The sequence below is a fragment of the Campylobacter sp. RM12637 genome (assembly GCF_020137645.1).
In the GTDB taxonomy this organism is placed as follows: Bacteria; Campylobacterota; Campylobacteria; order Campylobacterales; family Campylobacteraceae; genus Campylobacter_E.
This window is the reverse complement of sequence record NZ_JACGAV010000001.1, coordinates 115,343-173,013: the sequence shown is the minus strand read 5'-3', so window position 1 is coordinate 173,013 and position 57,671 is coordinate 115,343. Positions and strand designations below refer to the sequence as shown.

At 27.3% G+C, this 57,671-nt stretch carries 62 protein-coding genes and 4 tRNA genes (2 of these 66 running past the window's edge); 54 read left to right on the top strand and 12 right to left on the bottom strand.

Translation table 11 applies throughout. The annotated features are described in order from the left end of the window. The 9 genes from AVBRAN12637_RS00880 to pepT form a co-directional block, all read left to right on the top strand. A tRNA-Sec gene (locus AVBRAN12637_RS00880) sits at positions 1 to 91 on the top strand; it begins 8 nt to the left of the window's first position. 76 nt (positions 92 to 167) lie between these two features. After that, positions 168 to 1,232, top strand: coding sequence for a GGDEF domain-containing protein (locus AVBRAN12637_RS00875; protein ID WP_336615167.1), 1,065 nt, complete (start codon positions 168 to 170; stop codon positions 1,230 to 1,232). A gap of 2 nt (positions 1,233 to 1,234) precedes the next feature. Next, complete coding sequence (locus tag AVBRAN12637_RS00870) at positions 1,235 to 2,305, top strand: GGDEF domain-containing protein (protein ID WP_336606851.1); 1,071 nt, start codon at positions 1,235 to 1,237, stop codon at positions 2,303 to 2,305. Between the two features lie 3 nt (positions 2,306 to 2,308). Further along, positions 2,309 to 3,379, top strand: a complete 1,071-nt coding sequence (locus AVBRAN12637_RS00865) for a GGDEF domain-containing protein (protein ID WP_336615166.1) — start codon at positions 2,309 to 2,311, stop codon at positions 3,377 to 3,379. Next, a complete protein-coding gene (locus AVBRAN12637_RS00860) occupies positions 3,376 to 4,446 on the top strand; it encodes a GGDEF domain-containing protein (RefSeq protein WP_336615165.1) in 1,071 nt (356 codons plus the stop codon). Before AVBRAN12637_RS00865 ends, AVBRAN12637_RS00860 begins: the two co-directional genes overlap by 4 nt. Positions 4,447 to 4,499: 53 nt before the next feature. Further along, a tRNA-Arg gene (locus AVBRAN12637_RS00855) sits at positions 4,500 to 4,576 on the top strand. Positions 4,577 to 4,580: 4 nt separating this feature from the next. Beyond that, positions 4,581 to 4,665 (top strand) — tRNA-Leu (locus AVBRAN12637_RS00850). Between the two features lie 146 nt (positions 4,666 to 4,811). After that, a complete protein-coding gene (locus tag AVBRAN12637_RS00845; protein ID WP_239803380.1) occupies positions 4,812 to 6,368 on the top strand; it encodes an AbgT family transporter in 1,557 nt (518 codons plus the stop codon). A 2-nt stretch (positions 6,369 to 6,370) separates the two neighbouring features. Beyond that, on the top strand, positions 6,371 to 7,573 hold the full coding sequence (pepT, locus tag AVBRAN12637_RS00840) for a peptidase T (protein WP_239803381.1): 1,203 nt from the start codon (positions 6,371 to 6,373) through the stop codon (positions 7,571 to 7,573). A gap of 26 nt (positions 7,574 to 7,599) precedes the next feature. Here the strand turns inward: pepT and AVBRAN12637_RS00835 are convergent, their stop codons facing one another. The 6 genes from AVBRAN12637_RS00835 to AVBRAN12637_RS00810 are packed head-to-tail and all read right to left on the bottom strand — an operon-like array spanning position 7,600 to position 12,444. Continuing rightward, positions 7,600 to 8,274, bottom strand: coding sequence for a hypothetical protein (locus tag AVBRAN12637_RS00835; RefSeq protein WP_239803382.1), 675 nt, complete (start codon positions 8,272 to 8,274; stop codon positions 7,600 to 7,602). A gap of 57 nt (positions 8,275 to 8,331) precedes the next feature. Further along, positions 8,332 to 9,090: a pilus assembly FimT family protein gene (locus AVBRAN12637_RS00830; RefSeq protein ID WP_336615164.1), complete on the bottom strand. Its 759-nt coding sequence runs from the start codon at positions 9,088 to 9,090 to the stop codon at positions 8,332 to 8,334. Next, positions 9,068 to 9,670, bottom strand: coding sequence for a prepilin-type N-terminal cleavage/methylation domain-containing protein (locus AVBRAN12637_RS00825; RefSeq protein WP_336615163.1), 603 nt, complete (start codon positions 9,668 to 9,670; stop codon positions 9,068 to 9,070). Before AVBRAN12637_RS00825 ends, AVBRAN12637_RS00830 begins: the two co-directional genes overlap by 23 nt. A gap of 2 nt (positions 9,671 to 9,672) precedes the next feature. Continuing rightward, on the bottom strand, positions 9,673 to 11,001 hold the full coding sequence (gene radA, locus AVBRAN12637_RS00820) for a DNA repair protein RadA (RefSeq protein WP_214115925.1): 1,329 nt from the start codon (positions 10,999 to 11,001) through the stop codon (positions 9,673 to 9,675). Next, on the bottom strand, positions 10,994 to 11,869 hold the full coding sequence (gene ftsY / locus AVBRAN12637_RS00815; RefSeq protein ID WP_214119726.1) for a signal recognition particle-docking protein FtsY: 876 nt from the start codon (positions 11,867 to 11,869) through the stop codon (positions 10,994 to 10,996). The genes radA and ftsY overlap by 8 nt, the downstream gene beginning before the upstream one ends. Next, on the bottom strand, positions 11,869 to 12,444 hold the full coding sequence (locus tag AVBRAN12637_RS00810; protein WP_214115921.1) for a TlpA family protein disulfide reductase: 576 nt from the start codon (positions 12,442 to 12,444) through the stop codon (positions 11,869 to 11,871). Before AVBRAN12637_RS00810 ends, ftsY begins: the two co-directional genes overlap by 1 nt. A 45-nt stretch (positions 12,445 to 12,489) precedes the next feature. Between AVBRAN12637_RS00810 and AVBRAN12637_RS00805 the strand changes: the two genes are divergently transcribed. From AVBRAN12637_RS00805 to AVBRAN12637_RS00765, 9 genes are read left to right on the top strand one after another with little or no spacing between them, the layout of a single operon-like run. Further along, a complete protein-coding gene (locus AVBRAN12637_RS00805) occupies positions 12,490 to 13,044 on the top strand; it encodes a 5-formyltetrahydrofolate cyclo-ligase (protein ID WP_336615162.1) in 555 nt (184 codons plus the stop codon). After that, on the top strand, positions 13,031 to 14,611 hold the full coding sequence (gene rny, locus AVBRAN12637_RS00800; RefSeq protein WP_214115917.1) for a ribonuclease Y: 1,581 nt from the start codon (positions 13,031 to 13,033) through the stop codon (positions 14,609 to 14,611). The genes AVBRAN12637_RS00805 and rny overlap by 14 nt, the downstream gene beginning before the upstream one ends. Continuing rightward, entirely contained in the window at positions 14,611 to 15,159 is a 549-nt protein-coding gene (locus tag AVBRAN12637_RS00795) for a DedA family protein (protein ID WP_336609432.1), read from the top strand. The genes rny and AVBRAN12637_RS00795 overlap by 1 nt, the downstream gene beginning before the upstream one ends. Then, on the top strand, positions 15,156 to 15,935 hold the full coding sequence (locus tag AVBRAN12637_RS00790; protein ID WP_336615161.1) for a DUF535 family protein: 780 nt from the start codon (positions 15,156 to 15,158) through the stop codon (positions 15,933 to 15,935). The genes AVBRAN12637_RS00795 and AVBRAN12637_RS00790 overlap by 4 nt, the downstream gene beginning before the upstream one ends. Positions 15,936 to 15,970: 35 nt before the next feature. Continuing rightward, positions 15,971 to 16,231: an RNA-binding S4 domain-containing protein gene (locus AVBRAN12637_RS00785; protein ID WP_214120022.1), complete on the top strand. Its 261-nt coding sequence runs from the start codon at positions 15,971 to 15,973 to the stop codon at positions 16,229 to 16,231. Next, positions 16,215 to 16,613, top strand: coding sequence for a tRNA (adenosine(37)-N6)-threonylcarbamoyltransferase complex ATPase subunit type 1 TsaE (gene tsaE, locus AVBRAN12637_RS00780; RefSeq protein ID WP_336606842.1), 399 nt, complete (start codon positions 16,215 to 16,217; stop codon positions 16,611 to 16,613). Before AVBRAN12637_RS00785 ends, tsaE begins: the two co-directional genes overlap by 17 nt. Beyond that, positions 16,600 to 17,322 carry an LPS export ABC transporter ATP-binding protein gene (gene lptB / locus AVBRAN12637_RS00775; protein WP_214115900.1) on the top strand — a complete coding sequence of 241 codons (723 nt, stop codon included), beginning with the start codon at positions 16,600 to 16,602 and terminating at the stop codon, positions 17,320 to 17,322. Before tsaE ends, lptB begins: the two co-directional genes overlap by 14 nt. Then, positions 17,322 to 18,548 (top strand): RNA polymerase factor sigma-54, encoded by a 1,227-nt coding sequence (locus AVBRAN12637_RS00770; protein ID WP_214115898.1) that lies wholly within the window; start codon positions 17,322 to 17,324, stop codon positions 18,546 to 18,548. Before lptB ends, AVBRAN12637_RS00770 begins: the two co-directional genes overlap by 1 nt. 4 nt (positions 18,549 to 18,552) lie before the next feature. Then, positions 18,553 to 19,167: a YggS family pyridoxal phosphate-dependent enzyme gene (locus AVBRAN12637_RS00765; RefSeq protein ID WP_336612216.1), complete on the top strand. Its 615-nt coding sequence runs from the start codon at positions 18,553 to 18,555 to the stop codon at positions 19,165 to 19,167. A 323-nt stretch (positions 19,168 to 19,490) separates the two neighbouring features. Here the strand turns inward: AVBRAN12637_RS00765 and galE are convergent, their stop codons facing one another. Both galE and truD read right to left on the bottom strand, forming a co-directional pair. Further along, the gene (gene galE / locus AVBRAN12637_RS00760) at positions 19,491 to 20,477 is read right to left on the bottom strand and encodes a UDP-glucose 4-epimerase GalE (RefSeq protein WP_214115893.1); all 987 of its coding nucleotides are present in this window, start codon (positions 20,475 to 20,477) and stop codon (positions 19,491 to 19,493) included. Beyond that, positions 20,474 to 21,559 (bottom strand): tRNA pseudouridine(13) synthase TruD, encoded by a 1,086-nt coding sequence (truD, locus tag AVBRAN12637_RS00755; protein WP_214115891.1) that lies wholly within the window; start codon positions 21,557 to 21,559, stop codon positions 20,474 to 20,476. The genes galE and truD overlap by 4 nt, the downstream gene beginning before the upstream one ends. A 64-nt stretch (positions 21,560 to 21,623) precedes the next feature. Between truD and AVBRAN12637_RS00750 the strand changes: the two genes are divergently transcribed. The 14 genes from AVBRAN12637_RS00750 to AVBRAN12637_RS00685 all read left to right on the top strand — a co-directional run bounded on the left by AVBRAN12637_RS00750 (position 21,624) and on the right by AVBRAN12637_RS00685 (position 31,652). After that, positions 21,624 to 22,250, top strand: a complete 627-nt coding sequence (locus AVBRAN12637_RS00750; RefSeq protein WP_214115889.1) for a DUF5644 domain-containing protein — start codon at positions 21,624 to 21,626, stop codon at positions 22,248 to 22,250. Then, the gene (locus AVBRAN12637_RS00745) at positions 22,247 to 22,882 is read left to right on the top strand and encodes an HdrB C-terminal domain-containing protein (RefSeq protein WP_336615160.1); all 636 of its coding nucleotides are present in this window, start codon (positions 22,247 to 22,249) and stop codon (positions 22,880 to 22,882) included. Before AVBRAN12637_RS00750 ends, AVBRAN12637_RS00745 begins: the two co-directional genes overlap by 4 nt. Then, positions 22,879 to 23,205: a hypothetical protein gene (locus tag AVBRAN12637_RS00740; protein WP_336615159.1), complete on the top strand. Its 327-nt coding sequence runs from the start codon at positions 22,879 to 22,881 to the stop codon at positions 23,203 to 23,205. The genes AVBRAN12637_RS00745 and AVBRAN12637_RS00740 overlap by 4 nt, the downstream gene beginning before the upstream one ends. Next, complete coding sequence (locus tag AVBRAN12637_RS00735) at positions 23,195 to 23,749, top strand: RsmD family RNA methyltransferase (protein ID WP_214120018.1); 555 nt, start codon at positions 23,195 to 23,197, stop codon at positions 23,747 to 23,749. The genes AVBRAN12637_RS00740 and AVBRAN12637_RS00735 overlap by 11 nt, the downstream gene beginning before the upstream one ends. Before the next feature lie 98 nt (positions 23,750 to 23,847). After that, positions 23,848 to 24,162, top strand: coding sequence for a F0F1 ATP synthase subunit C (locus tag AVBRAN12637_RS00730; RefSeq protein WP_214115881.1), 315 nt, complete (start codon positions 23,848 to 23,850; stop codon positions 24,160 to 24,162). Positions 24,163 to 24,189: 27 nt separating this feature from the next. Next, positions 24,190 to 24,274 (top strand) — tRNA-Leu (locus AVBRAN12637_RS00725). A 30-nt stretch (positions 24,275 to 24,304) separates the two neighbouring features. Then, the gene (locus AVBRAN12637_RS00720) at positions 24,305 to 24,670 is read left to right on the top strand and encodes a chemotaxis response regulator CheY (protein ID WP_214115879.1); all 366 of its coding nucleotides are present in this window, start codon (positions 24,305 to 24,307) and stop codon (positions 24,668 to 24,670) included. A gap of 2 nt (positions 24,671 to 24,672) precedes the next feature. Then, entirely contained in the window at positions 24,673 to 25,500 is an 828-nt protein-coding gene (locus tag AVBRAN12637_RS00715; protein ID WP_336608453.1) for a 50S ribosomal protein L11 methyltransferase, read from the top strand. After that, positions 25,493 to 27,346: an ATP-dependent zinc metalloprotease FtsH gene (ftsH, locus tag AVBRAN12637_RS00710; protein ID WP_214115875.1), complete on the top strand. Its 1,854-nt coding sequence runs from the start codon at positions 25,493 to 25,495 to the stop codon at positions 27,344 to 27,346. Before AVBRAN12637_RS00715 ends, ftsH begins: the two co-directional genes overlap by 8 nt. Next, positions 27,343 to 27,930, top strand: a complete 588-nt coding sequence (locus tag AVBRAN12637_RS00705; protein WP_214115873.1) for a hypothetical protein — start codon at positions 27,343 to 27,345, stop codon at positions 27,928 to 27,930. The genes ftsH and AVBRAN12637_RS00705 overlap by 4 nt, the downstream gene beginning before the upstream one ends. Before the next feature lies 1 nt (position 27,931). Further along, the gene (pssA, locus tag AVBRAN12637_RS00700; RefSeq protein WP_214115871.1) at positions 27,932 to 28,660 is read left to right on the top strand and encodes a CDP-diacylglycerol--serine O-phosphatidyltransferase; all 729 of its coding nucleotides are present in this window, start codon (positions 27,932 to 27,934) and stop codon (positions 28,658 to 28,660) included. Between the two features lie 5 nt (positions 28,661 to 28,665). Then, on the top strand, positions 28,666 to 29,403 hold the full coding sequence (locus AVBRAN12637_RS00695) for an NYN domain-containing protein (protein ID WP_214116012.1): 738 nt from the start codon (positions 28,666 to 28,668) through the stop codon (positions 29,401 to 29,403). A gap of 54 nt (positions 29,404 to 29,457) precedes the next feature. Continuing rightward, entirely contained in the window at positions 29,458 to 30,969 is a 1,512-nt protein-coding gene (locus AVBRAN12637_RS00690; protein ID WP_214120014.1) for a 2-isopropylmalate synthase, read from the top strand. Next, the gene (locus AVBRAN12637_RS00685; RefSeq protein WP_336612212.1) at positions 30,969 to 31,652 is read left to right on the top strand and encodes a hypothetical protein; all 684 of its coding nucleotides are present in this window, start codon (positions 30,969 to 30,971) and stop codon (positions 31,650 to 31,652) included. Before AVBRAN12637_RS00690 ends, AVBRAN12637_RS00685 begins: the two co-directional genes overlap by 1 nt. Before the next feature lies 1 nt (position 31,653). Here AVBRAN12637_RS00685 and AVBRAN12637_RS00680 read toward each other — a convergent pair whose 3' ends face one another. Continuing rightward, positions 31,654 to 32,283 (bottom strand): thiamine diphosphokinase, encoded by a 630-nt coding sequence (locus AVBRAN12637_RS00680; RefSeq protein ID WP_214150232.1) that lies wholly within the window; start codon positions 32,281 to 32,283, stop codon positions 31,654 to 31,656. Further along, on the bottom strand, positions 32,280 to 32,888 hold the full coding sequence (pnuC, locus tag AVBRAN12637_RS00675) for a nicotinamide riboside transporter PnuC (protein WP_336606832.1): 609 nt from the start codon (positions 32,886 to 32,888) through the stop codon (positions 32,280 to 32,282). The genes AVBRAN12637_RS00680 and pnuC overlap by 4 nt, the downstream gene beginning before the upstream one ends. Before the next feature lie 160 nt (positions 32,889 to 33,048). On the opposite strand from pnuC, the gene rpsO reads away from it, so the two are divergent. From rpsO to AVBRAN12637_RS00620, 11 genes are read left to right on the top strand one after another with little or no spacing between them, the layout of a single operon-like run. Continuing rightward, a complete protein-coding gene (gene rpsO, locus AVBRAN12637_RS00670; RefSeq protein ID WP_214115856.1) occupies positions 33,049 to 33,321 on the top strand; it encodes a 30S ribosomal protein S15 in 273 nt (90 codons plus the stop codon). A gap of 29 nt (positions 33,322 to 33,350) precedes the next feature. Next, entirely contained in the window at positions 33,351 to 33,764 is a 414-nt protein-coding gene (ybeY, locus tag AVBRAN12637_RS00665; RefSeq protein ID WP_239803392.1) for an rRNA maturation RNase YbeY, read from the top strand. A 49-nt stretch (positions 33,765 to 33,813) separates the two neighbouring features. Beyond that, positions 33,814 to 34,104, top strand: coding sequence for a preprotein translocase subunit YajC (yajC, locus tag AVBRAN12637_RS00660; RefSeq protein ID WP_214115855.1), 291 nt, complete (start codon positions 33,814 to 33,816; stop codon positions 34,102 to 34,104). Continuing rightward, positions 34,104 to 35,690 carry a protein translocase subunit SecD gene (gene secD, locus AVBRAN12637_RS00655; protein WP_214115854.1) on the top strand — a complete coding sequence of 529 codons (1,587 nt, stop codon included), beginning with the start codon at positions 34,104 to 34,106 and terminating at the stop codon, positions 35,688 to 35,690. The genes yajC and secD overlap by 1 nt, the downstream gene beginning before the upstream one ends. Then, on the top strand, positions 35,690 to 36,664 hold the full coding sequence (gene secF, locus AVBRAN12637_RS00650; protein ID WP_214115853.1) for a protein translocase subunit SecF: 975 nt from the start codon (positions 35,690 to 35,692) through the stop codon (positions 36,662 to 36,664). Before secD ends, secF begins: the two co-directional genes overlap by 1 nt. Next, entirely contained in the window at positions 36,664 to 37,008 is a 345-nt protein-coding gene (locus AVBRAN12637_RS00645; RefSeq protein ID WP_214115852.1) for a DUF6394 family protein, read from the top strand. The genes secF and AVBRAN12637_RS00645 overlap by 1 nt, the downstream gene beginning before the upstream one ends. A gap of 10 nt (positions 37,009 to 37,018) precedes the next feature. After that, complete coding sequence (leuS, locus tag AVBRAN12637_RS00640; protein WP_214115851.1) at positions 37,019 to 39,439, top strand: leucine--tRNA ligase; 2,421 nt, start codon at positions 37,019 to 37,021, stop codon at positions 39,437 to 39,439. After that, positions 39,436 to 39,912, top strand: a complete 477-nt coding sequence (locus AVBRAN12637_RS00635; protein WP_214115850.1) for a hypothetical protein — start codon at positions 39,436 to 39,438, stop codon at positions 39,910 to 39,912. Before leuS ends, AVBRAN12637_RS00635 begins: the two co-directional genes overlap by 4 nt. A gap of 53 nt (positions 39,913 to 39,965) precedes the next feature. Next, positions 39,966 to 41,513: a GGDEF domain-containing protein gene (locus AVBRAN12637_RS00630; protein ID WP_336613733.1), complete on the top strand. Its 1,548-nt coding sequence runs from the start codon at positions 39,966 to 39,968 to the stop codon at positions 41,511 to 41,513. Next, positions 41,497 to 42,630, top strand: coding sequence for a Mur ligase family protein (locus tag AVBRAN12637_RS00625; protein ID WP_336615158.1), 1,134 nt, complete (start codon positions 41,497 to 41,499; stop codon positions 42,628 to 42,630). Before AVBRAN12637_RS00630 ends, AVBRAN12637_RS00625 begins: the two co-directional genes overlap by 17 nt. Then, on the top strand, positions 42,611 to 45,475 hold the full coding sequence (locus AVBRAN12637_RS00620) for a DEAD/DEAH box helicase (protein WP_214115847.1): 2,865 nt from the start codon (positions 42,611 to 42,613) through the stop codon (positions 45,473 to 45,475). The genes AVBRAN12637_RS00625 and AVBRAN12637_RS00620 overlap by 20 nt, the downstream gene beginning before the upstream one ends. 21 nt (positions 45,476 to 45,496) lie before the next feature. Here the strand turns inward: AVBRAN12637_RS00620 and fliI are convergent, their stop codons facing one another. Together fliI and folE are read right to left on the bottom strand one after the other, a co-directional pair. Then, positions 45,497 to 46,792, bottom strand: coding sequence for a flagellar protein export ATPase FliI (gene fliI, locus AVBRAN12637_RS00615; RefSeq protein WP_214115846.1), 1,296 nt, complete (start codon positions 46,790 to 46,792; stop codon positions 45,497 to 45,499). Then, entirely contained in the window at positions 46,789 to 47,328 is a 540-nt protein-coding gene (gene folE, locus AVBRAN12637_RS00610) for a GTP cyclohydrolase I FolE (RefSeq protein ID WP_214120540.1), read from the bottom strand. The genes fliI and folE overlap by 4 nt, the downstream gene beginning before the upstream one ends. Before the next feature lie 76 nt (positions 47,329 to 47,404). Here folE and tig point away from each other — a divergent pair, with 76 nt between their 5' ends. From tig to AVBRAN12637_RS00555, 11 genes are all read left to right on the top strand, one after another. Next, positions 47,405 to 48,694, top strand: a complete 1,290-nt coding sequence (gene tig / locus AVBRAN12637_RS00605) for a trigger factor (protein WP_214120539.1) — start codon at positions 47,405 to 47,407, stop codon at positions 48,692 to 48,694. Further along, the gene (gene clpP / locus AVBRAN12637_RS00600) at positions 48,691 to 49,278 is read left to right on the top strand and encodes an ATP-dependent Clp endopeptidase proteolytic subunit ClpP (protein ID WP_214115843.1); all 588 of its coding nucleotides are present in this window, start codon (positions 48,691 to 48,693) and stop codon (positions 49,276 to 49,278) included. Before tig ends, clpP begins: the two co-directional genes overlap by 4 nt. Before the next feature lie 9 nt (positions 49,279 to 49,287). After that, positions 49,288 to 50,301, top strand: a complete 1,014-nt coding sequence (locus AVBRAN12637_RS00595; protein ID WP_214115842.1) for a GGDEF domain-containing protein — start codon at positions 49,288 to 49,290, stop codon at positions 50,299 to 50,301. Next, positions 50,291 to 50,809: a peptide deformylase gene (def, locus tag AVBRAN12637_RS00590; protein WP_214115841.1), complete on the top strand. Its 519-nt coding sequence runs from the start codon at positions 50,291 to 50,293 to the stop codon at positions 50,807 to 50,809. The genes AVBRAN12637_RS00595 and def overlap by 11 nt, the downstream gene beginning before the upstream one ends. Positions 50,810 to 51,465: 656 nt before the next feature. Next, positions 51,466 to 52,953 carry a flavocytochrome c gene (locus AVBRAN12637_RS00585; RefSeq protein WP_214150590.1) on the top strand — a complete coding sequence of 496 codons (1,488 nt, stop codon included), beginning with the start codon at positions 51,466 to 51,468 and terminating at the stop codon, positions 52,951 to 52,953. Continuing rightward, a complete protein-coding gene (locus AVBRAN12637_RS00580) occupies positions 52,954 to 53,298 on the top strand; it encodes a cytochrome c3 family protein (protein WP_214120635.1) in 345 nt (114 codons plus the stop codon). It abuts the gene before it with no gap. Continuing rightward, a complete protein-coding gene (locus tag AVBRAN12637_RS00575; protein ID WP_336615157.1) occupies positions 53,295 to 53,810 on the top strand; it encodes a cytochrome c3 family protein in 516 nt (171 codons plus the stop codon). The genes AVBRAN12637_RS00580 and AVBRAN12637_RS00575 overlap by 4 nt, the downstream gene beginning before the upstream one ends. Continuing rightward, on the top strand, positions 53,807 to 54,466 hold the full coding sequence (locus tag AVBRAN12637_RS00570; RefSeq protein WP_214115837.1) for a response regulator transcription factor: 660 nt from the start codon (positions 53,807 to 53,809) through the stop codon (positions 54,464 to 54,466). Before AVBRAN12637_RS00575 ends, AVBRAN12637_RS00570 begins: the two co-directional genes overlap by 4 nt. Further along, a complete protein-coding gene (locus tag AVBRAN12637_RS00565) occupies positions 54,429 to 56,060 on the top strand; it encodes a sensor histidine kinase (RefSeq protein WP_336606826.1) in 1,632 nt (543 codons plus the stop codon). Before AVBRAN12637_RS00570 ends, AVBRAN12637_RS00565 begins: the two co-directional genes overlap by 38 nt. Beyond that, positions 56,053 to 57,285, top strand: coding sequence for an FAD-binding protein (locus tag AVBRAN12637_RS00560; protein ID WP_336615156.1), 1,233 nt, complete (start codon positions 56,053 to 56,055; stop codon positions 57,283 to 57,285). Before AVBRAN12637_RS00565 ends, AVBRAN12637_RS00560 begins: the two co-directional genes overlap by 8 nt. 44 nt (positions 57,286 to 57,329) lie before the next feature. Then, positions 57,330 to 57,671 carry the 5' portion of a diacylglycerol kinase gene (locus AVBRAN12637_RS00555; protein ID WP_336613727.1) on the top strand. 12 nt of this gene lie beyond the right edge of the window, so only the first 342 of its 354 coding nucleotides appear in the window; its start codon is at positions 57,330 to 57,332; its stop codon lies beyond the right edge, outside the window.

Genomic DNA, 57,671 nt, shown 5'->3' with positions numbered 1-57,671 from the left:
TTGGCCTACTGGTGTAGCCCTAAGACTTCAAATCTTGTGGTGGGGTAGTTGACTATTCTGCGGGGGGTTCGATTCCTTCACTCTCTAGCCAATTTTTAGAATTTTAAATAATATTTTAGGTTTAAATTATAAAATATTTTTTGATTTATGGTTTTAGGAAAAATAAGTTGAAAGAGATTAGAAGAGTTGATAATTTTGAATATATTATAAAAGTTACCGTTGTTATTATTGGCTTAGTTCATCTTATATATACTATTAGTTTTGCTTTAACCGGTTTATATTTCCTATTACCTTCTAGCATAATTCAAATTCTTATATCTTTAATTGTAGCCTACATTGTGTTAGTCAAAAATAAAGGACACGCAATCGCTACCATATACGCACATTTAGATATATTATTTTCTTGTTGTTATTGCACTTATTATCTTGGATGGGGATATGGTTTTACTATGATAATAGTTCTTTTATTATCATTAGCGTATTTACAAAATTTCAATACTTTTTTAGTTCCAATAGGTATTGGACTTGTAGAAGCGACTGCTTTTTTTGTGATGTTATACATTACAAAAGATACTCCAAATTATCCAAATCCTTTTATGCCTTATATAAATATCGCTAATTTTTTATTTATGGTAGTTACATTGCTAGTTTATATTTGGCTAAATGACAGAGAGAATGCAAAGATTATTAAGCAACTTGATGATAGAAAAGAATTTTTGCAATATAAGGCAGAAAATGATTATTTAACTACGCTTTTAAATCGTCGTGCTATGAACGAAATATTAGATAATGTATTAGAAAAATTAAAAAATAAAGAAATAAATTCTTTAGCTGTAGCAATAGGCGATATTGATAATTTTAAACATTTAAACGACACTTATGGTCATAATTTTGGGGATTTAGCTTTAAAAGAAGTTGCTAGGGTGTTTAAAAATGAATATGAAAATAATGAAAATACTTATGTAGCTAGATGGGGTGGAGAAGAATTTTTAATACTATTTAGCAATTATTCTTATAATGATTCTTTGCATTCTTTGGAAAAAAGCAGAAAACTTATTGAAAAATTACAAATTAAAGATGAATTAAATAAAACAAGTGTTACTATTTCAATAGGTATGAGTTATTCTATAAATTTGATTAATAAAGATGTTTTGATAACAAAAGCAGATGCAGCACTTTATAATGCAAAAGACTCTGGTAAAAATAGAGTAAAATCAGTGAATTTGGGTTAGATATGGGAAGTTTTTTAGATAAAGATGATTTGATTATTGCAAAAAGAATTGCGGGATATATATTACTTATATTTTCTATTCTTTATCTATGTTTAGCAATTTTTATGGGTAGTTTAGGTCATAATTATCCTATGTTTGTTAATTTATTTTTATCTTGTGTTTATGCTTATTCTTTAAAAAAACTAGATTCATTAGATATAAATAGTTTGGTTTATACCGTTCATTTTGTTTGTATAGTTTATGCTATTTTTATGGTTCTTTATTTTGGCTGGGGTTTTGGGGCTCAATATTTTTTAATACCTTGCATAGCGTTTTGTTATGTAGGTCAATTTGAAAATAGAAAAATAATTTATGCTTTAGCAATTCTTGAAAGTATTATTTTTGAAGCTTTATATATTTTTATGGAAGTTAATAAATATACTTTACAAAATCAATTATATGTATTTGGATATGATGTTAATGGTATTTTTTACATAATACATAGTCTTTTTGCTTGTCTTACAATTATAATTGTTATGTATTTTTTAAAAATTAAAGTTTATAAAACAATTGAAATAAAAGAAAATGCGAATGAAGTTTTGAGTATTAATGCTTCTACTGACCCACTTACATATTTATTAAATCGTTGGGCTTTTATGGAAAAAATTCATTTAATTCAATATAAAAAGAATTTTCATTTTGCTTTAATAGATATAGATTTTTTCAAAAAAGTTAATGATACTTATGGTCATAGTGTTGGAGATGAAGTTTTAAGAGTAACTGCAAGTTGTATAAAACTTAATTTTTCAAAATATACTGATATGATTGCTAGATGGGGTGGAGAAGAATTTTTAGTATTTGCATTAGGTTGCAGTGAAGAAGAATTTTATGAAGCTTGTAATAATTTTAGAAAAGAATTAAAAAATAATAAATTCTGTGCTGGTGATTTTAGTATAACTGCTAGTATAGGATGTTTGCATATAAGTGGTGATTTTGTATATAGTAATTTTGATAAATATATTAAAGAAGTTGATGAATTATTATATGTGGCAAAAAATAGTGGTAGAAATAGGATAGAATCAAAAAGCGTATAGACAATGAATGAATTTAGGCAGATAGAAAATATAAGACAATTAGTAAAAATCACAATGATTTTACTAACACTTACACATTCTTCTTACGGAACTCTTTTTTATTTTTTAGGACTTCATCCTATGGTTAATATTAAGTTTATTGAAGCATTTATTGCTTTAATAGCTACGATTTTTATTTTAAAAATTGATAAATATCATAATATTGCCGTTTATTTTACACACGCATCAGTTTTAATATCTTGTTCAATTTGCACATATATGCTAGGTCAAGGATACGGCTTTTTAATAGTTATGATTATGTTATTGTCTTTAGGCTATGTTCATGATTTTAGAAGCTCTAAATATCCTTTAATTATTGGTATTTTTGAAGTTGTTTTATTTTTAGCAACTGCAATTGTTACTAAAGATATTCCTGATTTTGAAAGTGATTATAAAGTATTTGTATATGTATTTAATATTATAAATATTACTGCTGTAATTATTTTTTATTCTTCATATACTCATAGTATTGATGTAAATGAAAGCAAAATGCTAGAAAAAGAAAGTGTTAAATTACAAAATAAAGCTGATTATGATTATTTGACAAATATTTTAAATCGTCGTGCAATGAATGAGATTTTGCATATATATCATAACTATTTTAAAAAAGACCAAATTCGTTCTATGGTAATTGTTTTAGGCGATATTGATAATTTTAAGAGCTTAAATGATGAGTGTGGTCATAATTTTGGTGATATTGTTCTTAAAAATACTGCAAAAATTATTAAAGATAAATTAAATAAAAGAGCATCTAGTTATGTATCAAGATGGGGTGGAGAAGAATTTCTAATCTTACTAACTGGTCTTAATATAGATGAAAGCGAAGAATTGATTAATGAAATAAGAGAAGATTTTTCTAATTACACTCACAAAGATGGTTACAATGCTAGGAAAACTACAATTACCTTTGGAATTTGCTATTCTTTAAGACTTGAAAGTATTGATTATATGTTATCTCAAGCTGATAGTGCTTTGTATAATGGTAAAAAATCAGGTAAAAATAAAGTAGAAACTATAGTTTTAGGACAAATATGATAGATTTTGAAAAAAGAAAATATGAGTTAGTTGAAGTTTTACAAGCTGAAAAAATTATGAAAGGTATCATAGTATTTAATTTATTTTATGCTCTTATTATGATACTTAATGATATACCTTATTTGTTTTTAGCATACTTTATGTTAGCGGGGTTATTTTTAATCTCTTTAGTTTTTGTAAAAAGTAATAATTTTAATGCTTGTATTCATATCACTTTTTTTGCTAGTTTGATATTTTCTGCTAGTTCAATTTACTATCTTGGTTGGGGATATGGATTTGAATATTATATATTACCAATTATGTCTTATTTTTATGTAGGCGTTTATAAGAAAAAAACAACAGTTTATATAATCGCGTTTTTTGGTCTATTATATTATTTATTTATGTATTATTTTTTCTATATAGAGAATAATTCTTTAGAAATTCCTTTATATTTATTTCACGAAGACCCTAGAATTTATTTTAATTGTTTTAATGGTTTTGTTATTTGCTCTATTTTTATCATTGTATCAAGTGCATTAAGACAACAAATATATATAGAATTAGAAAATAGGCAAATTATGAATAAAAAATTAGATAAAAGTGCTAATTTTGATTATCTTACAAGGCTAATGAATAGATGGTGTTTTGTGGATAGTATTGAAGATTTAGAGATTAAAAATAAAGTAAGTATTGCTTTAATAGATGTTGATTATTTTAAAAAAGTAAATGATACTTATGGTCATAATGCTGGAGATGAAGTATTAAAAAATTGTGCAAATCTTATGAGAAAATATTTTGGTGAATATACTGATTTGATTTGTAGATGGGGTGGAGAAGAATTTTTAGTATTAGCTTATAATGTATCAGAAACTGATTTTGAAAATACTTGTGAGAATTTTAGAATAGAATATTCAAATTCTACTTTTTCTATTGAGGGATTAAAATCAAGTGTAAGTATTGGGTTAATTTACATTGATAATAGTTTTGCAAGTAATATTTTAGATGAATATATAACAAAGGTTGATAAGTGTTTATATGAAGCTAAAAATACTGGTAGAAATAAAATAATAAAAAATATAATTTAATTTAAGCAAAAATTAATTTTATTAGGATAATATACAGCTTTTATTTTTAGTGTGCGTTCATAGCTCAGCTGGATAGAGCAACGGCCTTCTAAGCCGTAGGTCAGAGGTTCGAATCCTCTTGGGCGTACCACTTAGCGGATGTGGTGAAATTGGCAGACACGCCAGACTTAGGATCTGGTGCAGCAATGCGTGGAGGTTCAAGTCCTCTCATCCGCACCACTTATCACTTTATTTATCTTTTTTAATCACCTTTTTAATATTTGTTACGAAAAGTTACATTAACACATAAAAGTGCTAATTTTCTTTGCTTAAAATCTGATTTTATTGTAACATAAATCCTTTTATTTTATCAAAAAGGAGCCTTAATGGTAGAAAACCAGCAAATCAAACGAAATGGATTTGAAAAAATCTTACACAAAATTGAAGTATTAGGAAACAAATTACCTGATATTACAATTCTTTTTTTAATTGCATTTTTTATTGTGATGATTTTAAGTTTTGCATTAAGTTTTATTGATTTTTCTTACATTCATCCAGTTAGTCATGAAAAAATTGTAGTTAAAAATATGTTTGAAATTCATAATTTAACTGAACTAATAGTTAGATTAGGCGTTAATTTTATAACTTTTCCTGCTTTACAATTAGTTTTAGTTGCTACTTTAGGAGTTAGTATTGCAGAAGGCAGTGGTTATATTAGAGCATTACTAATTAAAATGATAGGAATAGTTCCAAAAAGCATTGTTGTTCCTGTGGTTATATTAATTTCTATATTTTGCCATATAGTATCGGATAGTGCTTATGTATTTTTAATGCCAATTGCAGCTGCTATGTATTATAGTGCAGGTCGCCATCCAATAGCTGGAATTACTACTTCATTTGCTGCACTTGCAGGTGGGTTTAGTGCTAGTTATATTCCAAGTGTAGTTGATCCGTTAATGCAAGAATTTACTCAAAAAGCAGCAAGGACAATTGACCCTGAAATAAGCGTAAATGTATTGTGTAATTATTTTTTAAGTATTTTTTCAACCTTTAGCGTAATTGCTGCTTGTTGGTTTGTTAGCTCAAAAATTATTGAGCCTATGCTAAATAAAACTATGCCTATTGATAGTGATTGCAAAATCGCTCATTTAGAAAATGAGAAATTAAGCTCACAAGAAAATAAAGCTTATTGGGGAGCAACTTTAACATTTATATTTATGGCTTTATTATTATTTGCTGTATCAATTCCAGATGATTCGGTTATGCGTGGTGCTAATGGCTCACTTACTAGTGCTGATGCAGCTTTAATGAAAGCTATTGTTCCATTAGTATTTTTATTCTTAGCAATTCCAGGATATGTTTATGGAAAAATTAGTGGCTCTATAAAAACTTCAAGTGATTTATCAAAAATGGCTGCAAGTAGTTTAAATACTCTTACTACTTTTATAGTATTTTGTTTCGTATGCGGGCAGTTTTTATATGTATTTAATACTTCAAATCTTTCAACTCTATTAGCAATTTCAGGAGCTGAGTTTTTAAAGAGTATGAATATGCCTTCAGTTTTCACTGTTTTAGGAGTGATTATATTTACAAGCTTTTTAAATATTTTTGTTACATCAGCTACATCAAAATGGGCTATATTAAGCGTTATTTTTGTTCCTATGTTAATGTTACTTGGAATTAGTCCTGAACTTACTCAAGCAGCATATAGGACGAGTGATAGTGCGGTAAATGTTATGACACCTATGTTTCCATTTTACCCATTAGTGATTGGTTATTGTCAAAAATATTATAAAAAAACAGGGGTTGGAACACTTAGTTCATTAATGCTTCCATTTGGTATTGCTTTATGGATAGCTTTAGTTGGTAGTTTATTTATATTCTGGGCTTTAGGTCTTCCGTTAGGATTTGATACTACTTATGTTTATAATTTTAAAGGTTAGATATGTTGGTAGAAGACTTTATAAAATATGTAAAAATCTCATCTCAAAGCGACGCTAGTAAGAGTAATACTCCTACTAGTGAAGGGCAGTTACAATTAGCGAAATTATTAAAAAGTGAGTTAGAGAATTTAGGACTTAGTGAAATTAAGCTAAATGATAATGGTATTTTAACCGCACTTTTAGCTGGTGATAAAACTAAGACTAGCTTAGGTTTTGTAGCTCATCTTGATACTATTGATGTTGGGCTTAGTCCTTGTGTAAATCCTAAGATTTTAAGATTTGAAGGTAAGGATTTAGATTTAGGTAAAGCGGTTTTAGAGATTTCTAAACACCCTGAAATTATGAAGTATTTAAATGAAGACATTATTTTTAGCGATGGCTCATCTGTTTTAGGGGCTGATAATAAGGCTGCAATTGCTGTTATTATAAACTTAATTAAAACTCTTAAAAATAGTGATATTAATCATCCTGATATATTTTTAGCTTTTGTGCCAGATGAAGAAATAGGGCTTTTAGGCTCAAAGCAGCTTAATTTAGATGATTTTAGGACAACTCATCCTTATACTATTGATTGTTGTGAGGTTGGGGAATTAATGTATGAGACATTTAATGCAGCAAGTGCAAAGCTTAATATAATAGGTGTATCAGCACACCCAATGAATGCTTATAAAATAATGCTAAATCCAACTTTATTAGCAAATGAGTTTATAAATCTTTTTGATAGATTGCAAACTCCTGAAAATACTAAAGATAAAGATGGATATATTTGGATAAATGAAATGCACTCAAATCAAAACGAAGCTAGTGTGTGTTTAAATATAAGAGACCACGATAAAACTAAGTTTGAAGAGAAAAAAGAATACATTAAAACTTGCGTTGATTTTATGCAAAATAAATATAAAAAAGCTAGTTTTAAACTAGAAATGAGCGATACTTATTACAATCTAAAAGATGCTTTAAATGATGATAATAAAGATAGTTTAGATAAATTATATAAAGCTTTTGAATTATCAAATATTAAAGCAAATACAATTGCTATGCGTGGTGGGACTGATGGAAGTGCGTTGAGTGTAAAGGGTCTTTTTACCCCGAATTTTTTCACAGGAGCACATAATTTTCATTCAAGATTTGAGTTTTTACCTGTTAAATCACTTGAAAAGTCTTATGAAGTAGCACTTAATTTAGTAAAAATATATTCAAACTAGGAATTTTAATTCCTAGTTTTAAATTCTTAAAAGCTATATCCTAAATTAACTCCGTATCTAATACCTTTAGCTATTACATCATTTGTATAACTTGCTTTAATTCCTGCATAAAAGCCGTCTAAATTGCGAGTGAATTTATAACCTAGCATAAGATTTGCTTCATAATTTAGTCTTTTTTGTTGCTCGTTAAATAATTTATCTCTTTTATTATCTAAATAAAATTTTGCAAAAGCACTAGCTTCAACAACTAATCCTTCATCAAAAATATTCATAGTGCTAGCTCCTAATTTGATTAAATTAGTATTAGCTACTAAATCTTTAGTATTAGTTTTGCTTTTGATTTTTTCATGACCTAAGCCACCTAAGACATTAAAGCCTGATTTAACTCCTACATTATTATTAAAAAATCCAATACCACCTAATACATTAACAGCAGTATAAGTGCTTGAAATTTTGCCACTTTCTATATTATTTTTATATTCTGAATCAAAGTCGTGAATGCTTAAATCTGCACCAAAAACAAAATCATTATCATAATTACTAAGTTTATAAGAATTTATAAAAATTCTTCCTTGATAAATACCATTATCGCTTAAATTAAGCCCGTAATCTTTAGCTTTTCCTACCATAAAATCAGCACCTACGAAGTTTTGTGCGTTTAGGCTAATTACACATATTAGTGTTGATAAAATTTTTTTCATATTATCTCCTTTTTAAAAAATGTTAATTCTATATTTGTATTTTTATATTTTAGTAATTTATAAATTATGACAATATATAGGCTTTTTGATATTAGAAATAAGTTGTCCGTTATTATTTTTAGGAATTGTTGTAAAACCTACATTATTTATTACAATACATATTGAGTTATTTTGGTCTATATTAGTTGATTTGCTTAGTCTAATAATATATGAATTAGCTTTTATTAGATTATAAGTTTTTGATTTATTAGCATATGAACTTGCAAATAATTCTCCTAATTCATTTACCATTATTCTGTGAGTTTTTTTGTATTTATTATTTAGATTATAAAATACATCAATTTTAGTTATTCCAAAGCTTTTTGTAAGATTTGTCCTTGTTGTAAGCAAATTATCATCTACGCTTATTCCTGCATATCTAGCTCCAATTAATTTTGTTTTATCAAATAAATCTTTTGCTAATTCATTTGCATCTGGATTTGATGAGCTAGAACCTATGCTATCACTAAAAATACTATATCCAAATTCTTGATGATTGCATTTGTATTTGTTATATGAAGTTTTTGTATTTGCTACACAATGAAAATATATTTGCCAATATGATTTATCGTAATTTGTCGTATAATCATATATATCGTAATTTAGTGCTAAATTACGAAGTATATAAATATCTTGAGATAAACTCCTAGCTGCTAGGATTAAAGAATTTGAATTGATTTTTGATATTGCTATACTTGAGAGTATTCCAGCAACAACTAAAACTAAAACTAATTCAATTAAAGTAAAGCCACGCTTATTTGCACGCAGCTTTGTCAATATGTACGAATCCAGAATATTTCTCTACATAAATACAAGCTATATCACTACCTTTTGAAATTTCTATTTTAAATCCACTTGGATTTTGATTAAAGTTTAAAGGCTCTCCTAATTCATTAAATATAATAGTATCCGTAGGTGTTAGACCGCTAGCAGGAGTTGTTGTTGGTGTAGTTGGGGTAAATGTTATATTGTATTTTTTAATTTTAAGAATAGCTGTTCTTGTAGCACAATTTTCATTGTTTTCAAAATCACATATTCTTTTATCAGGATTTAAAAAATCTTCGGCATATTTTGCTAAAACAGGCGTACTTCCTTTTGTGTTGTATTCGGTTTTACTAATTTTATAAATCTTATTAGAAGCTATTGTAAAGCGATAATATTTATTATGATAACCATTTGTTCCATCATAAGCGTCATCTCCTAACGCTAGAATTTTTGTATATCTAATATCGTTTGCAATACTTCTAGCAGCATCTATTAATTCACTTGTGTGTATTTTAGAAACAGCAACCGCACTAAGTATAGCACCAACAACCATAACAACTAATAATTCAATCATAGTAAAAGCTTTTTTCATACTTACATCCATTCTAAAACTTGAGCTAACTCATTAGCTACAAAGCATTTAATACCTTTAAAATTACTTTTATTTGGAATTATAGCATTTTTAAAACCTTGATTTTTTGCTTCATTAAGTCTAATATCAAGGCTGAAAACTTCGCAAATTCCACCATTTAAACTAAGCTCTCCAATAAATACACTCTCATTGCTTAAAACTCTATTTTTAAAGCTAGATATTATAGCAGCTGCAACTGCTAAATCAGCAGCAGTTTCGCTAACTTTTATCCCACCGCTAATATTTATAAATACATCATATCTTGCAAGTGGAATTTCTAATTTTCTCTCAAGCAAGGCTAAAATCATATCAAGTCTATTTCTATCAAATCCAGTTGCACTTCTTTTAGCATAAGCACTTTCGCATACTAAAGCTTGAACTTCAAGAGTAATTGCTCTGCTACCTTCTAAAATAATAGTTAAAGCACTTCCTGCGTGATTTTTACCTACAAATCTAGTTTTAATATTGTTTGCACTTATAAGTCCATTTTCGCTCATTTGCCAAATGCCTATTTCGCTAGTGCTTCCGAAACGATTTTTAAAGCCTCTTAAAATTCTTAATTCCTTACTAGCATCACCTTCAAAATAAAGCACCACATCAACCATATGTTCAAGCACTCTAGGTCCTGCAATTGAGCCTTCTTTAGTGATATGTCCTATTATAAATGTGCTAATATTATTGCTTTTGCTTAGTTTCATTAGCTCAAATGTAAGCTCTCTTACTTGAGTGATTGAACCAGCACATGAACTTATATTTTCTGAATAAATGGTTTGAATACTATCTATAATTAAGACTTCATAATTATTGCTTAAAACTTCATTTTTAATATTTTCAAAACATAATTCAGTTAATAAAAACAAATTATCTTCATTAGCATTTAATCTATTTGCACGAAGTTTTATTTGACTTTTACTCTCTTCAGCACTAACATAAAGGACTTTTTTGCCATTTTTTGCTAAATTTGCAGCGGTTTTTAAGAGTAAAGTTGATTTGCCAACGCCAGGAGAGCCACCTAGTAAAACTAATGAGCCTACAACAAGCCCGCCACCTAAAACCAAATCAAGCTCTTTATCATAAGTTGAAAATCTATCAACTTGCTCAATTAAAACTTCTTTAATACTAACTGCTTTATTTGAATTTGGTTTTATTTCGTTTTTTAATACTTCAATTTGAGTTTGATTTAATTCTAAATATGAATTAAATGCCCCACATTCAGGGCATTTGCCTAAAAATCTAATTTGCTGATTACCACAAGCTTGGCATTCATAAAGGCTTGATTTTTTCTTAGCCATTGTTAAAAATTCCGTCTAAAAGAACCTTTAAATATTCATTTGCTTTAAAAGGAGCAATATCATTTGCACCTTCTCCATATCCAAAATATAAAATTGGTAGCTCTAATTCTCTTGCAATTGCAAATAATGAACCACCCTTACTTGTTCCATCAAGTTTGGTAATAATTACTCCATCAAGCTTTACTAAATCATTAAAAACCTTTGCTTGATTAATACCACTATTTCCTTGAGTTGCATCTAGGACTAGAATTTTTCTATGTGGAGCGTTTTCATAAGCACGAGATGAAATTCTTATTATTTTTTCTAGTTCATTTGCTAGATTTTTTTTATTTTCTAATCTTCCTGCTGTATCAATAATAACATTATCATAACCTTTGCTAAGTGCTTTTGTAATGGTATCAAAAGCAACTGCACTTGGGTCATGCCCTTGTTTAGTGCTTACAATATCGCAATTATTTTTACTAGCCCAAAGTTCAAGCTGCATAATTGCACCTGCTCTAAAAGTATCACAAGCTCCTAGTAAAACTTTTTTGCCTTGATTTTTATAAAAATTACTTAATTTTCCTATGGTTGTAGTCTTTCCTACTCCATTTACACCTAATATCAATTCTACAAATGGTTTATCATTAGAATTTGAATTAGGATTTTCATACATAAAATATGAGCTCATTACTCTTTCTAAATCTGCTCTTTCAACTATATCTTTAGGTGGTAAGTAGTATAAAATCTCTTCTACTATTTCATAAGTAATATCAGCATTTACTAGCATTTCTTCTAATAAATCTTTACTTATTTTTTCGTTTTTTGGTTTTACTTGATTTATAGCTTCAAGTGTTTTTGCTAAGCCTTTTTTTAAAAAATCTAACATTATTTCATAACCTTTTGAATATCAATATCAAGCATTTCTTCATAAACTGCACCTAGATAGTTGTTTATGTTTTTACCATTTTGGTCGTATAAAGCAATATATGGAATGCCGTTAATTTCTCCTAAAACTTTTAAAAATGTGTAATTATTATCACCTGTAACAATATCATAGCTAATACCATTATCCTTAATAAATTTAGCTATTTCTTCATCGCTTTTATCTTCTAATAAAACACCAATAACTCTTAATCTATCTTTATATTTTAATGCTAAATCATTTAAGTGCGGAATTTCAGCTTTACAAGGTGGGCACCAAGTAGTAAAGAAATTAAATAATATAATTTTATCATTTGAAGTAAATTCTAAGTCTTTATTATCATTATTAATTCTTTTAATTTCAAAAATCTCATCGCTATTATAAAATTTTAAAGAGAATTTAATTAGTCTATTAAAATCAGGTTCTTTTTTAACTTCAACTTGAGTAATTTGTTCGCTTTCTTCTTCTTTTTTATCTTCTTTCTTATCAAAACAAGCGGTAAAAAACAATAAAGCAACGCTTAGCAATATAGCTTTCATTTTAATTCCTTATGTAATATGCTTATAAATTTTTTAGGTTAGATTATGGATAAAAAGTTAATAAGAGAAAAATTTCATAAAGAAAATTATAAATTTTGTAAAAATTACGGAAGTTTTAGAGCTATTTTAAAAATAATATCTAAAGTTAAAACAAATAAAAAATTAAATCTTTTAATTTATATTGCAAAAGATAAAGAAATAAATCTATATAAATACAAAAGATTTTTATGTAAAAAATTCAATATTTATATTCCAAAAATGCTTAGTGATAATAGTTTAGCTTTTAATAAATTAAGGTTTCCATTAAGTGAAGTTAAATTTAAAATAAAAGAAAGCTCAAGTAAGATTGAAAATATTAAAATTGATATTGCAATTATACCTGTTTTAGGAATTGATAAGGATTTTAGAAGAGTAGGTTTTGGCAAAGGATTTTACGATAGAACTTTTTCTAAAATTGATTATGATTTATTAATTATTTTTATTCAAAATATAAAATCCGTTACTAAAAACAAAATTTGTTTAAAATCGGATATTCAAGGCGATTTTTATATCGCAAATGGTAAAACAATAAAAAGAAAGAGAAGTTATGACATTAGTTGAAATTATATCGTTATTAGCGGTATTTATTCTAGGAGGAGCATTAGGAGTTTTAGTAGCCAAAAGAATACACGAAGCTCATTTTAAAATTCACGAAGAACAAGCAAAAGCAAAAGCAAAAGTGATTGAATATGAAGCTGAAAAAATACTAAGAAATGCTGATAAAGTTCTAGAAAATGCCAAAGCAAGTGAGGGTAAGATTGAGTTGAGTTATAAAAAATCTTATGATGAAAAGATTTTAGAACTTCAAAAAGAACACGATAAGAAAATTCTAGAAATTGAGAAAAAAGAGCAAATTCTAGCAATAAACGAACAAAAATTAGATGAATTCAAAGCAAGTATTGTAAAAAGCGAGCAAGCTGCAAATGAATTGATGGAAGAAGCAAATATGCTTAAAAAATCTTGCGAAGCAAAAATGCAAGAATTATTAAGCAGTATTGAAAATATAAGTGGTTTAACTCAAAGCGAAGCAAGAGAATTAGTAATAAATCAAGCTAAAGAAGATGCAAGAGATGAAATCGCTCATATCGTAAGAAAATGCGAAGAAGAAGCAAAATCTCAAGCAAAAGCAAAAGCAGGATATATCCTAGCACAAGCTACTACTAGATTTGCAGGTGAATATGCAAGTGAGAGATTAATTAGCGTAATAAATCTTAAAAGCGATGATTTAAAAGGAAGAATTATTGGTAAAGAAGGAAGAAATATAAAAACACTTGAAATGGTTTTAGGTGTTGATGTAATTATTGATGATACTCCAAACGCAATTATTATTAGCTCATTTAATGTTTTACGCCGTGCAATTGCTAAAAAAGTAATTGATTTGTTAATAGATGATGGAAGAATTCAGCCAGCTAGAATTGAAGAATTACACGAAAGAGTTTCAAAAGAATTTGAAGAAGAAATGTTTAACGAAGGTCAAAATATCATAATGGATTTAGGACTTACAAAAATGGCTCCTGAATTAGTAAAATTAATTGGCCGTTTAAAATATCGTGCAAGTTACGGACAAAACGCATTAGCACATAGCTTAGAAGTTGCACATTTAGCAGGAATTATCGCAGCTGAGTGTGGTGGCAATACAAGACTTGCAAGGCGTGCTGGAATTTTACATGATATTGGCAAGGCTTTAACTCACGAATATGAAGGTAGTCATGTTGATTTAGGTGCTATGGTTTGTGAAAGGCACAAAGAGCATCCTGTGGTATTAAACGCTATTTTTGCTCACCATGGGCATGAAGATGCTTTAAGTATTGAAGCTGCTGCAGTTTGCACGGCTGATGTTTTAAGTGCGGCAAGACCAGGTGCTAGAAGAGAAGTTTTAGAAGCGTTTTTAAAGCGTGTTAGTGAGCTTGAAGCTATTGCAAAACAACATTCTCAAGTTAAAAAAGCTTATGCAATTAATGCTGGTCGTGAAATTAGAGTTATTGTAAATGCTAAGCTAATTAATGATGATGAAAGTGTTCTTTTAGCTAAAGAAATAGCTAGTGAAATAACAAGCAGCTTACAATTTCCAGGAGAAATTAAAGTAAATGTTATCCGTGAAACTAGAGCTGTGGAGCTAGCGAAATAATGCAAGAATTTATAGAAAAATTTGTAGAATACGGATATATTTTAGTATTTTTATACTCTTTAGGCGGCGGTATGTTAGCACTGCTTGCCTTAGGAGTGTTTGCAAGTGCTTATAATGTAAATCCTTATATTAGTATTTTAGTAGCTTTTGTGGGTAATTTTTTAGGCTCATCGGCTTTATTTTATTTTACTAGAGCTAGTAAAAAAGACTTTCAAAAATATCTTGTAAAGCATAAAAGAAAATTAGCTCTTTTAGTAGTTTTATTTAGAAAAAATGGCTTTATTTTTACTTTAGTTTGTAAGTTTGTTTATGGGCTTAAAACCTTAGGTCCAATAGCAGCTGAGATTTCAAAATTAAGCTTTTTTAGATTTAGCATTTATAATCTAATTTCTTGTTTTATTTGGGCTATTGTGGTGTTTTATGCTGCGTTTTATTTAGGAGATAGCTTGGCTAAAACTTTTGATGAATATTCATCTTATATGCCAATTATTTTACTTGTTTTATTGATTGTAATTTTTACATATTTAAAAATAAAAGCGAAAAAATGAAGAGCAAAAAATTATTAAATATTAGATTTTTTTTAAGAAAGATAATTCATTTTAAAAATCATAAATTCCTAAATCAAATTCTACTAGATTATCCGAAATTATCTAATAAATTTAGCGAGAATTTAAAATATCACAATGATATGTTATGCAAAAAATACGGGGCTACTAATTTTACTTTTGAATATTCAAATGAATGTTTTAAAAGGGATTTAGAAATTATTACAAATAGATTTTCGGATATTTTAAGTAATGATGAGATTATTTTTAATGAATTTGATTTAAAAATTACGCTTAGCTCAAATCCTAAAGTAATTAGCGAAGGACTTTTTACAATTCATTTGCATTATAAAAATGAGCTTTTATATTCTTTAAGTTTTGTTTTATTAAATGATGCTTTGTTAATAACAGCTTTGCAAGGTAGTTTAAATACTAAAGATGAGATAAAAGAATTTACTAAAGTTTATTTTGGTTTAAGACCGCTTAATTTTATTATATTTTTTGCTTTTATTTTTGCTGAGTTTTTAGGTATAAATAAAGTTTGCGGAGTAAAGGATAGATTTTTAGTATCAAGATTTAAACGCAATAGAAAAAGAGATGGAAGAGTATTTGTAATACCAAATTATGATGAAATATGGCAAGAAAATACAAAAATTATTAAAGAAGAAAAATCATTTTATGTATTAGAATATTTGCAAAAAGATTTAGAAGAAATACCATCAAAAAAACGCTCAATGTATAAAAAAAGATTTGAGTTCTTAAAAACGATTAAATTGTAAGCAATAATTATTCCTAACTAGCTAAAATGCTCTTTATGAGAGTAGATAAATTTTTAAATGCAGTAAATATCACAAAACGCCGTTCAATTTCACTTGATATGTGTAAAAACGGCGTAATTTGTATAAATGGAAATGTTGTTAAACCTAGTAAAGAAGTAAAAGTTGGCGATATTATAAGTCTAAATCTTTTAAACGAGCAAATTAGATTTAAGGTATTAGCTTTACCTACAACCAAAAATGTAGCTAAAGCAAAATCAAATGAATATGTGGAAAAACTAGATGATAATCAAAGCTAATTTAGATAATTTAGATTTAGTGGTAAATGAGTTTGGTGATAATGGGATTTATTTATTACAAGGTGATTTAGCTAGTGGAAAGACTACTTTAGTAAATAAAATAGCAAATAAAAAATTAAATCAAAAAGCAATTTCTCCAACTTTTAGTGTATTAAATACTTATAAAAACGATACTAATACGATTTATCATTATGATATTTATCAAAAAGGAACAAAAGCTTTTATAGAAAATGGTCTTTTTGAGAATTTGTTTAACGATGGTCTTCATTTAATTGAATGGGCTGATGATGATTTTATAAAAATATTAGAGCAATTTGCACTTGAATACAAGATTGTAAAAATTAGCACTAATAATGAAGGTAGGCTTTATGAGTTTAGTTAATTTAAAAGCGTGTGGTCTAAAAAAAAGTATAAAAAATATAGAAATTATAAAAAATGTAGATATTAGTATGGATAATTCTCAAATAGTAGGATTATTTGGAAGTAATGGTGCAGGAAAAACTACTACATTTTATATGATTTGCGGACTTGTTAGCCCTAGTGCTGGGGATATTTTTTTAGATGATTTAAATATTACTAACGAGCCACTTCATAAACGCGCAATTCTAGGCATTGGTTATTTACCACAAGATTCAAGTGTTTTAAAAGATTTAAGTGTTTGGGAAAATATGCAAATTGCAGCAGAACTTAAAGGGCTTAAAAATATAGATGAATTAATAGAAGAAAAATTAAATCTTTTAAAGATTTATGATAGAAAAGACCGCCTTGCAAAAAGTCTTAGTGGTGGGGAGCGTCGTAGATTAGAAATAGCTAGAGCTTTAGTTTTAGAGCCTAAGTTTTTATTACTTGATGAGCCTTTTGCTGGGGTTGATCCAAAAAGTATTAATGATGTTCAAAGCATTATTAAGGATTTAAAAGATTTAAATATAGGCGTATTAATTACTGACCATAATGTCCGTGAAACCCTTAGAATTTGTGATAAAGCTTATGTTTTAGATAGCGGCAGTATTTTAGCTAGTGGAAGTGCTAAAGAAATTGCAAATAATGAAATAGTAAAAAGCAAATATTTAGGTAAAAACTTTTCTTTATAATGTTAAAAGTCCGTCAGCAAGTAAGCCAAAAGCCAAAATTATCTCAAACCCTTAGAAGCTGGTTGCCACTGCTTCAAGCTAGTAGTGATGATTTAGAAGATGAAGTAAATAATCTAGCAAAAGATAATCCTTGCATAAAAATTAGCTCAAAAAAAGAAATAAATGATAAAAAATCTAACAAAAGTATAAGACAATTATATTCTAAAGGCGGTGGTTTGATTGAAGAATTAAATATCGCTAAAAAAAGCATATATGATGATTTAGAATTACAGCTTAATAAGACTTTATTTCCTACTCAAAAATCTCAAGAAATTGCAAGAATTATTATAAGTTGCCTTGATGAGAATGGATATTTTGTATATGATGAAAATATTTGTTTAGGATATTTATTAGAAGATATAGAAAAAGTTAGAAAGAGATTTTGCTACCTTGAGCCTTTAGGAGTTGGTGCTATTAATTATATTGAAGCTTTAGAGTTTTGCTTATTGAATGCGAATTTAGAAAATGAATTATTTTTATTATGTAAAAAGCTTATAAATGATTTGGATAATTTATCAAAATATACTAAAAATCCTTTATATAAAGACGCAATAAGAATTATAAAAAGCTTTAATCTACCGCCTTTTATTGATGATTTAGAAGATAGTAAAGAGATTATTCCTGATATTTATATTTTAAATGAGAATGGAAAATTAGAAATAATTATCAATGATGATTATTATCCGCAGATTGAAATTCAAGACTATAAAGAGTTAAAAGAACAAGTAAAAAATGCTAAAAATTTAGTAGATGCTTTAGAAATGAGAAAGGCGACTTTAAAAAAACTTGCCTTAATGATAGTTGAATATCAATATGATTATTTTTTAGGTGGAGATATTAAGCCATTAAAAATGCAGGATTTAGCAACTGAACTTGATAGAAATACTAGCACAATTAGCCGTGCAATAGCTAATAAATACATTAGCTCAAATCGTGGGATAATAGCTATTAAAGACTTTTTTGCAGCAGAATTAAACGATGGCACAAGTAATAAAACCATAAAGGAATTTGTAAGTGAATTAATCAAAAATGAAAATCACTTAAAACCTTTAAGCGATCAATTAATTTTAGAAAAAATAGAAAAAGAATTTAATGTAAAAATAGTAAGAAGAACTATCACAAAATATAGAAAATTACTAGATATTCCAAGCTCAAGCGAGAGAAAAAAATTATATTCATTAAGGTAGAAAAATGACTTATTTAGAACTAAAAGAAAAATATAAAGATATAAGAATTATAGCGGTTAGCAAATACACAACAGATGAGAAAATAATGGCTTTACATAAATTAGGACAAATTGAATTTGGCGAAAACAAAGTGCAGGATTTAGCTAGAAAAAAAGCTGAATTATCAAGTGATATTAACTGGCATTTCATAGGAAATTTGCAAAAAAACAAAGCTAATTTACTTATAAAAACAAAGCCTGTTATGTGGCAAAGTTGCATTAATTTAGACCTTGCAAAATATGTTGATGCTAGACTTGATTATGAGTTAGATACATTGCTTGAGATAAATGTGGCTAACGAAGATAGCAAGGCTGGTATTAATCCAAGTAAAGCGATTGATGAGTATTTAGCGATTAAACAAAATTGTAAATTCATAAAGCCTGTAGGGGTTATGTGTATAGGTGCTATGAGCGATGATATTAAGCAAATTATTAAGAGTTTTGATTTGTGTTATAAGATTTATGATGAGCTTAAAAAAGATGGAGCTAAGATTTGCTCTATGGGTATGAGTAGTGATTATGAAATAGCTATTAAAAGTGGAGCAAATATGATACGCTTAGGCAGCGTGCTATTTAATTAATGAAATAAATTTTCATTTTATAAGATAAGTTTTTATAGTTTTAGTTATCTTAATTTTTATATAAAATATTATTAAATAATAAGAGCTATTTCAAGATATTATTTTTTTAGTTTTATATAAAGTATTGATTTTAAATTCCAAAATCTTTAATATCGTAAATATTGTTTATTACAAATACAAAATAAAATATATAAAAGCTCTAAAATATCTTTATATTTAAAATATTGAAATTAACAATATAATACTAATTTGCTTTTTATTTTAAAGTATTATCTCCTATTTTAAATTCTTAAAATGTATTGAATTTAAAATAGGAATTGAGTTTATATTTTTAACTCCCATTCATAAGCACTTTTGCAAATTAATTCAAGGTTGTCGTTACTATATTTCCAGTCTGTTAAAGAAGTTATTTTTTTATTAGATGCTACAAGTGAGCTAGGATCTCCTGTGCGTCTATCTGCCATTTCTACTTTAAAATCATTACCACTGATTTTTTTCATAATATCAATTACTTCTTTTACGCTAGTTCCTTTTGAGTACCCAACATTAAAGGCTTGACTTGTTTTTTGGTTTTTTAAATATTTTAATGCTTCAATATGTGCGATAGCCAAGTCATCAACGTGTATATAATCTCTTACGCAAGTTCCATCAGGGGTATTATAATCATTACCATATAAATACATTTTATCTCTTTTATTAGCAGCACATTCAGCAGCTATTTTTATAAGTAAGCTAGATTTACTAAATTGACCTAAAGGTGCAATTAGGCTTGCCCCTGCAACATTAAAGTATCTTAATGCTATGAAATTAAATTCTTTCTTAGCATTTGATAAATCATTTAATATATATTCGCCTATTAGTTTTGTTAAACCATAAGGATTTATAGGATTTTTTGGAGTATCTTCTGTGATTAATTCATTAGTTTTTGGTTCTCCATAAGTTGCAGCAGAACTTGAGAAAATAAAATTATTAATATCGTATTTTTCACAAATTTTTAATAAATTAATCATATTTGATACATTATTATCATGATATTTTAATGGATTTTGTGTGCTTTCAAATACGCTAGTATTAGCTGCAAAATGCACTACACAATCTATTTTATTATTGGTTACTATTTGTTCTAATAGTTCTAAATTTCCAAAATTTCCTTCGTAGAATTTAAAATTATCAAATTTATTTAACACTTCTAAAGCCCTTGCATTTCCAGTGCTAATATTATCAATACCTATAACTTTATAATTATTCTTTAAAAAATGATAACTTGTAATTGAGCCAATATAACCTGCTGCACCTGTAATTAAAATCATTCTTCGTTCCTTTCTAAATGTATTATTTCATCAAGCACGACTGTTGCGTATGAGCCTTTTTGTAGGCTAAATTCAAGGCTAAGTTGTGCTAATTCTTCATTATAGTTAATTTTTTCATCATTTGTGTAAGTCCATAAATATCTTCTTGAACCATTTTGAGTTTTTAATAAATCAAAATAATCTTTATATATGCTATTTTCAATTTCACCTAAAAAACCTTCATTTAATTTAGGTTTATTTCCTAGTATCAATCCAGAAGGGCTAATATCTCTTGCTAAAAATCTTTTTAAACCATCTTCTAAATTCTCATTAAATACCTTGCCGTAAGGATAATGCTCATATATTTCATTATCAAATAATTTAAAAAATTGCTCTTGTTTTTTTAGATTTTCAACTAAAGTTTTATCTTTATAAAGTGCTAATAATTCTTGTTTAGAAAAATCATTGCTAAATCTTGAAATTTCTATTCTTTTTGATAAATATGTGTTGAATAATTCGCTTTGAAATGCAGAAATTAAAAAGTTATTTAATTTATTATTTTTAAATTTTAATTCGTTTTTTAATATTTCTAAGCCTGTTTTTGCATTATCATTATCTTTGCCAAAACGCTGATAGCCATAATAATTAGGAAAGCCATTTTCTTTAATATTTGTAAAAATTTGCTCAATCTTTAAGGCGTCAATTTTATTAACTTTTTTTAATCTTATAAAAAATGAATTACCTTTTAAATGTCCGATTTTTAATTTATTATTGTGTAAAAAAGTATCAATAATTTTACATTTTTCGTGAGAAAATTTAGCTAATTCTTTCTCGTATTTTTTAGGCATTGAAATGTATTGAAATGTAAGTCCTTGCTTGTCTTTAAGACCTGCGTAACCAAAATCTTTTGCTTTAATTCCTGTTGCTGCACTTAAATCTTTTAAAAGTTCATTTGTGCTTAAATCTTTCTTTTGTATATGTAAAATCAAATGCTCTCCAGAGCCACTAAATTCGTATAATGGTATTTCACGCACTACGAAATCGCTAGAATTTTTTGAAAAATAAACATTGATTTTTGAATGAGTGTTTGCTCTTAAATACATATTAAATCCTTTTAATAATTTATAACATTTTTTTGATATAAATTAGTAAAAAAGGAATTTTGTTATGAGAAGTTTTATTTTAAGAGTATTTAGATTTGATGCTAGTAGAGATTATGAGTTTTACTATAAGCCATATGAGATTAATTTAAAAGACATTAACGATAGTTCTACACTTTACGATGTTTTAGGATTGGTAAAACAACAAGATAGATATTTTAATATGCCAGATTGTAATGAATTTGTAAGGATTGAAAATAAAGTTTTATCACTTAATACAAACATAAATGAACTTATTAAAAAATTTGGAAATGATTTTTGTGTAAGTGCAATTGATTTAAAAAGGGCAAAGCTTGATTTAATGTGTGATGATAGTGATTTTATAAAAGTTTTTGATTATTTTAAAAATATTTGCAATGCAGATGATTATAAAGATTATTTAACTTATAAATTTTTATATTATGCAAGTGATATTCGTGAATATAATGATGAATTTTTAGGTGATAGTGCGTTTGTGTTTGCAAATAAATTATTAGAAAAATATCCTAATAAAAGAAAAGATATTTTAGATATTGTTTTTGATAAGGAAAAAGGAATTGAGTATAGTGTAAGTTTAAAACCATTTTTATATAGTGATTATGAAAAATATGAAGAAATTAAAAATTCTTTAAAACATCAAAAGGAGATTAGATGATAACTTTAATAAATGATGATTTTAATTTTTCTAATTTATTAAAAGGTGATTATAGAAAAACCTATGTAAAAACACCTAGTTTTATGAGTGAATATAAAGCAGATGAATATAAAAAAGAATTTGATTCTTGTTTAGGAGAGATGAATTTAATCTGCGATACTAGTATTTTAGATTATGCAAAGAAAAATTATAAAAACGCTTCTTGTGTTATTCAAGATTTACAAAATATAGAAATTAAAAACGATTTTAATGGTTTTAATGTAGCTGTTTATCGTGGTTTTACCATTGATTTGTTTTTACATTTTTTAAAAAAGACTAAGGCAAAATTAATAAATTATGAAACTCAAGAATTTGAAAATGGTTTTAGATTTTTAGAATTTGATAAGCAAATAGCTTATAAAAAAGCAGCTAAGATAGTTTTAGATGCTTATGATAGCGGTGCTGATTTTTTAGTAGTTGGCGATAGTTTAAGCTTTAAAATGTTTGATACTTTAAGTGGCGAATTACAAAAAGTATCTAATAGAGATTTTAGTGATTTTTATATTTTACATATGGCTGAGTTCATAGCTTTAGCTAATGGTAATATTCCAGCTAGTCTTAAAGAACATAAATTAAAGGTTAGTTTGGTATGAAAATAGCCATTGCGTGCAAAGATATTTTATTAGAAAAGACTTTAATATTATTTTTACAAGATTATTTAGCAAATAAAAAAGATTGCGATTTTTTAATCACTGATGAAAAATTAATGCACGCAAAAAAACCACAATTTATAATAGGTTTTAATAATGCACATTTAAAATTGCCTTTTAGTAAAGAGCAATTAATTGATGCTTTATATGAGTTTTCAAGCACAATAAATCAAGATAATAATAAGGTTTTAAGTTTTGAAGAAAAACTTGATAAATTACTTAATAAATTTAAATACGATTTACTTCAATTAATGTATGAAAAATAATGTTTTAAGAGTTCAGAGCGGTTTTTTAAAAGGTAAAATTTTAGAAAATCCATCAAAAGATACTACAAGAGCTACAAAAAGTATAGTTAAGTCTTGTGTTTTTAATGTTTTAAGAGATGAATTAAGGGAATATGTTTTTATAGAAGCATTTGGCGGTAGTGCTAGTATGGCGATTGAGGCTATTAGTAATTATGCAAAAAAGGCATTTGCTATTGAGATTGATAAATTAGCGTATAAAAGTGCTTTAAAAAATACAAAAGATTTAAATATAGAAGTTTTAAATGACGATACTTTTAAAGCTTTACCTAATATTATTGCCAAATTACAAAATGAAAAAACTATTCTTTATTTAGACCCGCCATTTGATATTAGAGATGGTTTTAGCGATGTATATTTGAAAATCAAGAATTTATATGAGAATTTAGATTGTGATATTGTCATTATAGAGCATTCTAGCAAGGTTGAATTTGCATCTTTAAAATATACCTTATTTAAGGTAAAAAAATTCGGCAACACAACTCTTAGTTTTTTTACTAGGTCTTAATTTATTTACTTTAGCTTAATAGAATATAGAGCATAATTTTTTTAGTAGGGATACGCAAGCCGAAAGGAAAATTATATATATTTTTATTAGGAGATTTTATGAAAAAGTTTTTATTAGTTTTACTTGCTTTTTCTAGTGTTGCTTTTGCTGCAGAAACTGAAATCGGTAGCGAGTTATTAAAAGCTTGTTCTGTTTTAGCTGCTGGTATTGGCTTAGGTGTTGCTGCACTTGGTGGTGCTATTGGTATGGGTCATGCTGCTGCTGCGACTATTGCAGGAACTGCTAGAAACCCTAGTTTAGGTGGTAAATTATCAACAACTATGTTTATTGCTATTGCGTTAATTGAAGCACAAGTAATTTATGCTCTAGTTATTGGATTAGTATTATTATACGCTAACCCATTTTTAGGATAATTTTAGGCTACTTTTGTAGCCTTTTTTGCGTTTATGGTGGAATTGGTAGACACGCTATCTTGAGGGGGTAGTGCCAACAGGTGTGCGAGTTCAAGTCTCGCTAAACGCACCATGAAAAATAATATTATAAAAGGATTTTGAAGTGAAATTATTAGTAGTAGATGATAGCTCTACAATGAGAAGAATTATTAAAAATACTTTACAAAGATTAGGTCATGAGGATGTTTTAGAAGCTGAACATGGCGTGGAAGCTTGGGGATTGTTATGTGCAAATAGCGATATTGATGTTTTAATAACAGATTGGAATATGCCTGAAATGAATGGTCTTGAACTTGTTAAAAAAGTAAGAGCTGAAGCTAAATATGCAGATATGCCAATCATCATGGTAACTACTGAAGGTGGTAAAGCAGAAGTTATTACAGCATTAAAAGCTGGTGTTAATAACTATATAGTAAAACCTTTTACTCCACAAGTATTAAAAGAAAAATTAGAAGATGTTTTAGGATAATTATGCGTAATACTTATCAAGAATTAGTTATTAAAACAAATAATTTGGAGTTTATTAGTGATTTTGTATTTGCGTTTGATATTGATGCAATTGAAGAAAAAAATGATGAATTAATTGTAAGAAGTGATAATAATCTTGATGATTTAGTTTTTGCGTTAGGCGAGTTAAAACAAAAACTTAATGATGCTAATTTAAATATTAATCTTACTTATGAACTTTGTGAAAAAGAGAATAAGGATTGGATTAATGAATATAAGAAAAATATAAAGCCAATTTTAATAGATAATATATATATACATACTACTTGGCAAGAGCCTAAAGCAGGCTATGTAAATCTAAAAATAGACCCAGCTTTAGCTTTTGGCTCAGGTCATCATGAAAGCACAAATTCTTGTGTTGAATTTTTGCAAAAATATTATAAAGGTTGCAAAACAGGTCTTGATGTAGGATGTGGTAGTGGAATTTTATCTTTAGTTATGGCTAATTATGGCATTAGTGTTGATTCTTGTGATACTGATGAATTAGCAATTATGAGTACTAAAAATAATTTTGAGTTAAATAATCTTAAAATTAATAACATTTGGCAAGGTTCTTGCGATAAAGCCAAAAAGAAATATGATTTAGTAGTAGCAAATATAATTGCCGATGTGATATTAATTATTAAAAATGATTTGATAAAAAGTCTTAATGAGAACGGAGTTTTAATTCTTTCTGGTATTTTAAATACTTATTCTGAAAGGATTAAAAGTCAATTTTCTTCACTAACTTTAGTTGATGAGAAAATAAAAGGAGATTGGCTAACTTTAGTTTATAAGGTGAAAAATGAATAATAATGAAAATAAGAATTCTAATAAAAATCCAATAGTTATATTTTTAATTTTTTCACTATTGGTATTTGGTGGGTTTTCTTTATTTTTTGAAGAAGGTGGAATAGCTGATAATGGAAATAAAATAAGTTATTCTGACTTTAAGAAAAAAATAGAGACAGGTGAAATAACAAAAGTTCAAATAGGACAAACTCAAATAAAAGGTAGCGGGCTTAACTCTAGTTATACTGCAAACTTAGTAAGAGATTCAAATCTTACTACTTTACTTGATAGTAAAAATGTAAATTACACATCTTATTCTGAAAATAACTTTTTATCTAATTTATTATTTACTTGGATAATTCCAATTTTTATATTTTTTGCTATTTGGGGATTTATTACAAACAGAATGCAAAAGAAAATGGGTGGCGGAATTTTAGGAATTGGAAACTCAAAAAAATTAGTAAATTCTGAAAAACCAAAAGTAAAATTTGATGATGTAGCAGGTGTTGAAGAAGCAAAAGAAGAAGTAAAAGAAATAGTAGATTTTTTAAAATATCCAGAAAGATATATTAAATTAGGTGCTAAAATTCCAAAAGGTTTATTATTAGTTGGACCTCCAGGCACAGGTAAAACTCTTTTAGCAAAAGCAGTTGCAGGTGAAGCTGATGTTCCATTTTTTAGTGTTTCGGGTTCAAGTTTTATAGAAATGTTTGTAGGTGTTGGCGCTAGTCGTGTTAGAGATTTATTTGAAAACGCTAAAAAAGAAGCTCCGGCAATTATTTTTATAGATGAAATTGATGCTATTGGTAAATCTCGTGCAGCAGGTTCACATATGGGCGGGCACGATGAAAGGGAACAAACTTTAAATCAGCTTTTAGCTGAAATGGATGGGTTTGGTTCAGAAAGCCCTGTAATTGTATTAGCAGCTACAAATAGACCTGAAGTGCTAGATGCAGCATTACTTAGACCGGGTCGTTTTGATAGACAAGTTTTGGTTGATAAGCCAGATTTTAAAGGAAGATGTGATATTTTAAGCGTTCATATGAAAGATGTAAAAATTGCTAAAGAAGTTAAAGTTGAAGATATTGCAAGACTTACGGCAGGACTTGCTGGGGCTGATTTGGCAAATATAATAAATGAAGCTGCATTACTTGCAGGAAGAAATAATAAAAAAGAAGTAGAGCAAGGCGATTTAACTGAAGCAGTTGAAAGAGCTATTGCAGGACTTGAGAAAAAATCAAGAAGAATAAGTGATAAAGAGAAAAAAATTGTAACATATCACGAATGTGGACATGCTTTAATAGCAGAGACAACAAAAGGTGCTAAAAAAGTTACAAAAGTTTCTGTTATTCCTAGAGGTTTAGCAGCTCTTGGTTATACTTTAAATACTCCTGAAGAAAATAAATTCTTAATGCAAAGACACGAGTTGATTGCAGAAGTTGATGTTCTTTTAGGTGGTCGTGCAGCTGAGCATGTATTTATTAAAGAGATTTCAACAGGTGCTAGTAATGATTTAGAAAGAGCAACCGATATTATAAAAGCAATGGTTTCTATGTATGGTATGAGTGATATTGCTGGACTTATGGTTTTAGAAAAACAAAGAAATCAATTCTTAGGTGGTGGTCAAACTATCAAGGATTATTCAGATGATATGGCTCATAAATTAGATGAATATGTTAAAAACTTACTTGATGAGAGATTTAAATCTGTTGTTGCTACTTTAGAACAATATAGTGGAGCAATTGAAACAATGGTTGAAAAACTTTATGAAAAAGAAGTAATAGAAGGTAGTGAAGTAAGAGAAATAATTAAAAATTATGAAATAGAAAATAATTTTGAAACTAGATTAAGTGAGATAGAAAAATGAATTTAATAGCAAATTGTGGAAAAAAGATAATATTAATTGCTTGGATAATATTTATATTATTTACTTTAATATTTTCTTTTTCTTGTTTGTTATTTTTAATTTTAGTATTACTACATTTATTTTATAAAAGGGTTGAGAGAGAAATCACTGATTATGATAATAATACTATAGTAAGTCCAATTGATGCAAAGGTAGTTGGAATATATGTTGATGAAGATAATAAAAATATAGTATTAACTTTAGAAAAAAATTATTTTAGCTTATTTTTAAATTCTTCAGAAGTTAGAAGTGTGATAAAGTCTGAAGATATTTATAAAAAGCAATTTAATGGTTTAAAATATAATGATAATTTTTATTCTAATGCTACTGAAATAGTATTCAATAAAGATATTTCATTAATTTTAAAACCTGCTAGGTATTGTGTAAATTCTTTTTATGACATAAAAAAAGCTTTTAAAGGTCAAAGAATTGGATTTTTTTCAACAGGATTAGTTGATATAAAATTACCATATAATTGCACTTTATTAGTTGGAATGCACGATAAAATCTTAGCTAATGCAGATATTGCAAAGATTGGAGAATAAAATGGAAAAAAATTCTCATAAATTAGCTTATATTTTACCTAATTTATTTACAGCAGCATCTATATTTTTAGGCGTTTTAAGTATTTTAGCGTCTATTAAAGGCGATTATGATAAAGCTATGATTTTAATTATAGTAAGTTTGATTTGTGATGGCCTTGATGGTCGTGTGGCAAGACTTACAAATACAGCTTCAAAATTTGGAGTAGAATTTGATAGTTTAGCTGATATTATTGCTTTTGGAGTTGCACCTGCAGTACTATTTTATTTTAATTTAGGTCAAGAGTATGGAAGACTTGGTTCTCTTGCTATGGCTGTTTTTATAATATTTGGTGCAATTCGCTTAGCTAGATTTAATGTTACAACAGGCACATATGACCCAAGAGTTTTTATAGGTCTTCCAATTCCAACAGCTGCGGTTGTTTTAGGTATTTGGGTTGTGTTTTATAAACACCATTTTGATAATAATTCATTTATAGAAATTTTTATTATATTTCTTACATTTTTATTATCATTTTTGATGGTGAGCAATGTAAGGTATCCAAGTTTTAAAAAAATAGAATTTCAAAAAGCAAATATTTTAAAAGCTTTAGTAATTTTAATTTTTATTTGTTCTCTTATATATTTACGCCCTTTAGAAATTTTTACCTTAATAATGAGTGCTTATGTTATTTATGGTTTATCAAGAGCAATTTATAATTTATATATAAAAAAGATTAAAAAAGTAGGATAAATATGTTGGATAATAGTAGCGTAGCAGTATTTATAGATGCAGAAAACATACCTGCTAAATATGCTAGAGAAATATTTGACTACGCTTCTAATTATGGAAATGTTATTATTAAAAGAATATATGCTGATTGGAGTAAAGAAAATATTCAAAATTGGCGTGAAAAAATATTTGATTATGGCATTATTGCAATGCAGCAATTTTCTACTTCATCGGGTAAAAACTCATCTGATATGTATCTTACAACCGAAGCTTTAAGCATATTTTATGAAAAACAAATAGATGTTTTTGTTATAGTTTCAGGTGATAGTGATTATACGAGTTTGGCTCAAAAATTAAGAGAAAACAAAAAATTAGTAATTGGAATAGGGACTAATAAATCTTTAAAATCATATGTAAATTCATTTAATGAGTTTTTTTATTTGGATAATGAAAAAGTTAAAAGTAGTGATAAAGACAGATTAAAAGCAATTCCAAAAGAACAATTAAAAGAATTAGAGCAAATAATAGATAATTTAATTGATGAAAAAACTAGAGCAGAATATGCAGTAATAAATACATATATGCAGAAAAAATATTCTGATTTTCACGCTAAAAATTATGGTTTTAGTAGTTTTAGACAATTAATTGAGAATTTTATTTTAAAACATAAGGAATATCAAGAAAAAGTATCTGATGATAGATGTACTTATTATCTTGTGAAAAATTCTACACTCCTTCGCCCAAACAAGGGCGATATAGACTAAAAATTTATTAATAATACATATACTAACAATACATTAAATTAAAGGAAAGAAAAAATGAGTGAAAGAATTATAATATTTGATACAACTTTAAGAGATGGTGAGCAAAGTCCAGGTGCTTCAATGAATACAGAAGAAAAAATCCAAATAGCTTTAGCGCTTGAGCGTTTGGGTGTTGATGTTATGGAAGTAGGGTTTGCAGCATCTAGTCCAGGAGATTACGAAGCGATTAATAAAATTGCACAAATTATTAAAAACTCAAGCGTTTGTTCTCTTGCAAGATGTGTAGAAAACGACATTATTCAAGCAGGTAAAGCGCTTGAGCCAGCAGCTAAAAAACGCATTCATACTTTTATTGCGACAAGTCCAATTCATATGGAATACAAGCTTAAAAAAACTCCAGCAGAAGTTTTAGCAACTGCAGTTAAGAATGTAAAATTAGCTAAGAGTTTATGTGATGATGTTGAGTTTTCTTGTGAAGACGCTTTAAGAAGTGATGTAAATTTTTTAAAAGAAATGGCTGATGCAGTTTATGAAGCAGGTGCAAGGACATTTAATATCCCTGATACGGTTGGATATAGATTACCTGATGAGATTTATAAGGTATTTAAAGAAATTAGCGATTATACAAAAGGAAGACTTATAGTATCAGCACACAATCACAATGATTTAGGTTTAGCTACTGCAAATACACTTGCTGCTATTAAAGGTGGTGCTAGACAAATTGAAGTTACTCTAAATGGCTTAGGTGAGCGTGCAGGAAATGCTGCTTTAGAAGAAGTTGTGATGGCTTTAAAGGTTAGAGCTGATGAATTAGGCGAGTTTTATACCACAATTAATCATAAAGAAATTTATCCATCAAGTAGATTATTATCAAACATAATCGGTGTAAATCCACAACCAAATAAAGCAATAGTAGGTAAAAATGCCTTTTCTCACGAAAGTGGAATTCATCAAGATGGCGTGTTAAAACACCCTGAAACTTATGAGATTATGAAAGCTAGTGATATAGGCTTAGTTCAAGATAATTTAGTTTTAGGAAAACATAGTGGAAGAGCAGCGTTTAATGATAAATTAAAATCTCTTGGCTTTACATTAGATACTGATGAGTTAAATCGTGCATTTGCAGAGTTTAAAGACCTTTGCGATAAGAAAAAAGAAGTATTTGATGAGGATTTAATAGCAATAGTGGCTGCTGATAAGATTAAAATAGAAGAGAAATTTAAGCTTATAAATCTTCAAGTAAGCGATTGTTCATCAGCACTTGCGACTGCTGCTGTTACTATGGAGTGCGATGGAGAAATATTTAGCGAAGCAGCTATTGGAGATGGTGTAATTGATGCGGTATTTAAAGTAATTGATAGAGCTAGTAAGGTAAATGGTAGCTTGCTTGATTATAAGGTTGATGCAGTTAGTAAAGGTAAAGATGCTTTAGCTCAAGTTAGTGTAAAAGTTAGCTTTGAAGGTCAGCGTGCAATCATTGGTCACGGGCTTGACCTTGATACCATGAAAGCTAGTGCTAAGGCATATTTAGGTGCATTAAATAGCTATATTTCAATGAATAAATGATGAAAAAAGTTATAGAATTTGTAACGGAATTTAATAAGTTTGCTAAGGATAATTCCTTAGCACTTATAGAATTAGAACAAGCAAATTTCATAGCTAGTGCAAAAGACACTCTAAATCTTAGTAATATTGTAAAAAATATTATTTCTATTAAATTTTATAACCTTTATAAAGGAATAATTTTTTCTGATTTAGATTTATTTGTAGATAGAATACAAATATCACAATTTAGCCTAATTGATAAAAAACATATGTTGCTTTTATTAATAGCTAGTAGAAGTGAAAAATACGCTCAAACTCTAACCAGCAGTTTAAGAGAAGATGAAAGAAAATTTCTTAATACTTATCTTAAAAAAACTAAGGAATTTGTAAATTATGTATTGGATAAAAACAATAAAGACGAAATAGCTTTATTTTTATATGATTTAAATTCTTTTAGAAAATACTTAAAAAAAGATGAATTTTTAATGCCTACGAAAATTTCTAATGCTTTTAATTGGGTTAAAAAAATTGATGATAAAAATATTTTAGATGAATTAGAAAATAGTAAAAAATCATTATTTTTATCAAGAAGAAAATATTATGATAAATTAAATATATATGAAGATGTTGTGAAAGATTATAAAAAATATGAAAAAAAATTAGATTTAATTATTAAAGAGTTTAAATCAAATTCTAATTTATAAATTAAGTAAAATTCAAATATACTAAGAGTTCTTTATTATTATGATTTTTGATACTAAAAGTATTGCCTAATGCTTCGTTTAAAGTCCCACTATTTAGATATTTAAAATTAAAATTATTTAGCTCATATTTAAGGTTTTGTGAGCTAAATTTAGCTCTTTTATCAAGGCAAAATAATGATATTTGCTGACCTTTATAAGAATTAGCAGTAAAATCAGTATTTTTTATAAAAAATTCCCCGTAATTTGTGATTAGTTTTAGATTTATTGTCTTATTAAAGCGATTTTTTAATTTAAAATATTGAAACAATAAAGCTATATTTGCTATAAAATGATCATCTCTTTTGCCCCCAGCACCAAGGATAAAAATATCACTAAAATCCATTGATAAAGCGTATTTATAGGCTTTTGTTAAGTCATTTGTGTTTTGATTTTTTACTTTAATTATTTTTGCTTTTGTTTTTAGATTTTGAAAACTATCTAAATCCCCAATAATTACATTAGGCTCATAATTATTAGCCAAAAGCAAATTAGCAGCCCCATCACAAGCTATTAAAAAATCAGCATTTTTTAGATAATTTAAGGTTATTTTATTGGTGCAAAACTCCCCATTAGCCATAATCACGCAAGTCATTTTAAATCCTTTTTCCAAGAAAATAAGTAAATAATACCTAAGATAAAAAATAAAATCATAAGCATTAATACAGCTAAATTAGAACTATCTTCAATGTAAAGAATAGTCCAAATATAAATAGAAGCAATGTTTGAAATACTTATATAAATATAATGATTTATTATTTTTTTTAGACTTAAAATAGTTGCTATAAGCCCACTTGAGAATATAAAGCTTTCAAGATAAATAAATCTTGATTCTAAATTCTGTAAATAAAAAGAATAAAAATAAGCAATAATAAAAATTGCTATATAAATTAATATGAAATTTTTCAAGCTTAAAGTCTTAATTAAAGTATTTTTATTCCAATAAAAATAGCCATAAATCATCATAGGAAAATAGCATAATAAATACAAAAATACTTCTCCAAAAAGTCTATTTATATAAGCAATATAAGCATAAATTAAAGCATTAAATACACCTACAATAAAGCATAATTTATTTTTTACTCCCATTAATAATACATATAAAATTCCAGTAAAAAGAGCAAAAAAGTTTAAAACATTTGAATTGGTAAAATAAGCAAAAGCTAAACTAAAAATAAGCGAAGTTAAAAATAATCTCATAATATCTCCTTAATCAGCATTACCTGTCCAAGTTCAATGGGTTTAATCTCAGCTAAAAGCACCCCAAAAAAATCTTATTATAATTATAAAAATTAATAATCTTATTAATCAATTTGTTTTATAATCACAGCTTTTAATTTACACCAATTTGGAGGTCAAAATGGCTTTGGATTCGGCAAGAAAAGCTGAAATTATCAGCAAATATGCAAGATTTGGTGGCGACACAGGTTCGTCTGAAGTTCAAATTGCTTTACTTACAGAAAGAATTGCAATATTAACAGAACACTTAAAAGTATTTAAAAAAGACTTTTCATCAAGACTAGGACTACTTAAATTAGTTGGTCAAAGAAAAAGACTTTTAAAATATTTAAAAGCTACAAAATACGATGTTTATGTTAAATTAATTAACGAATTAAACATTAGAGATAAATAATTCTTAGCCCCTTTTTGGGGCAAAATACTATGATTTTATACGATAATTTAGAAGAAATTACCTACCTTGAAAAACTAGCAAATCGTCTAAGCTCTAAAGATATTGAGCTTGTTTTAACTAACAATGATGAAATGCAAGAAATCAATAAAAATACAAGAAATATTGATAAAACTACTGATGTTTTAAGTTTTCCACACGATAATTCTTTTTTAGATACTAATTTTTTAGGCTCATTAGTTATTAATACCGAACTAGCAAAAACTAAAGCTTGTGAATTAGGGCATAGTTTAGAAGATGAAATATCTTTATTATTTATTCATGGAATGTTACATTTATTAGGGTATGACCACGAAATAGATAATGGCGAAATGAGAGCAAAAGAGATTGAGCTAATAAAAGAATTTAATTTACCAACAAGCCTTATAGTAAGAACTTTAGATTAAATCTTTTTATGTAGAATGATAACTATTTTATTTTTTAAAAGGATATTCTATGGAACAAAATGCTTTAGTTCAATTTTTACCATTAATCGTATTATTTGCGATTTTTTATTTTTTAATTATTCGCCCACAACAAAAACAAGCAAAAGCACATAAAGAAATGCTAAATTCACTTACTAAAGGTGATAAAATAGTTACTAATGGTGGTTTAATTGTTGAAGTTGTAAAAGCTGAAGATGATTATTTAAAAATTAGATTAAATGATGATGTTGTTGCTAAATTAGATAAAAATTTTGTAGCTAGAAAAGTAGAAAACACAAATAATTCGGAAGCAACAAAATAATGCGTAATCAAAAAACAAAAAGTATCACATATCGTTTTTATGTTTTAGTTTTTGTTACACTTTTTGGCATATTTTTAAGTGTGCCAAGCTTTTTTTCTATAAATGGTCCTAAGATTAATTTAGGGCTTGATTTACAAGGCGGACTTCATATGCTTTTAGGTGTAGAAACCAATGAAGCTATAAAGTCTAAAGTAAAATCAATCGCTTCAAGTATTAATTATTCTTTTAATAAAGAAAATATTTTAACTGATGGATTTAAAAGTAATGATGGTGTAATACATTTTGAACTACTAGATAAAGATGATACTGCTAAAGTAGATAAAATAATTAAAGAACTAAAAGGCTTAAAAGTTAGTGTTAATAATTCTTTTTATGAGATTACTTTAACACCTGAAGAAGAAGTTCAAACTGCTAAATTTGCAATAGATCAAGCTGTAGAAACTATTAGAAATAGACTTGATTTATTTGGGCTTTCAGAGCCAACTGTTGCTAAACAAGGTGAAGATAAAATCTTGGTTGAAATTCCAGGCGTAAAAACTGCTGAAGATGAGCAAAGAGCTAAAGATTTAATAGCTAAAGCCGCACATTTACAACTAATGGAAGTAGATAGAGCTAAGGCTGATCAAGGCAATATGTTAAGCCCTGAAGAAGCAGCAAGTTATGGAGATATTATTTTACCTGATGTAAAAGATAAAAATATTAAATATGTTTTAAAAGAATTACCTATTTTAGATGGCTCTATGTTAATTGATGCTAGAGTAGGATTTTCTGATAAAACTGCTCAACCTGTTATTAATTTTACACTTAATTCAGAAGGTGCAAAAATATTTGGAGATTTCACAGGTAAAAAAGTAGGTCATCAATTGGCAATAGTTTTAGATGGTAAGGTATATTCAGCTCCTAGAATTAATGAAAGAATAGGTGGTGGTAGTGGACAAATTAGTGGAAATTTCAGTGTTGAAGAAGCACACGATTTAGCTATCGCACTAAGAAGTGGGGCTTTATTAGCACCTGTTAAATTACTTGAAAAAAGAAGCGTAGGACCAAGTTTGGGTGCTGATAGTATTGAGCAAAGTTTAGTTGCACTTTTAGGTGTATTTTTGATGATTGTTGTTTTTATGGGAGTTTATTACGGAATTAGTGGTTTGTTTGCAAATATTGCTTTAATTTCTAATATATTCTTATTAGTAGCAGTAATGGCACTTTTTGGAGCAACGCTTACTCTTCCTGGTATGGCTGGGATTGTTCTAACCGTCGGTATGGCTGTAGATGCGAATGTTATTATTAATGAGCGTATTAGAGAGCTTATAAGAGATGGCGTTAATTTAAGAGATGCTATAAATAATGGTTATCATAACGCAATGAGTGCGATTTTAGATAGTAATCTAACTACTTTAATTACAAGTGCTGCATTATATGCTTATGGAACTGGTGCTATTAAAGGATTTGCTGTTACTATGAGTATAGGAATAATTGCATCTATGATAACAGCAATTATAGGAACTCATGCTTTATTTGATTTATTTGCTAATAGAATTGAAAAAAGTGGCAATACAAGACTTTGGTTTGGTTATAGGAGAGTGTGATGCAAGTATTTTCTAGTAAAAAAATATATGATTTTATGAGGCTTAGATTTGCATCTATTGGCTTATCTTTTGTTTTAGTTATTGGCTCTATTATTTTATTATTTACACAAGGTCTAAATTATGGAATTGATTTTAGTGGTGGGACTTTAGTTCAGATAAAATACACTAATAAAAATGCTCCTTTAGATGATATTCGTAATATCTTAAATCAAAATGAAGCTTTAAAAGGTGCTAGCGTTACGGAATTTGGAAGTAGTGATGAAGTAGTAATTAGATTTTCAAGTTCAAGTGATAGTTTAGGTAAAGATGTAGGAGATACTATTGTAAAAATGTTATCTTCAACAGGCGATATTGAGCTAAGAAGAGTTGATATTGTTGGACCAAAAGTTGGTGGAGAATTAAGACAAAAAGGTTTAATGGCTATTTTAGTATCTTTTGCACTTATTTTAGTGTATATAGCTATTAGGTTTGAATGGCGTTTTGCTATGGCTGCAATTATTAGTGAAATTCACGATATTGTAATAGTTATTGGAGCGATTTCTCTTTTTCAAATTGATGTTAATCTTGATACTTTAGCAGCTATTTTAACCGTTTTAGGCTATTCACTAAATGATACAATTATTATTTTTGATAGAATTCGTGAAAGCATAAAAGAGAGTAAAAGCACTAATTTAGGTAGCATTATTAACGAAAGCGTATCAGCAACCTTATCAAGAACAACTCTTACATCAGGAACAACACTCTTTACGGTTTTAATTTTGTTTTTTTATGGTGGAGATATGATACACGGCTTTTCTCTTGCTTTAATAGTTGGGGTTATTGCAGGAACTTTAAGTTCAATTTTTGTAGCAAGCCCACTTTTAATGTGGTTTAATTTTAGCGTTAGTAATTATAGAACTAAAGAGCTTGATAAAATCAAGAAAAAAGAAGAAAAAGAACGCCTAAGAGCAATGTATGAAAAAGGACAATTATAATGGATTTTGGAAGAGTAATTCATATATTCTTTACATTGATGAGCTTAACTACAACGGCTGGCTTTTTATATTATCAAAGCCCTGTGGCATTATTTATAGCAGCTAGCATTAATTTGGTTTCAACACTTTTAAAAATTGGTGTTAGAAATATTTTAAGCACAGAGATTTTTGCAAGTTCACTTGTAACTGATGTGCATTTAATAATAGCTTTTGTTTTAACTCAAATTTATGGAACTAGTATGAGTGATTTGGTATATAGTATGACAATAGGTGCTGTAATATCAAATATATTTACACTTATTTTAGTATTGATTGAAGCTATTAAAAATAAAGATGAATTTTAAGGACTAATTTATGTACAACGCAAAAGAAGTTGAGAAAAAATGGCAAGAAATTTGGGATAAAGAGAATTATTACGAACCTAGTAATGATTTTAGTAAAGAAAAAAAATATATATTATCAATGTTTCCATACCCAAGTGGTAAAATCCATATGGGACATGTAAGAAACTATGCAATAGGTGATGCTTTAGCAAGACGCTTTAGAACTATGGGCTATAATGTTTTACACCCACTAGGGTTTGATAGTTTTGGTATGCCTGCTGAAAATGCTGCTATAAAATATGGGCTTCATCCTAAAAAATGGACTTATGAAAATATTGATTATATGAAAAAAGAGCTTTATTCTTTAGGTTTTTCGTTTTCTAAGACAAGATTGCTTGCTACAAGTGATGAGATTTATACTAAATTTGAGCAAGAAATTTTTGCAAAAATGTATGAAGCAGGTCTAATTTATACAAAAAAAGCTAATGTAAATTGGTGTGATAATGATAAAACCGTTTTAGCAAACGAACAAGTTGAAGATGGCAAATGCTGGAGATGTGGTCATGAAGTAGAGCAAAAATCTATGAATGGCTATTATGTAAGAATTACAAAATATGCTGAAGAATTATTAAAAGATTTAAAATATTTAGAAGATAAATGGCCAAATCAAGTTTTAACAATGCAAGAAAACTGGATAGGCAAAAGCGATGGATTGGAATTTGAATTAGATGTATCAAGTTCTAATAAAGATTTAGATGGATTAAAATTTAGTGTATTTACAACCCGTGCTGATACGATTTTCGGACTTTCTTATTTTGCTTTAGCACCTGAACATGAAATTACTAAAAAAGTTTTAGAAACTAATTTAATAAGTGAAAATGATAAAGACAAAATTAAAGCTATGCAAAATATGAGTGCTAAAAATAGAGCTCAAAGTGAAAAAGAAGGCGTATTTTTAGGTATTTATGCAATTCATCCAATAACTAAAGAAAAATTACCTGTATGGGTAGCAAATTTCGTTTTAGCTGATTATGGTAGTGGTGCTGTTATGGCAGTTCCAGCTCACGATGAAAGAGATTTTGAGTTTGCTAAAAAATATAATTTAAATATAAAATATGTAATAAATGGCGAAAATAAAAAAGATAATGAGCCTTTTACTGAATATGGAATTTTATTTGATAGTGCAGAATTTAGTGGCTTAGATAGTGCTAGTGCTAGAATTGCAATTGCTAAAGAATTTGAAAATAGAAAAATCGGTAAAAGTATAATCAATTATAAATTAAGAGATTGGGGTATATCTCGTCAAAGATACTGGGGAGCTCCTATTCCGATTGTTAAATGCGATACTTGTGGAAGTGTAGTTGAGAATAACTTGCCTGTAGCTTTACCTGAAGATGTAGTAATTGATGGAGAAGGAAATCCACTTGAAAAACACCCTACATTTAAACAATGTAAATGCCCTAAATGTGGAAAAGACGCAATTAGAGAGAGCGATACAATGGATACATTTTTCCAAAGTTCTTGGTATTTTGCAAGATTTGCAAGTAATCCTAGCAATTGGAATACAAAAGCAATTGATGATGAAGCAAAATATTGGATGAATGTAGATCAATATATTGGCGGTATTGAACACGCGATTTTACACTTATTATATGCTAGATTTTTCCAAAAAGCTTTAAGGGATTTAGGATATTTAAATGTAGATGAGCCGTTTGAACGCTTACTTACTCAAGGTATGGTTTTAAAAGATGGTGCTAAGATGAGTAAAAGCAAGGGCAATACGGTTGATCCTGATGATATTATTAAAAATTACGGAGCTGATACTGCAAGACTTTTCATACTTTTTGCTGCACCACCTCAAAAAGAATTAGAATGGAATGATAGTGCGGTTGAAGGTGCTTATAGATTTTTAAATAGACTTTATGATAAGGCTTTAGGGATTAATGTAGTTGATTTTAGTAATATAAATCACGCAAATCTTAGTAAAGATGATAAATTAGCAAGACTTAAAGTATATGAAGCTTTAAAAAAGGCTGATGATGTATTTAATAAAACTTACGCATTTAATACATTAATAGCTGCTTGTATGGAAGGCTTAAATGCTTTAAATAACGCAAGTAGTGATGAAGTTTTAAGTGAAGGTTTTGCAATAATTTTAAGCATACTTGACCCAATTATTCCACATTTAGCAAGTGAGTTAAGTGAGAAATTATTTAATAGAACAAATATTAAAACTTATGAATTAAAAGAAGAAGTATTTGTAAGCGATACAATAAAACTTGGAATTAGTATTAATGGTAAAAATAGAGCAGAGATTGAAGTTGATGCAAATGCTAATCAAGATGAAATTATCAAAATAGCAAAAGATAAAGCAGCTAAATGGCTAGAAGATAAGATTATCGTAAAAGAAATTTATATTCCTAATAAATTAGTAAATATTGTAATTAAATGAAAAAAATACTTTTAAGTTTTACATTATTTTTTTGTGCTTGTGGCTATGCACCTTTGAATGTAGCCACTAGCAAAATGTTAGGCGAAAGTGTCAATGTAATTACTATTATAAATAAGGCTGAACCTAAAGATAGTATTACTTTAAATGATAATTTTACGAATTATGTAGAACATTATATGCATAAAAGTGTTAGTAAAACTGCAGATAGTAAGATTATTTTAAGAATTCTTAGTAGTGAATTTATACCTTTATATTATGATGAATTTGGATACGCTAAGAGCTATAAAGCTATTATTAGATTAGAATTTAATGTAACTTTTCAAGATGAAACAACTAAAAAAATTATAACTTCAGGCGAGCATATTTTTAATACAAATACAATTAGTGTTTTAAGTGATGAGCAAAAAAGTAGAGCTATTAATTTAGCTAGCCAAAAGGCGTTTAACGAATTTGCTTTAAGAATTATTATGTAGTTAATAATTAATTTTGTTTTGTTAGTATTAAGAAAAAATTTTAAAGAGAAAAAATGTCTATTAATATTAATGTGATTGCTAAAGAAACAATTGTAGAACTTACCAAAAGGAACTTATTATTAACTCCTGAAAATTATTCAGAAGTTTTTGATGAGATTGCTAAAAAGTATGGAAGAACAACTCAAAATATTGATAAAATTCAAGGGTATATTTCTAAATTAAATCCCACATTAGCTCAAGATGTAAAAGGAAGAAATGTAAAAAGCTTAGAAGAATTAGTAGTATTTTTAATCTCTAAAGCTAATGGTATAAAAGAGGATAATAGTGATAAAAAGCTCATAATAAACTATAATATAATTTGTAAAAAATTATTAAAAATATTATCAAATTTACCAAATAAATCAACTAAAACTCTTAGTGAAGAAGCTTTAAATAAATTAAATAATTCAAGTCTAAAAACATTAGAAGAATTAAAAAAAGATTGGATTAGGGTAGATGATGATTTATTAGAACTTAATAATAAAATTCAACATTTAGGATTAAACTCAAGAGATGATTTTTTAGAAATTTTAGATGAATTATCTTTAAAAATTGAAAGAAATAATGCTAATGCAGTATGTGAAAATTTAGCTCCATCTGTGGCTTATTCTTTAACTCCATCAATTGCTAATTATGTAAATGATGAAATCAATCAGTTTTGTGAAAGTATAAATGCAGAGCCGCAAATATTAGGCGTAAAGCAAATTACAGAACAATTTAGAAATCTAGTCAAAAAAAGAATAGATATTGATAGGGCAGAAATTTCAAGTTCAAATAAAGTTTTAAATGATGTTTTAGAGCAAATTAGCGATAAGATTGTAAGTATTCTTAGCATGGCTACAAATTCTCAACAAAAAGTTCAAGAAATTAAAAAAGAAATTGAAAGTATTAAAGCTGAAGATGAAGCTATGCAGACTATTAAAGCAAGATTGATAGCTATAGTTGCTATGTTTGAAAAAGAAATAATAGATTTAAAAGAAAAAACAAAATTAGATGCCGATACTTTAGGTGATCTTAAAATTAAAGTTCAAGGACTAGAGCAAGAAATTAACAAACTAAGAGAAGAAACTCAAGTAGATTTTCTAACTCAACTTGCAAATAAGCGTCAATTAGAAGAACAATTAAAATTAGCCGAAGAATCTTATGAAAGATATAATATAAATTATTCAATAGCATTTTTTGATATTGACCATTTTAAGTTTATAAATGATACCTATGGACACGCAGCAGGAGATACTATACTTGCTAATTTAGGAAATATTATTTTAAATAACATTAGAAAATTAGATTGTGCGGGGAGATATGGTGGGGAAGAATTTATGGTAATTCTTCCACATTCATCAATTGATGATGCAGTAAAATTTGCTGAAAAAATTAGAGTTTTAGTATCAGAGCAAAAGTTTTTATGTAAAGGTAAGACTATTAGTATAAAAGTAAGCGGTGGGGTTAGTGATAGAAGAAGCTATGAGACCCAAGAGCAATTTATTGAAGCTGTTGATAAATTATTATACGCAGCAAAAAATGCAGGTAGAAATAATATAAAAAGTGCAAGTAGAAAATAAACTTTCAAATTATTTAGATAATTTAGCGGAATTTTACGAGAAATTTGACCTTTTTAAGGCTCATAGATTTAAGCATTTGCTAAATTATGATTTTGATACAAAAGTAGTGCAAATTTTAGGCACTAATGGTAAAGGTAGTACGGGAAGATACCTTGCTTTAATGCTTAGTGATAGCGGGTATAAAGTAGGGCATTTTATAAGTCCACATATATTCTCTTACAAAGAAAGATTTAGTATATTTCAAAATCAAGTTATGCAAGATATTGATTTAGACATAGCTCATAATATTTTGCAAGATAAATTAAAAAAGCTTAATTTAAAAGAAAATCTTAGTTATTTTGAATATTTATGTTTTTTATCACCTATTGTTTTTAGTGAGTGTGATTATGTAATTTTTGAAGCTGGACTTGGTGGAGAATACGATGCTACAAGTATTTTTAAAAGAGATTTATGTGTATTTACTCCGATTAGTATTGACCATGCTGATATTTTAGGTTCTAATTTAGATGATATTTTTAGAACCAAAATTAAAGCAATGTGTGGTGTTAATATTTTTGCTAATAAAAATGAGATGATATTAAAAGCAGCCATTCAAAAAGGAGTTAAGGCTAGTTTTTTGAGTGCTGATTATTCAAAATTATGCCTTGATGAAAATGAGTTTTTAAAACATAATTTTAGCTTAGCTCAACTTGCATATTTTGAGTTAGAAAAACATTTTTATATAGGTAAAGCAATTAAATTAGATTTAAGAGCAAGATGTGAAAAATTAGCAAGTAATTTAATAATAGATGTAGGGCATAACGCTGCAGCTGCAAAGAATTTAAATCAAGAAATTAAAAAACAATTCCCAACTAAAGTTAGTTTAATTGCTAATTTTTTTGCCAATAAAGATGTAAAAGATATTTTAAATATTTTAAAGCCAAGTATTAATGAAGTTTTGGTTTTTAACTATGAAAGCGAACATAGAGCCTTAGCAAATGTTAAAGAGATTTGCAAAGAATTAGATATTAAATGCAGTGATTTTAGTGATTTTGATGCAGATAAAAATTATGCAGTTTTTGGCTCTTTTATGCTAGTAGAAAGGTTTTTGAGATTTTATGCAAGCAAATCTTTATGAGTATTTAATAAATAATAAAAATTATGCAAAAATTATTATATGTGAAGACTTAAACGAAGCAAAATCTTTATCAAATGTAGCTTTATATTTAGGGATAAATAGTTTTATTTTACCTGATTTTAGAGCAGAGATTAATGACGATTTACGCTCGTTTTCTATGGAATTATTTGATATTTCAAAAGTTTTAAGTGATTATTATGATTATCAAGATAAAAAGATTTTAATAATACCTATTAATACTATTAAAAAACCACTTCCAAGTAAAGATGATTTAAAATGTTTAAAGATTGAATTTGGCGATAGGATTAATTTAAATTCTTTAGCAAAAGAGCTTTTAAGGTTAAATTATAATTTAGTTGATATGGTTCAAAGTCCAGGAGAATTTAGTATAGGTCATGAAAAAATTGATATTTTTTCATTGAAATATGAAAATCCAATTAGAATAGTTTTATTTGATGATGAAGTAGAAAGTATTAAATATTTTGATGCAAGTTCTGGACTTAGCTATAAAGAAGAGTGTGAATATTGTGATATTTTGCCGTTAATTTCTTATGTAAGCGAAGAAAAATACGAAGAAATCAAAGAAAGTATTTTAAATAATGATGATTTAAATGAATACGAAAGCGTATTTTATTGGCATTTAAAACTTAGTAATTATTTAGAGTTTTCTTATGTTTGCACGAAAGAATTTGAATTAGGAAATATAATTTCTAAAGCTAAAAAATATAGCGATATGGTGTTTAATCCTAGCAATGATTTTTTCAAATTAAACTCAAATAAAAAAATAAAATTACTAGCTAGTAATGAGAATAAATTCTTAGATTATAAATTAGGTGAAAATGTAGAAAAAATCATCTCAAATGCAGTTTTAAATATTCAAAGCGATGATGAATTAATATTAAGTCTTAATAAATATTATAAAAAAGAGAAAAAATATAAATCAAGCATAGTTTTAGATGAGCTTATAAAAAATGATTATGTAGTTCATGAGCGATACGGCGTAGGTAGATTTTTAGGATTAGAATTAATAGAAAATGAAGGAAAAAAGCAAGAATTTATTGTGATTGAATATCAAAATGAAAACAAATTGCTACTTCCAACTAGCTCACTTTATTTGCTTGATAAATATATTTCAAGCTCAATTCCTGAACTTGATAAATTAGGCAAAAATACTTTTGTAAAACTCAAAGAAAAACTTAAAACTAAATTATTAGCAATTGCAGGTGCTATTACTGAATTAGCAGCAAAAAGGCAGTTAATTGTAACAAAGGCTATTAAAAAACCACTTGATTATGAGATATTTAAGGCTAAAGCAGGATTTGTTTTAACAAGTGATCAAGAAAAAGCAGTTAATGATATTTTTGAAGAGATAAGCAAATGCACTCCTATGGATAGATTGCTTAGTGCTGATGTTGGTTTTGGTAAAACCGAAGTCGCAATGCACGCAATTTTTGCCTGTGTTAAAAATGGTTTAAATGCCTTATTTTTTGTCCCGACTACACTTTTATGCTCTCAACATTATAAAACACTTAAAAATCGTTTAGAGCCTTTTGGAATTCAAGTTTTTAGACTTGATAGATTTTCTAATACTAAAAAAGCTATTATGAATACAAAAGAGCCAAAGGTTATTATAGGAACTCACGCTTTACTTAGCTTAGCAATTGATGATGTTGGGCTAATTGTAATTGATGAAGAGCATAAATTTGGTGTAAAACAAAAAGAAAAATTAAAAGATATAAGCATAAAAGCTCATCAATTAAGTATGAGTGCTACTCCAATCCCAAGAACGCTTAATCAAGCTTTAAGCACACTTAAGACTTATTCTCAAATTCTAACTCCGCCTAATGATAGATTAGATGTAAGAACTTTTGTAAAAACTTATGATGACGCTTTAATTAAAGAAATCATAGCAAGAGAGCTTAGGCGTGGCGGGCAAGTATTTTACATACACAATCATATAGCTTCAATTGAACATAAAAAACGCTATTTAGAAGAGCTTTATCCAAAGCTTAGAATTTTAGTTTTACATTCAAAAATACCAGCAAATGAAGCTGAAGAAAAACTATTTGAATACGAAGAGAAAAAGTATGATTTATTATTATGCACGAGCATTGTTGAAAGTGGAATTGATTTAGCAAATGCAAACACCATAATAGTAGAAAAATCAAATCATTTTGGCATAGCTGATTTGCACCAACTTCGTGGTAGAGTAGGTCGTAGCAAAATACAAGGATTTTGTTATTTTCTAGTTGATAACGAAGAAAGCGTTAGTGAAGATTCTAAGAAAAGATTATTAAGCTTAGCTAGTAACTCGTATTTAGGCAGTGGTAGCACTCTAGCTCAAATGGATTTAGAAATAAGGGGCGGTGGTAATTTATTAGGTGCTGAACAAAGCGGTCATATAGAACAACTTGGCTATGCACTTTATATTAAAATGCTAGAAGCTGAAATTAATAGACTAAGTAAAGGAAATATCACAAAAGAGATTAAATACGAGCAAAAATTATTAGTAAATGCTTATATAAGCGATTATTTAGTGCCTAATGATAAGCTAAGATTAAGCCTTTATAGAAAAATAAATGAGTGTGATAATTTAGCTAGTTTATCTACTATGCAAGATTCTTTTAATGATAGATTTGGCAAATGTGATAGCTATACAAGAAATTATTTTTCACTTATGGCAATTAAAATTTTATGTATTAAGCACGGATTTTGTGAAGTTAGTAATTATGAGCAAAATATAAAACTTTTAAAAGATAATGGTGAAAGAATTATTTTAAAAGCATCAAGTAAAAGCGATGATGATATAATAGATACTTTATTAAAATATTTAAATTCTTTATAAGAATTTAAATATTAATTCGGATTAATTAATTTGCTCAAGCATACTTAAAACTTCTTCAAAAGCAAAAGCTTCATCATTTCCTTGTCTTAAAAAATCATTCATATAATCTTTTTTACTCATTGCAAAATCAAGCTCTTTATCGCTACCTTTTACATAAGCACCAATTCTAATTAGAGTTTCGTTTTCTTTTAAAACTGAATTAAGCCTTTTAAACTTAGCAGCATTTTTTTTATGTTCAGGCGTTACCACATCTCCCATAACCCTACTTGCTGAATTTTGAATATTAATCGGAGGATATATTCCAAAATCAGTCAGGCTTCTATCTAATACGATATGCCCATCAAGAATTGACCTACTTTGATCAGCAATAGGATCGCTCATATCATCTCCATCAACTAGCACGGTAAAAAATGCTGTAATAGTTCCTTTACCTTCTTCTTTACCAGCTCGCTCCATTAATTGCGGCAATAGATTAAATACACTTGGTGGATAGCCTTTAGCAGTAGGCGGCTCTCCAAGAGCAAGACCGATTTCGCGTTGAGCCATAGCAAAACGAGTAACGCTATCCATTATAAATAATACATCCATTCCTTGCTCTTTAAAAAATTCAGCCACACTCATAGCACAAAATGCCCCATATTTACGCATTAATGCACTATCATCGCTAGTCGCAACTATCATAACGGTATCATCCATTTTACCACCTAAATTCTTATGTATAAACTCAGGAATTTCTCTACCACGCTCACCTATTAAAGCAACTACTTTAACGGCTGCAGGGGCATTTTTAACTATCATTCCCATAAGAGTTGATTTACCAACCCCAGAACCAGCAAAAATGCCTAATTTTTGTCCTACTCCACAAGTTAAAAGCCCATCAATACTTTTAATACCAACAGGAAAAGGCTCACTTATAAGCCCACGCTTAAGTGCATCTATTGGTGCTCTTAAAATAGGCATCATTTTACTTGGTGTGATTTTTTCTTTTCCATCTTTTGGACGCATAAATGGATCAACCACACGCCCAAGTAATTCCATAGAGCAAGGAATTTTCATTCCTGCTTCTTCTAAAAATGCTTTATCTCCGATTTTAAAGCCTTCTACAAAATCAAAAGGGCTTAAAAATGAAATATGCTCTTCAATCTTAACAACCATTGCATAAGCGGTTTTTTCTTCATTTTCAAGTCTTATAACATCGCCTACGCTAGTGATTAATCCTTTAATCTCTATACTAATTGCAGAGATTTTGTATATAAAGCCAAAATTTTGTGAAATTGGTATTTTTGATATTTTATTTTTAAGTTTTTCTAAGTTCATTTTATTAGTGAATAAAATTCTTTCCTAGTTCTTTCATCGCTTAAAAATATGCCTTTAAGAGAACTTGTTATTGTTTTAGAATTTACTTTTTGAATTCCACGCATTTGCATACATAAATGCTCAGCTTCAATAGTTACAGCAACACCTTTTGGCTTTAATATTTCATATAAAGCTAGGCTAATTTGTTCGCATAATTGTTCTTGGATTTGCAATCTTCTTGAATAAACTTCAACAAGTCTAGGTAATTTTGAAAGCCCAACTACTTTTCCATTAGGTATATAAGCAATATGAACTTTTCCAAAAAATGGTAATAAATGATGTTCGCATAAGCTATAAAAATCAATGTCTTTTACTAAAACCATTTCATTGTTATCAGTGTTAAAAATAGCTTCGTTTAAAATTTCTTTTGGATTTTTTGTATAGCCACTACATAAGAATTCATATGATTTTTGAACCCTTTCAGGTGTTTTTACTAATCCTTCTCTATTTGGATTTTCACCAATTTTTATTAATAAATTTTTAATTAAGTCTTGCATTCTTTACCTTTATATTTTGCCAATGATTAATTTTTTTAGCTAGAATTGTGCGAAATATTTTACAAAAGGTAGTTTAATGAAACTTAGTACAACAAAAATTGATGAAATTAATTACTCAGTAAGTGGTGTTATAGAAAAATCTTTAATAGATGAAAAGGTTAAAGAAATAGCTGTAAAAGCTAGTAAAACTATGCAAGTTGCTGGTTTTAGAAAAGGCAAAGTTCCTGTAAATGTTGTTTTAGATAGATATAAAGATTCTTTACTAAAAGACGCAGAACAAGAAGCGATTACAAGTGCTTATAAAAATGCAGTTAAAGAAACAGGTAAAGATGAAAAAGAATTAATCGGTGAGCCAAGCTTTAAAAAATTCGATAGAAAAGATAATGGAATTGAATTTGAATTCGTAGTGTCTTTTAGACCAACAATTGATTTAAGTGGTTATGAAGCATTAGTTCCTGCATTAAAAATAGAAGAAATTAAAGAAAAAGATATTAAAGCTAGAAAAGAAGCTATGCTTAAGCAATTTGCTCCATTAGAAAAAACTAAAAAACAAATCTTAAAAAAAGGTGATTATGCTAAGTTTGATTTTGAAGGATTTGTTGATGGCGTTGCCTTTGAAGGTGGTAAAGCAGAAAATTATATGCTAGAGATTGGAAGTGGTCAATTTATACCAGGATTTGAAGATGGTATGATAGAGCTTAAAGTTGGCGAAGAAAAAGATATAGAAGTAACTTTCCCTGAAAATTATCAAGCAGCTCATTTAGCGGGTAAAAAAGCAGTATTTAAAGTAAAATTACATGAAATTCACGCAAGAAAATTACCTGAAATTGATGAAGAAATGCTTAAAAAATTACTTCCTGGTGTAGAAAACCCAACTGAAGCAATTTTAGATGAAAAAATAAAAGAACAATTAGAAACAGAAGCTAAATTTAAACAAATTGATGAAAAATTAAAACAAGAATTTGTTGAAAAAATGCTAGAAAAATATACTTTTGCAGTTCCACAAAACATTTTAGAACAAGAAACTAACTTACAATTTAATCAAGCTGCAAGAAGCTTTAGTAAAGAAGAATTTGATAAATTAAAAGATGATAAATATTTAGAAGAAAAAAGAAAAGAATATGAAGCAGAAGCTTTAAAAAGCGTAAAATTAACTTTCATTGTTGATGAATTAGCAAAATTAAGAAATGTAGTTGTAAATGACCAAGAAGTAGCACAAGCTATTTATTTTGAAGCTTTAAGATACGGAATGGATCCTAAACAACTAATAGAAAACTATACAAAAAATGGCACATTACCAGCTGTTAGAATGAGTTTAGTAGAAGAAAAATTATTTGCTGATTTATTTTTAGGAAAAGATAAATGAGCTACATACCTTATGTAGTAGAAAAAACTAGCAAAGGCGAGAGAAGTTATGATATTTACTCTCGCTTACTTAAAGATAGAATTATTCTTTTAAGTGGTGAAATAAATGATGATGTAGCTGCTAGCGTAGTTGCACAATTATTGTTTTTAGAAGCTCAAGATTCTACTAAAGATATTTATTTGTATATAAATAGTCCTGGTGGAGTTGTAACTAGTGGTCTTAGTATATTTGATACAATGAATTATATTAAACCTGATGTTAGTACAATTTGTATAGGACAAGCTGCTTCAATGGGAGCGTTTTTACTTAGCTCTGGAGCTAAAGGTAAAAGGTTTGCTCTTCCAAATGCTAGAATTATGATACATCAGCCTTTAGGCGGTGCAAGAGGTCAAGCGACTGATATTGAAATTCAAGCAAAAGAAATTTTAAGATTAAAAGCAATGCTTAACAAAGTATTAGCTGAAAATACCGGTAATAAATTGGCAAAAGTTGAGAAGGACACTGAACGCGATTATTTTATGAGTTCAGAAGAAGCTTTAAAATACGGATTAATTGATAAGGTATTAGAAAAAAGTTTTAAATAGGATAGGGCTTTGAATAAAGAGATAATACACGATGAATCTCCTAAGATTCAGAAATTAAGCGGTGGAGAATTTGAGAAATTTACTCAACAAGTAATTAAACAACTTATAGAGGATAATGTTCCACCAACTCCTACTAATTATTCTATTTATTTTGAAAAAATGTTAGATACTAAGCCTATGGCCTTTAAAAAAAGAGTAACAGAAATGATTACTTATGAAAAAGAAGACCAAAGTAATAAAGTTGCTGTAATAGAACAAGACATTAAAGAAACCTTTGTAAATATAAAACAGCTAGTAGGTTCTATTGCAACAATTTATAAAAATATAAGCACAATGAAAGCTTTAATTAAGAAAAAAATAGGCGATTTGAGTATCGCTACTGGTTCTTTATCTATTCAAAATATTTTAAGGTCTTTAGATAGTGATATGGCTAAACTCACCACAGCCCTTGATATTCAATTAAATAGTATAAAAAAAGGTTATGATGAGATTGTAAAAATACATAATAGGGTGAATGAGCAGAGTGAATTTGATGATAAATTCGGAGTGTTTAATAAAAGATATTTATATAATAATATTACTCAAGACATAGAAGATATTAAAAAATATGGTTATTCAATATCATTGATGTTTGTAAAGATTAAAGATAGTTTATTAAATACAATTGAATTACAAAAAGATAAAAATCTTTTGATGAGAAATGTTGCGAAATTATTATTAAAAACCTCAAGAAGAAGCGATGTTGTGGCACATTATGGAGATGGTATTTTTGTAATGGCAATGAAACATACAAATATAGTTAATGCAAAAAAAGCTTGTGAGAGAATTTCAGACTTATTTTACAATACAACATTTTTTATAAATGATAATGAAATTGATATTAATATAGAAATGAGCGTTGTAGCACTTAGTGGCGATAATTATGAAGAACAAATTCTTGAGGCTATTAGCGTATTACCGAATACTGGTAAAAATAAAGAAATTTATGCTGTAGTTGGAGATAGTGAAGAAAATGATGCTTAAATTAATAACTTATCCTAATAAATTATTATTTACTAGGAGTGAAGAAGTTAAGGTATTTGATGAAGAGTTACATACATTTTTAGATGATATGTATGAGACTATGATTTCATCTAGTGGTATAGGTTTAGCAGCAATACAAGTTGCAAAACCTTTAAGAATATTTTTGATTAATTTATTAAATGAAAATGAAGAACAAAATAAAGATGATTTGATTGAATTTATTAATCCAATAATAACACCTATTGGAGAAGGAACGCAAGTTTATGAAGAAGGTTGTCTTAGTGTTCCTGGTTTTTTTGAAGAAGTAACTAGATATAATAAAATTAAAGTTGATTATTTAGATAGATTTGGAAATCAAAAAACTTTAGAAGCTGAAGGGCTTTTAGCAGTTGCTATTCAACACGAAAACGACCATCTTGATGGACATTTATTCATAGAAAAAATATCATTTAGCGGAAGAAAAAAATTAGAAAAACATTTAAAAAGTTCTAAAAAGCCTAAAAAATAATTATGGCTTTTTAGATTATTGTTTATATCTTCATTTATTTTTCAAAATAATTTATACTTTTATAATTCATAGTAATATTTTAAAAAGTATAAAAATATTTGTTGTTAAAATCTTTTGGAATTTAATTTGCAATGCTTTTATAGAACTTACTTTGTATTATGCTTGTAGTTTAAATCATTTGATTAGTTTATAAATATTATTAGACAGATTTGATATTTAAAACTTAAGTGAATATTAAAAATTACGCAGCTTATAAATATAGTAATTTATATTAATTTAAATAAAATAATTGGTTTTAATAAGATATTAAAATACTTAAATTGATACTAAAAATTAAAATTGTAACTAAGCAGAAAAAATCGGATATTATTTTTTATTACAAAATAATTTTTAACAATACAAGCACTAAATACTAGATATTTTTATAAGATTTTCATTAGTTATTTTATACTTTTAAAAACTATTAAACAAACCTAGAAATTAAATTAATATCAAGATTTTAAATATTTTATAGGTGATATATCATTTCTATAATTGAAAATATTGACTATCTTAGACTTAAAATTTATATTAAAATCTTAAAAATAAATTTATATTTGACACTTTTTTGCCACTACATATTTTTATAATAAATTGATTTTTTAGAAGGAGTATAGATGTTATCAAGGAGAAATTTTATAAAAGGAGTAGCAGGAGTTGGCCTTAGTGCACCTTTAGCATTAAACGCTAATGACAATTTAGGAAAAGACATAAAATTTGATGAAATAGCTGATGTTATTATAATTGGAAGTGGTGTGAGTGCTCATATTTGTGCTGCTTATTTAGTAAAGAATAAAATTGATGTTTTAATGATTGAAAAGATGGATAGAATTGGTGGTAATTCTGCTTTATCTCAACAAGATTTTGCTGTTCTTAATTCAGATTTACAAATTAAAGCTGGCATAAAAGATAGCGAAGAATTATTTTTAAATGATTTAAATAAAGCTGGAGCTGGATATAATCATTTAGAACATTCTTTAAGAATTATAAGAAATTCAAATGAAGCATATGAATTTGCTAAAAGTTGTGGGGTTAAATATGCTGATAAGCTTAAGTTTTTAGGCGGTCATAGTGTTGCTAGAAGTGTTGAAACTATTGGCGGTGGTGGTGCTTGTATTAGCACTTTAAATGAATTTTTTATAAAACATAATGGAAAGATTAAAAACGAAACTAAATGTGATGAAATCATTCAAGATGAAAGTGGCAAAATAATTGGCGTAAGCGTTAGAGAAAATTATAGATTTAATAGAAATCTAGCAAATGATGATAGAGAGAATTTAAGTGGAGATAAAAAACACTATAAAGCAAGGCTTGCGGTAGTTTTTGCAACAGGTGGATTTAGCCGTGATATTGAGTTTAGAAGTATAGTAAATCCTAGATTAAGGTTGGCAAAAAGCCCTTCAAGTTTAGGTCAGACTGCTGGTGCATTAAAACAAATGTTAAAGGTAGGAGCAATCCCAACTCAATTAGCACTTAGTAGATTTTCTTTTGGAATTCCTACAGAAGATTTAATTTATGGGATTATGGTTGATTGCAATGCTAAAAGATTTTTAAATGAAGATGGGGATAGACAAGGTTTATCAAATAAAATTTTAGCTCATATGGAAAAGATTAACACAACAATTTATCCAATAATTATTTTTGATAGCACAGGATTTGCTAATTCGCACGACCCTAATAGAATGCAAAGTTTTATTACTGCAGGGAAAATGAAGAAATTTGATAGCCTAAGTGATTTAGCTAATAATTTTAAGCTTAATGAAAATGATTTATTAAAGACAATGCAAGATTATGAAACAGGCATTTCAAATAATAAAGATGAGTTTAAAAAAGATTTAAGTAAGATTAAAAATTCTAGTATGAGTAAAGCACCTTTTTATGCAATGACAGCTGCGCCAGGTCTTAGTTATACTCCAGGTGGTGTTTATGCTGATATAAATATGAGAGTTTTAAATATTAGTAACTATGAGCCAATTAAAGGGCTTTATGCGATTGGTGAGGCAACTGGTGGTGTTCATGGACAATCAAGGCTTACTAGTTGTTCTATTCCTGATTGTATGACTTCAGGAATTGCTTGTGCGAAAGATATTTTAAAAGGAGTATAAATGCAAAAATTATTAATGATTTTGATATTAAGTATTTTTGCATTAGGCAATGAATTTGCAATAAAACCACATCATATTGAAGTGAAATTAAAATGCACAGATTGTCATAAAGAAGCAAATGAAAAAGATTATAAAGCACTTGATTCTAATTCATGTCTAAGTTGTCATGGAAGTAAAGAGAAATTAGCAAAAAGGCTTGATTTTTTAAAAGGTAAAAACCCGCATAATAGTATTCATGATAATGCGAATTTAAATTGTTACACCTGTCATAATGAGCATAAGCCATCATTTAATATGTGTAATACTTGCCATAATACTAAAACTTGGATGAAGGAGATAAAATGAAAAAAACTATTATTTTTGTTTCATCTATTGTGGTTTTAACTTTAATTTTTGTATTTTTATCTCATAAAGCTATACAAATGACTGGAGATGATAAATTTTGTGCAAGTTGTCATGTAATGCAACCGATGAAGGAAGCTTATATTAAAGATGTTCATGGTGGTAATAATAATTTAGGTATTAAAGCAAATTGTGTTGATTGTCATTTGCCACACGATAATATAGTAAATTATCTAAGCACAAAAGCTTATAATGGCATTAAAGAATTTAGTATCACTGCTATTGGAGCTGATGAAAAGATAGATTGGTATGAAAAACTCAATCATAAAAAAGATTATGTTTATGATAGTGGATGCTTAAAATGTCATCAAGATATTACTAAAATTAATTCTAAAAATGAAATGCAAAATACAATGCATAAAAGATATTTAGATTACGCAAATGAATTAAAATGTGTAAGTTGTCATACCCATGTAGGTCATGATGGTTTAAGGGGCAAATTAGATAAAAAATGAAAAAATACACAATTTTATATGCAGAAGATGATTTAAATCTAGCAAGTCAAGTGATTGATTTGCTAGAACTACTTGATTTTAATGTGCTTTATGCTAAAGATGGCTTAAGTGCTTTAGATATATATTTAGCTAAAAAGCCTGATATATTATTACTTGATATTTCTATGCCAAAACTTGATGGTTTAAATTTATTAGAAAATATAAGAAATTCTGATAATAAAATTCCTGCTATTATGATTACAGCTTTAAGTGATAAACAAACTTTATTAAGTGCAGTTGAGCTTAATATTTGCAAGTATTTAATAAAACCTTTTGATAGGATTAAACTTGAAGATGCTTTAAAAAAGGCTATAAAAAGTATTAATAATAAAATTAAATTAAGCAATAATATATATTTAGATATTGATTTAAATGAGTTATTAATAAATGATGAGATTATTAAGCTTAGCAAAAAAGAATTTTTATTGCTTGAAATTTTGTTAAAAAGTAGTCCTAACATTGTAGATATTTATAAGATTTGCGATTATGTATATAATGATTATGATGTAAGTTCTGATGCTATTAAATCACTTATTAAAAATCTTAGAAAGAAATTAGGCGATAAAGGTATAATTCATAATGCAAATTCTCGTGGATACTATATCAAAATTACTTAATATAAGCATTCGCAAAAAAGCTTTTATATTTGTTTTAACTTTGATTATCTTTTTATGTTTTATTTTGAATTTTTTATATATTTCTTGGCATAAAAATTATTTATTTCAAAACAAAAATAGTTTTAATGATAGGTTTGAATATTTTTATAGTGATTTTTTAAATAATTTATTAAACAATACGCTTAGTATTAGTTATGAATTTAGTTCTAATTTAGATTATTTAAAAAATGATGAAAAGCTAAATAAATTAAATAAATTATTTTTAAATTTAAGCTCAAATGAGGCGTATTTAAAGGATATTAAATTATTTATTTTAAAAGAAAATATTTGCATAGAAAAAGATAAAATAAAATTAAATTGCCAATATGATTTTAATAATCAAACAGATATTTTACTTAGATTAAATACCGAACCAGTTTATTTAATTAATTTAAAAATAAATGAAAATTATGCGATTACTTATACAATAAGTGCAAAAAAATTATTAGATAATTTAAAAATTCAAGATGATTTTTTAGCTGCTTTAAAGTATGAAAATGAGTATTTTTATAATGAATTTGATTGGCAAAATAAAACTAAACTTTTAAAAAATGATGAAGATATAATTAAGTTAGATGATAAATATTATTTAAGTAATGAAATTATTTTAAATGATAGATTTTTAATATTGATTAAAAAAGATATTACAAAAGATTATAAAACTCATTTACATATAATAAAAAAGGCTTTTATAATTAGTGTGATTTTGGTATTTTTTGCTTTTATTGGGGTATATTTTGTTTTAGGATTTTTAATTAATAAATTATTAAAAACCGAAGAAAAACTAAGAAAATTAAATGCAAATTTACAAGAAGAAGTAAAAAATCAAGTTGAAATAATTAAGGCTAAATTAGATGAAAATACACAAAAAGAGCAATTGCTAAATCATCAATCAAAATTAGCTGCATTAGGTGAAATGATAGCTTGTATAGCTCATGAATATAGACAGCCATTAGCAACTTTAGGTGCAATTTCTAGTTATCTTGAGATTAGTTTAGAAAAACAAAAAATTGATGATAAGTTTCATCAAAAATTAAAAGAGATAAATCCTATTTTAAATTATATGTCAAAAACTATTGATGAATTTTATGATTTTTATAAGACAAAGCAAGAAAAAAGCTCTTTTTATGTTTATGAAGCTATTTTAAATTCTTTAACGATTTGTAATGCAAGCCTTACAAGGAATGCAATTAATACTACTTTAAGACTTGATAAGAATTTAAAAATAAATTCATATAAAAATAGTTTAGCTCATGCAATAATCAATCTCATTACAAATGCAAAAGATGCTTTAGTTAATATAAAAAATCCTTATATTATAATTAATCTTTATGCTTATAAAAATAATATTTACATTAGTATAAAAGATAATGGAATAGGGGTTAAAAAGGATTTAGAAGAAGAAATTTTTAAACCTTATTTTAGCACGAAAAATGGTTCAGGGCTTGGGCTTTTTATGATAAAAAATATTTTAAATAGCGAGTTAAATGCTGATGTATTTTTAAAAACTAGAAAAATTGGAGCTAATTTTTATATTAGGATTGCTTATGAATGAGTTGTTTTGTTTAATTGTAGGTAGTGGTATTAGTGGTTTAACATTGGCGAATTTATTGGTTAAACAAGATATTTTATTAATTGAGCAAGATGATGAATTAGGCGGAGCTAAGAGTTATTTAAATTTTGCTGCTAGTAATTCATCTTTTCAGCAACTAGCAAATATAAAAGATGATAAATTTTATGATGATTTGATTTCTTATTCAACTAATTATGCTGATTTTGCTTTATTAAAAGAGCTTAGTGAAAAATCAGCACAAGCTACTCAACTTTTAAAAAGTTTTGGGGTTGAATTTGAATTAGCTATATCAAATAGCTTAAATCATTCAGTTCCTAGAGAATTACACCCTTTAAAAAATGCTAAAGAAAGTGTGATAAATCCATTAATCAACAGATTGCTTAGTAAAAATGTAAATATATTAACTAAAGCTAAATTAATTGATTTTGATAATGGTATTGCAAGTATTTTACATAAAGATGAAATCATAAAAATTAAGGTTAAAAATATAGCTTTTTGCACTGGTGGATTTGCAAACGATAAAGAATTTATAAAAATTCATTATCCACTAGCTTATTATGCTAAAACTATGTCTAAGAACAATTCAAATTCTTTAAAGATTTTATTAAAAAATGGAGCAATCCCAACTCAATTAAGTCTAATGAGATTTGCTTTTGTTTTGCCTATGGATATTTTTAAATATGGAATTTTAATTAATTCTGATTTTAAAAGATTTGTTAGAGAAGATAGCTCAAGGCAAGATTTAGCAATAGCGATTTTAAATGAAATTAAAAATAATAAATTAGTTAAATTACTCCTAGATAATCACGGAATAAATTATATAAATGATACAAGTATATTTTACAAATACTATTCTTTAGAAGAAATTGATAAAAGATTAATTAATTGCGTTGATGAATATAATAGCTATTTTGGTAATAGGATTGATAAATTGGGTAAAAATCTTAATAATATTTCTATTAAAGCAATTAATAAGCCTATGTTTTATTTGGCTAATGTAGATGTTTATTTAAACTATACTTTAGGTGGGGTTAAATCAGATATATTTGCAAGAGTAGTTGATATAGATACTAATACAGCTAAGAATAATATGTTTGCTATAGGAGAAGTTAGTTCTATGTTTGGAGAAGCAAGGCTTAGTGGAGCTGCTAGCATAGCTTGTGTTGTATTTGCTATGAATGCTAGTAAATTTATGCTATCAATTTGAAAGTATTAATAATTTTTTTATAATCTAGCTAAATAGGAGAAAATATGAAGAAGAAATACTCATTTTTTAAAAACGCAAGTTATGCTTTAGCAGGGGTTAAAAGAGCTTTAAATGAAAGTGCTTTTAGGATAGAATTTATAATAGGAATTTGCTTTATTTTATTTGCTTTATTTTATCCTTTTTCTTTATTTGAAAAGGCATTTTTAATAGGTGTTATTATTTTAGTATTTGCTGCTGAATGCTTTAATACTTCTATTGAGAGCGTTGTAGATTTGGCAACTTCAAAATACCATAAACTTGCAAAAGATGCAAAAGACTTAGGCTCTGCTGGAGTATTTTTTACTATTTTAATAGCTGTTTTAACTTGGCTTAGCGTTTTATATAAG

Coding starts and splice junctions, on each gene's coding strand:
- AVBRAN12637_RS00870 (WP_336606851.1), top strand. CDS start 1,235: ATGGGAAGTTTTTTAGATAAAGATGATTTGATTATTGCAAAAAGAATT.
- AVBRAN12637_RS00865 (WP_336615166.1), top strand. CDS start 2,309: ATGAATGAATTTAGGCAGATAGAAAATATAAGACAATTAGTAAAAATC.
- AVBRAN12637_RS00860 (WP_336615165.1), top strand. CDS start 3,376: ATGATAGATTTTGAAAAAAGAAAATATGAGTTAGTTGAAGTTTTACAA.
- AVBRAN12637_RS00845 (WP_239803380.1), top strand. CDS start 4,812: ATGGTAGAAAACCAGCAAATCAAACGAAATGGATTTGAAAAAATCTTA.
- pepT (WP_239803381.1), top strand. CDS start 6,371: ATGTTGGTAGAAGACTTTATAAAATATGTAAAAATCTCATCTCAAAGC.
- AVBRAN12637_RS00835 (WP_239803382.1), bottom strand. CDS start 8,274: ATGAAAAAAATTTTATCAACACTAATATGTGTAATTAGCCTAAACGCA.
- AVBRAN12637_RS00825 (WP_336615163.1), bottom strand. CDS start 9,670: ATGAAAAAAGCTTTTACTATGATTGAATTATTAGTTGTTATGGTTGTT.
- radA (WP_214115925.1), bottom strand. CDS start 11,001: ATGGCTAAGAAAAAATCAAGCCTTTATGAATGCCAAGCTTGTGGTAAT.
- ftsY (WP_214119726.1), bottom strand. CDS start 11,869: ATGTTAGATTTTTTAAAAAAAGGCTTAGCAAAAACACTTGAAGCTATA.
- AVBRAN12637_RS00810 (WP_214115921.1), bottom strand. CDS start 12,444: ATGAAAGCTATATTGCTAAGCGTTGCTTTATTGTTTTTTACCGCTTGT.
- AVBRAN12637_RS00805 (WP_336615162.1), top strand. CDS start 12,490: ATGGATAAAAAGTTAATAAGAGAAAAATTTCATAAAGAAAATTATAAA.
- rny (WP_214115917.1), top strand. CDS start 13,031: ATGACATTAGTTGAAATTATATCGTTATTAGCGGTATTTATTCTAGGA.
- AVBRAN12637_RS00795 (WP_336609432.1), top strand. CDS start 14,611: ATGCAAGAATTTATAGAAAAATTTGTAGAATACGGATATATTTTAGTA.
- AVBRAN12637_RS00790 (WP_336615161.1), top strand. CDS start 15,156: ATGAAGAGCAAAAAATTATTAAATATTAGATTTTTTTTAAGAAAGATA.
- AVBRAN12637_RS00785 (WP_214120022.1), top strand. CDS start 15,971: ATGAGAGTAGATAAATTTTTAAATGCAGTAAATATCACAAAACGCCGT.
- tsaE (WP_336606842.1), top strand. CDS start 16,215: ATGATAATCAAAGCTAATTTAGATAATTTAGATTTAGTGGTAAATGAG.
- lptB (WP_214115900.1), top strand. CDS start 16,600: ATGAGTTTAGTTAATTTAAAAGCGTGTGGTCTAAAAAAAAGTATAAAA.
- AVBRAN12637_RS00770 (WP_214115898.1), top strand. CDS start 17,322: ATGTTAAAAGTCCGTCAGCAAGTAAGCCAAAAGCCAAAATTATCTCAA.
- AVBRAN12637_RS00765 (WP_336612216.1), top strand. CDS start 18,553: ATGACTTATTTAGAACTAAAAGAAAAATATAAAGATATAAGAATTATA.
- galE (WP_214115893.1), bottom strand. CDS start 20,477: ATGATTTTAATTACAGGTGCAGCAGGTTATATTGGCTCAATTACAAGT.
- truD (WP_214115891.1), bottom strand. CDS start 21,559: ATGTATTTAAGAGCAAACACTCATTCAAAAATCAATGTTTATTTTTCA.
- AVBRAN12637_RS00750 (WP_214115889.1), top strand. CDS start 21,624: ATGAGAAGTTTTATTTTAAGAGTATTTAGATTTGATGCTAGTAGAGAT.
- AVBRAN12637_RS00745 (WP_336615160.1), top strand. CDS start 22,247: ATGATAACTTTAATAAATGATGATTTTAATTTTTCTAATTTATTAAAA.
- AVBRAN12637_RS00740 (WP_336615159.1), top strand. CDS start 22,879: ATGAAAATAGCCATTGCGTGCAAAGATATTTTATTAGAAAAGACTTTA.
- AVBRAN12637_RS00735 (WP_214120018.1), top strand. CDS start 23,195: ATGAAAAATAATGTTTTAAGAGTTCAGAGCGGTTTTTTAAAAGGTAAA.
- AVBRAN12637_RS00730 (WP_214115881.1), top strand. CDS start 23,848: ATGAAAAAGTTTTTATTAGTTTTACTTGCTTTTTCTAGTGTTGCTTTT.
- AVBRAN12637_RS00715 (WP_336608453.1), top strand. CDS start 24,673: ATGCGTAATACTTATCAAGAATTAGTTATTAAAACAAATAATTTGGAG.
- ftsH (WP_214115875.1), top strand. CDS start 25,493: ATGAATAATAATGAAAATAAGAATTCTAATAAAAATCCAATAGTTATA.
- AVBRAN12637_RS00705 (WP_214115873.1), top strand. CDS start 27,343: ATGAATTTAATAGCAAATTGTGGAAAAAAGATAATATTAATTGCTTGG.
- pssA (WP_214115871.1), top strand. CDS start 27,932: ATGGAAAAAAATTCTCATAAATTAGCTTATATTTTACCTAATTTATTT.
- AVBRAN12637_RS00690 (WP_214120014.1), top strand. CDS start 29,458: ATGAGTGAAAGAATTATAATATTTGATACAACTTTAAGAGATGGTGAG.
- AVBRAN12637_RS00685 (WP_336612212.1), top strand. CDS start 30,969: ATGAAAAAAGTTATAGAATTTGTAACGGAATTTAATAAGTTTGCTAAG.
- AVBRAN12637_RS00680 (WP_214150232.1), bottom strand. CDS start 32,283: ATGACTTGCGTGATTATGGCTAATGGGGAGTTTTGCACCAATAAAATA.
- pnuC (WP_336606832.1), bottom strand. CDS start 32,888: ATGAGATTATTTTTAACTTCGCTTATTTTTAGTTTAGCTTTTGCTTAT.
- rpsO (WP_214115856.1), top strand. CDS start 33,049: ATGGCTTTGGATTCGGCAAGAAAAGCTGAAATTATCAGCAAATATGCA.
- ybeY (WP_239803392.1), top strand. CDS start 33,351: ATGATTTTATACGATAATTTAGAAGAAATTACCTACCTTGAAAAACTA.
- yajC (WP_214115855.1), top strand. CDS start 33,814: ATGGAACAAAATGCTTTAGTTCAATTTTTACCATTAATCGTATTATTT.
- secD (WP_214115854.1), top strand. CDS start 34,104: ATGCGTAATCAAAAAACAAAAAGTATCACATATCGTTTTTATGTTTTA.
- secF (WP_214115853.1), top strand. CDS start 35,690: ATGCAAGTATTTTCTAGTAAAAAAATATATGATTTTATGAGGCTTAGA.
- AVBRAN12637_RS00645 (WP_214115852.1), top strand. CDS start 36,664: ATGGATTTTGGAAGAGTAATTCATATATTCTTTACATTGATGAGCTTA.
- leuS (WP_214115851.1), top strand. CDS start 37,019: ATGTACAACGCAAAAGAAGTTGAGAAAAAATGGCAAGAAATTTGGGAT.
- AVBRAN12637_RS00635 (WP_214115850.1), top strand. CDS start 39,436: ATGAAAAAAATACTTTTAAGTTTTACATTATTTTTTTGTGCTTGTGGC.
- AVBRAN12637_RS00630 (WP_336613733.1), top strand. CDS start 39,966: ATGTCTATTAATATTAATGTGATTGCTAAAGAAACAATTGTAGAACTT.
- AVBRAN12637_RS00620 (WP_214115847.1), top strand. CDS start 42,611: ATGCAAGCAAATCTTTATGAGTATTTAATAAATAATAAAAATTATGCA.
- fliI (WP_214115846.1), bottom strand. CDS start 46,792: ATGAACTTAGAAAAACTTAAAAATAAAATATCAAAAATACCAATTTCA.
- folE (WP_214120540.1), bottom strand. CDS start 47,328: ATGCAAGACTTAATTAAAAATTTATTAATAAAAATTGGTGAAAATCCA.
- tig (WP_214120539.1), top strand. CDS start 47,405: ATGAAACTTAGTACAACAAAAATTGATGAAATTAATTACTCAGTAAGT.
- clpP (WP_214115843.1), top strand. CDS start 48,691: ATGAGCTACATACCTTATGTAGTAGAAAAAACTAGCAAAGGCGAGAGA.
- def (WP_214115841.1), top strand. CDS start 50,291: ATGATGCTTAAATTAATAACTTATCCTAATAAATTATTATTTACTAGG.
- AVBRAN12637_RS00585 (WP_214150590.1), top strand. CDS start 51,466: ATGTTATCAAGGAGAAATTTTATAAAAGGAGTAGCAGGAGTTGGCCTT.
- AVBRAN12637_RS00580 (WP_214120635.1), top strand. CDS start 52,954: ATGCAAAAATTATTAATGATTTTGATATTAAGTATTTTTGCATTAGGC.
- AVBRAN12637_RS00575 (WP_336615157.1), top strand. CDS start 53,295: ATGAAAAAAACTATTATTTTTGTTTCATCTATTGTGGTTTTAACTTTA.
- AVBRAN12637_RS00570 (WP_214115837.1), top strand. CDS start 53,807: ATGAAAAAATACACAATTTTATATGCAGAAGATGATTTAAATCTAGCA.
- AVBRAN12637_RS00565 (WP_336606826.1), top strand. CDS start 54,429: ATGCAAATTCTCGTGGATACTATATCAAAATTACTTAATATAAGCATT.
- AVBRAN12637_RS00560 (WP_336615156.1), top strand. CDS start 56,053: ATGAATGAGTTGTTTTGTTTAATTGTAGGTAGTGGTATTAGTGGTTTA.